General features: G+C 57.6%; 38 protein-coding genes and 1 pseudogene (1 of these 39 running past the window's edge). 21 read left to right on the top strand and 18 right to left on the bottom strand.

Annotated elements, in window-relative coordinates; translation table 11 throughout:
* Together HDF15_RS11725 and HDF15_RS11720 are read left to right on the top strand one after the other, a co-directional pair.
* A protein-coding gene (locus HDF15_RS11725; RefSeq protein ID WP_184255715.1) for a Tex family protein crosses the window boundary here: on the top strand, positions 1-892 show its final stretch. 1367 nt of this gene lie to the left of the window's left edge; 892 of the gene's 2259 nt are visible here — the last part of the coding sequence; the start codon falls outside the window, past its left edge; the stop codon is at positions 890-892.
* Between the two features lie 394 nt (positions 893-1286).
* Positions 1287-2510, top strand: coding sequence for a multidrug effflux MFS transporter (locus HDF15_RS11720; protein ID WP_184255713.1), 1224 nt, complete (start codon positions 1287-1289; stop codon positions 2508-2510).
* A 162-nt stretch (positions 2511-2672) separates the two neighbouring features.
* Here HDF15_RS11720 and HDF15_RS11715 read toward each other — a convergent pair whose 3' ends face one another.
* On the bottom strand, positions 2673-3713 hold the full coding sequence (locus tag HDF15_RS11715) for a LacI family DNA-binding transcriptional regulator (protein ID WP_184255711.1): 1041 nt from the start codon (positions 3711-3713) through the stop codon (positions 2673-2675).
* A gap of 474 nt (positions 3714-4187) precedes the next feature.
* On the opposite strand from HDF15_RS11715, the gene HDF15_RS11710 reads away from it, so the two are divergent.
* Positions 4188-5363 (top strand): glycoside hydrolase family 105 protein, encoded by a 1176-nt coding sequence (locus HDF15_RS11710; protein ID WP_184255709.1) that lies wholly within the window; start codon positions 4188-4190, stop codon positions 5361-5363.
* Positions 5364-5426: 63 nt separating this feature from the next.
* Here the strand turns inward: HDF15_RS11710 and HDF15_RS11705 are convergent, their stop codons facing one another.
* From HDF15_RS11705 to HDF15_RS11675, 7 genes are all read right to left on the bottom strand, one after another.
* Positions 5427-6770, bottom strand: a complete 1344-nt coding sequence (locus HDF15_RS11705) for a sugar porter family MFS transporter (RefSeq protein ID WP_184255707.1) — start codon at positions 6768-6770, stop codon at positions 5427-5429.
* Complete coding sequence (locus HDF15_RS11700) at positions 6757-7770, bottom strand: ROK family protein (protein ID WP_184255705.1); 1014 nt, start codon at positions 7768-7770, stop codon at positions 6757-6759. The genes HDF15_RS11705 and HDF15_RS11700 overlap by 14 nt, the downstream gene beginning before the upstream one ends.
* A 382-nt stretch (positions 7771-8152) precedes the next feature.
* The gene (locus HDF15_RS11695; protein WP_184255703.1) at positions 8153-8824 is read right to left on the bottom strand and encodes a GntR family transcriptional regulator; all 672 of its coding nucleotides are present in this window, start codon (positions 8822-8824) and stop codon (positions 8153-8155) included.
* 419 nt (positions 8825-9243) lie between these two features.
* A complete protein-coding gene (locus HDF15_RS11690) occupies positions 9244-10242 on the bottom strand; it encodes an L-rhamnose/proton symporter RhaT (RefSeq protein ID WP_184255701.1) in 999 nt (332 codons plus the stop codon).
* A complete protein-coding gene (locus tag HDF15_RS11685; RefSeq protein WP_184255699.1) occupies positions 10239-11459 on the bottom strand; it encodes an enolase C-terminal domain-like protein in 1221 nt (406 codons plus the stop codon). Before HDF15_RS11685 ends, HDF15_RS11690 begins: the two co-directional genes overlap by 4 nt.
* The gene (locus HDF15_RS11680; protein WP_184255697.1) at positions 11456-12223 is read right to left on the bottom strand and encodes an SDR family NAD(P)-dependent oxidoreductase; all 768 of its coding nucleotides are present in this window, start codon (positions 12221-12223) and stop codon (positions 11456-11458) included. Before HDF15_RS11680 ends, HDF15_RS11685 begins: the two co-directional genes overlap by 4 nt.
* A 394-nt stretch (positions 12224-12617) precedes the next feature.
* A complete protein-coding gene (locus HDF15_RS11675; RefSeq protein ID WP_184255695.1) occupies positions 12618-13628 on the bottom strand; it encodes a LacI family DNA-binding transcriptional regulator in 1011 nt (336 codons plus the stop codon).
* 389 nt (positions 13629-14017) lie between these two features.
* On the opposite strand from HDF15_RS11675, the gene HDF15_RS11670 reads away from it, so the two are divergent.
* Positions 14018-16558, top strand: a complete 2541-nt coding sequence (locus HDF15_RS11670; protein ID WP_184255693.1) for a CBM35 domain-containing protein — start codon at positions 14018-14020, stop codon at positions 16556-16558.
* Between the two features lie 54 nt (positions 16559-16612).
* On the opposite strand, the gene HDF15_RS11665 is transcribed toward HDF15_RS11670, so the two are convergent.
* Together HDF15_RS11665 and HDF15_RS11660 are read right to left on the bottom strand one after the other, a co-directional pair.
* Entirely contained in the window at positions 16613-18817 is a 2205-nt protein-coding gene (locus HDF15_RS11665; protein ID WP_184255983.1) for an alpha-galactosidase, read from the bottom strand.
* A 165-nt stretch (positions 18818-18982) separates the two neighbouring features.
* On the bottom strand, positions 18983-20581 hold the full coding sequence (locus HDF15_RS11660) for a sodium:solute symporter family protein (protein ID WP_184255691.1): 1599 nt from the start codon (positions 20579-20581) through the stop codon (positions 18983-18985).
* A gap of 279 nt (positions 20582-20860) precedes the next feature.
* Between HDF15_RS11660 and HDF15_RS11655 the strand changes: the two genes are divergently transcribed.
* From HDF15_RS11655 to HDF15_RS11635, 5 genes are all read left to right on the top strand, one after another.
* Complete coding sequence (locus HDF15_RS11655) at positions 20861-24433, top strand: carboxypeptidase-like regulatory domain-containing protein (protein ID WP_184255689.1); 3573 nt, start codon at positions 20861-20863, stop codon at positions 24431-24433.
* 552 nt (positions 24434-24985) lie between these two features.
* Positions 24986-28570, top strand: coding sequence for a carboxypeptidase regulatory-like domain-containing protein (locus tag HDF15_RS11650; protein WP_184255687.1), 3585 nt, complete (start codon positions 24986-24988; stop codon positions 28568-28570).
* Between the two features lie 364 nt (positions 28571-28934).
* Complete coding sequence (locus HDF15_RS11645) at positions 28935-31094, top strand: hypothetical protein (protein ID WP_184255685.1); 2160 nt, start codon at positions 28935-28937, stop codon at positions 31092-31094.
* 28 nt (positions 31095-31122) lie between these two features.
* On the top strand, positions 31123-33519 hold the full coding sequence (locus HDF15_RS11640) for a glycosyl hydrolase family 95 catalytic domain-containing protein (RefSeq protein WP_311733084.1): 2397 nt from the start codon (positions 31123-31125) through the stop codon (positions 33517-33519).
* 20 nt (positions 33520-33539) lie between these two features.
* The gene (locus tag HDF15_RS11635; RefSeq protein ID WP_184255683.1) at positions 33540-34232 is read left to right on the top strand and encodes an SGNH/GDSL hydrolase family protein; all 693 of its coding nucleotides are present in this window, start codon (positions 33540-33542) and stop codon (positions 34230-34232) included.
* A 254-nt stretch (positions 34233-34486) separates the two neighbouring features.
* On the opposite strand, the gene HDF15_RS11630 is transcribed toward HDF15_RS11635, so the two are convergent.
* Together HDF15_RS11630 and HDF15_RS11620 are read right to left on the bottom strand one after the other, a co-directional pair.
* Positions 34487-34900: a fibronectin type III-like domain-contianing protein gene (locus HDF15_RS11630; protein ID WP_184255681.1), complete on the bottom strand. Its 414-nt coding sequence runs from the start codon at positions 34898-34900 to the stop codon at positions 34487-34489.
* A gap of 33 nt (positions 34901-34933) precedes the next feature.
* Positions 34934-36793, bottom strand: a pseudogene (locus tag HDF15_RS11620) (glycoside hydrolase family 3 protein); the annotation flags it as partial.
* Between the two features lie 424 nt (positions 36794-37217).
* On the opposite strand from HDF15_RS11620, the gene HDF15_RS11615 reads away from it, so the two are divergent.
* The 6 genes from HDF15_RS11615 (at position 37218) to HDF15_RS11590 (ending at position 45714) form a co-directional block, all read left to right on the top strand.
* Positions 37218-38456 carry a Zn-dependent hydrolase gene (locus HDF15_RS11615; RefSeq protein ID WP_184255678.1) on the top strand — a complete coding sequence of 413 codons (1239 nt, stop codon included), beginning with the start codon at positions 37218-37220 and terminating at the stop codon, positions 38454-38456.
* A 189-nt stretch (positions 38457-38645) separates the two neighbouring features.
* A complete protein-coding gene (locus HDF15_RS11610) occupies positions 38646-40001 on the top strand; it encodes an NAD(P)-dependent oxidoreductase (RefSeq protein WP_184255676.1) in 1356 nt (451 codons plus the stop codon).
* Positions 39988-41403 carry an NAD-dependent dihydropyrimidine dehydrogenase subunit PreA gene (preA, locus tag HDF15_RS11605; RefSeq protein WP_184255674.1) on the top strand — a complete coding sequence of 472 codons (1416 nt, stop codon included), beginning with the start codon at positions 39988-39990 and terminating at the stop codon, positions 41401-41403. The genes HDF15_RS11610 and preA overlap by 14 nt, the downstream gene beginning before the upstream one ends.
* Before the next feature lie 58 nt (positions 41404-41461).
* Positions 41462-42877 (top strand): dihydropyrimidinase, encoded by a 1416-nt coding sequence (gene hydA, locus HDF15_RS11600; RefSeq protein ID WP_184255672.1) that lies wholly within the window; start codon positions 41462-41464, stop codon positions 42875-42877.
* Positions 42874-44328, top strand: coding sequence for an NCS1 family nucleobase:cation symporter-1 (locus tag HDF15_RS11595; protein WP_260331021.1), 1455 nt, complete (start codon positions 42874-42876; stop codon positions 44326-44328). The genes hydA and HDF15_RS11595 overlap by 4 nt, the downstream gene beginning before the upstream one ends.
* A 15-nt stretch (positions 44329-44343) precedes the next feature.
* On the top strand, positions 44344-45714 hold the full coding sequence (locus HDF15_RS11590) for an aspartate aminotransferase family protein (RefSeq protein WP_184255671.1): 1371 nt from the start codon (positions 44344-44346) through the stop codon (positions 45712-45714).
* Between the two features lie 254 nt (positions 45715-45968).
* Here the strand turns inward: HDF15_RS11590 and HDF15_RS11585 are convergent, their stop codons facing one another.
* The 3 genes from HDF15_RS11585 to HDF15_RS11575 form a co-directional block, all read right to left on the bottom strand.
* Positions 45969-46883 (bottom strand): COX15/CtaA family protein, encoded by a 915-nt coding sequence (locus tag HDF15_RS11585; RefSeq protein WP_184255670.1) that lies wholly within the window; start codon positions 46881-46883, stop codon positions 45969-45971.
* 18 nt (positions 46884-46901) lie between these two features.
* Positions 46902-47726 carry a pyrroline-5-carboxylate reductase gene (gene proC / locus HDF15_RS11580; RefSeq protein WP_184255669.1) on the bottom strand — a complete coding sequence of 275 codons (825 nt, stop codon included), beginning with the start codon at positions 47724-47726 and terminating at the stop codon, positions 46902-46904.
* 290 nt (positions 47727-48016) lie between these two features.
* Positions 48017-48442: a BrxA/BrxB family bacilliredoxin gene (locus HDF15_RS11575; protein ID WP_014265868.1), complete on the bottom strand. Its 426-nt coding sequence runs from the start codon at positions 48440-48442 to the stop codon at positions 48017-48019.
* Between the two features lie 110 nt (positions 48443-48552).
* Here HDF15_RS11575 and HDF15_RS11570 point away from each other — a divergent pair, with 110 nt between their 5' ends.
* Positions 48553-49593: a UDP-N-acetylmuramate dehydrogenase gene (locus tag HDF15_RS11570; RefSeq protein WP_311733083.1), complete on the top strand. Its 1041-nt coding sequence runs from the start codon at positions 48553-48555 to the stop codon at positions 49591-49593.
* A gap of 130 nt (positions 49594-49723) precedes the next feature.
* On the opposite strand, the gene HDF15_RS11565 is transcribed toward HDF15_RS11570, so the two are convergent.
* From HDF15_RS11565 to modA, 3 genes are read right to left on the bottom strand one after another with little or no spacing between them, the layout of a single operon-like run.
* A complete protein-coding gene (locus HDF15_RS11565; protein WP_184255668.1) occupies positions 49724-50458 on the bottom strand; it encodes an ATP-binding cassette domain-containing protein in 735 nt (244 codons plus the stop codon).
* A gap of 1 nt (position 50459) precedes the next feature.
* Positions 50460-51131 (bottom strand): molybdate ABC transporter permease subunit, encoded by a 672-nt coding sequence (modB, locus tag HDF15_RS11560; RefSeq protein WP_184255667.1) that lies wholly within the window; start codon positions 51129-51131, stop codon positions 50460-50462.
* A gap of 12 nt (positions 51132-51143) precedes the next feature.
* Complete coding sequence (modA, locus tag HDF15_RS11555; protein WP_184255666.1) at positions 51144-51917, bottom strand: molybdate ABC transporter substrate-binding protein; 774 nt, start codon at positions 51915-51917, stop codon at positions 51144-51146.
* A 41-nt stretch (positions 51918-51958) separates the two neighbouring features.
* On the opposite strand from modA, the gene thrC reads away from it, so the two are divergent.
* The 5 genes from thrC to HDF15_RS11530 all read left to right on the top strand — a co-directional run bounded on the left by thrC (position 51959) and on the right by HDF15_RS11530 (position 57230).
* Positions 51959-53362 (top strand): threonine synthase, encoded by a 1404-nt coding sequence (thrC, locus tag HDF15_RS11550; RefSeq protein ID WP_184255664.1) that lies wholly within the window; start codon positions 51959-51961, stop codon positions 53360-53362.
* Positions 53359-54282 (top strand): homoserine kinase, encoded by a 924-nt coding sequence (gene thrB / locus HDF15_RS11545; protein ID WP_184255662.1) that lies wholly within the window; start codon positions 53359-53361, stop codon positions 54280-54282. Before thrC ends, thrB begins: the two co-directional genes overlap by 4 nt.
* A 102-nt stretch (positions 54283-54384) precedes the next feature.
* Positions 54385-54741, top strand: a complete 357-nt coding sequence (gene trxA, locus HDF15_RS11540; RefSeq protein ID WP_014265861.1) for a thioredoxin — start codon at positions 54385-54387, stop codon at positions 54739-54741.
* A gap of 117 nt (positions 54742-54858) precedes the next feature.
* Positions 54859-56268 carry a hemolysin family protein gene (locus tag HDF15_RS11535; protein WP_014265859.1) on the top strand — a complete coding sequence of 470 codons (1410 nt, stop codon included), beginning with the start codon at positions 54859-54861 and terminating at the stop codon, positions 56266-56268.
* Positions 56265-57230: an ABC transporter permease gene (locus HDF15_RS11530; protein ID WP_184255660.1), complete on the top strand. Its 966-nt coding sequence runs from the start codon at positions 56265-56267 to the stop codon at positions 57228-57230. Before HDF15_RS11535 ends, HDF15_RS11530 begins: the two co-directional genes overlap by 4 nt.
* The last annotated feature ends 441 nt before the right edge of the window (positions 57231-57671 follow it).

Below are 57671 nucleotides of genomic sequence, written 5' to 3'. Positions count from 1 at the left end.
GGTCGACCCCAAGTCCATTGGCGTGGGGCAGTATCAGCATGACGTGGACCAGCGTCAGTTGCAGCAGTCGCTGGAGACGGTGATCGAGAGCTGCGTGAACCGTGTGGGCGTCGATCTCAATACGGCCTCGTGGACGCTGTTGCGCTATGTCGCAGGTGTCAGCGAACGCATCGCGCTCAATATCGTCAGCTTCCGCGATACGAATGGGCGCTTTCGTTCGCGCACGCAGCTTCATGAGGTGCCGGGTATCGGGCCGAAGACGTTTGAGCAGGCGGCGGGGTTTCTCCGTATTCGCAATGGCGATGAGCCGCTGGATAGCACGGCCGTGCATCCGGAGTCGTATCCCCTGGTTGCGCAGATTGCCAGTTCGCTCGATACGCCTGTCGCCGAACTCATCCGCAGCCCTCAGTTGCTGGCAAAGGTGAAGGCAACGGACTTTTCAGCAGGTACGTTCACTCTTCAGGACATTCTGGAAGAGCTGAAGAAGCCAGGCCGCGATCCGCGCGATCAGTTTGTGGCGGCGTCGTTCAACGAGTCGGTGCGCGAGCTGTCGGATGTTCAGCCGGGCATGGTGTTGGAAGGCGTCGTTACGAATGTGACGAAGTTCGGGGCCTTTATCGATATCGGCGTTCACCAGGATGGTTTGGTGCATATCTCCGAGATCTCGAATCGCTATATCAAGGACCCGTCGGAGGTCTTGAAGGCTGGACAGATCGTCAAGGCGAAGGTGCTGACGGTGGACACGAAGACGAAGCGTATTGCGCTGTCGATCAAGGCGCTTCAAGCACCTTCCTCTCCAAAGCCCAAGGGGCCGGCGTCGCCGAAGCCGGTGGCTTCGATGGACGATAAGCTGGCGGCGCTTTCTACGAAGTGGCGGGTAAGCGCGAACTGAGTTGCCTTTAGGCCGGGCCTTTGTCGACTGCGAACAAGAGGCCCGGGGCTAAAGCCCAATTCTTGCCTGGCCTTATTCCGTAGCCTAAAGGCTACGGCTCCCTCCGTCTCCCTGACGCTGAAGCGTCAGGGAACGCGCTTCGCGCTATTGGATAACATGCCTTAGGTTCTGTTTGCGATTCAGGGGCAATCTATCTCAGAACAACAAGAACGAAAGCATGCGTCTCTACTTGTCAAACTTCGTGTGCGCATATGTGCGATTGCTGCCCCGTTACCGCTAACGATATGATGGAGCTATCCGACTCCTGCTGAGTCCGCGTCTTTCGTTCAATCCCTGAACAACTCAACGCAGGTCCACACGGAACCTCATCGTTCGGATAGAGGAGTACAGTCCCTTGGCGCATCTTCACCGCCAGAGTATCTGGATTATTGTTTTGCTGGGCGCTCTCTGCGTTGTGACCCCTTTTGCGGTCGACATGTATCTTCCTGCGTTTGCGGCGATTGCGCACGAGTACAGGACGACTACTCCCGCGATTTCGCTCACACTTTCCACCTACTTTGTGGGCTTCTCGCTGGGGCAGATGATCTATGGGCCTCTGCTGGATCGCTTTGGAAGAAAGCGGCCGCTTTATGTCGGACTGGCGGTTTACATCCTGTCTTCTATCGGGTGCGCGACGGCCCATAGCCTGAAGATGTTTGTGGCCCTGCGGTTTCTTGAGGCCCTGGGTGGCTGCGTGGCGCAGGTCGGTGCGATTGCCATGGTGCGGGACTTCTTTCCGGTGAAGGAGAGCGCCAAGATCTTCTCGCTGCTGTTCCTGATGATTGGCGTCTCTCCGCTGCTGGCGCCTACGATCGGCAGCCTGCTGCTGGCAGGCATGGGATGGCGATGGATCTTCGTGTTATTGGCGGCGATTGCGTTTGCCATTCTGACCGTTACGTTTCTGCTGCTGCCGGAAGGGCATCAGCCAGACCATTCCGTCTCGCTGCGTCCTGGGCCGATGATCAGCAGCTTCTGGAACATTCTGAAGCAGCCGCAATTTCTGACCTACACGCTGGCCGGAGCCTTCTCCTTTGCCGGACTCTTTGCCTATGTGGCGGGATCGCCCATTATCTTCATGGATGGTTTTCACCTGGGGACGAAGGCCTTCGGGATTGTCTTCGCAGTGCTGGTGATGGGCTTCATCGGTGGCAACCAGTTGAATGTTGTTTTGCTGCGGAAGTTCACCAGCCAGCAGATCTTCTTTATCGCGCTGATCCTGCAGGTTGCTATCGGAGCCATCTTCTTTGCTGGAATGCTCGGACATATGCTGGGGCTGAAGGCGACGCTGGTGCTGTTCTTCGCATTTCTTTCCTGCATCGGTCTGACCTATCCGAACTCGGCTGCGCTGGCGCTGGCTCCCTTTTCAAGCCATGCCGGACGGGCCTCTGCGTTGCTGGGGTGTCTGCAGACGGGGACAGGGGCGTTGATTTCGATGGGCATCGGTATGCTCGGAGCCAGCTCTGTGGTGTCGCTACTCTCTTCGACGGCGCTGGTGGCCCTGGTTGTTCTTCTCGTGGGCCGAATGGGGATTCGCGAGTTGATCGTGAGTGAAGAGTCGGATGCCGTGGTGATTCACTAGAGTGATGAATCATTCGTTCATTGAAGAACGAGGGGTAACCCCCACAGCGCGAAGCACCAACCGTGACGCTAAAGCATCACGGTTGGCGCTTCGCGCTGTGCTGAACAGGTCATCATTCTTCGATGAACGAATGACTCATCACACTAGAGATCGTGCCGAGTTTCAGTCAGGACGCTCTTCGTGCGGGCCACAGGAGGCTCGGACCATCAGCTTGACCGGCAGAAGGATCTTGGCGGGAGAGGATTCGATCCCATCATGGGTCTTCTGGATGCGCTCGAGCAGGAGACCCATGGAGCGGCGCGCCAGTTCGACGGGGGACTGCGCAACGGTGGTGAGCGGCGGCGTGATGATGGATGCAAGATCGAAGTCGTCAAAGCCGACGAGGGCCATGTCCTGGGGGATGCGCAGCTTCTGCTCGGCCAGCGCCTGGAGCAGGTAGATAGAAGTGCGATGGTTCAGGGAGAAGATCGCCGTAGGCTTGTTCTTGCCTGCAAGAGCCTCGGCGAGCCACTCGCGTATGCCATCGAGAGTCAGCAGGCCGAGCGCGATATTCGGCTTCAATCCTGCGGCATTCATGTGATGGGTGTAGCCCAGGACACGCTCGTGGATGGTGTAGGTCTCTTCGTCATAGCCCACGCAGGCGATGCGCTTGTGGCCATGGGAGATGAGGTGCTGCGTTGCCTCTTCGGCTCCAGTACGGTTTTCAACCAGAACGCAGTCGGCGTCGGAGCCAGGGAGCGGCCGGTCGAAGGCTACGATCGCAAGGCCGGTGTTCTGCAGTTCACGCAGACGATCGTCACCGCGGCGGGTGGAGGTGACGATGAGCAGGCCCGAGACCTTTCTGCTGGCCATGAGTTCGGCTTGCTGGAACTCGAGATCGGCATCGCGTTCGGAGGAGACGACGAGCGTCATGTATCCATGGGCGCGTGCGATGTGCTGAACGGTGTGGGCGCAGGAGGCGAAGAAGGCATCGGAGAGGTCCGGAACGATGAGACCGATCATCTTGGCGCGCTGGCCCTTGAGTAGGCGGGCGGCCTCGTTCTGGCGATAACCAAGTTGCACGATGGCTGCTTCCACCTTCTTGCGGGTTGAAGGGCGCACCGAAGGATGATTATTGATGACACGCGAGACTGTCATCAGGCCGACGTGGGCCAGCTTTGCCACTTCGCGAATGGTTGGTATACGGGGTTCCGTCTTGCGCATAGTGCACCAAGCATAAATGACGTTAACGGCAGGGGGATAGGATGACGTTCCTTCCGTCAGGGCAGGAGGTCTCCGTTTGGAGAGGAGAGTTAGCTGACGCATCTCCTGCGAATGACAGGGTTTATTTCTCCTGCCAGATCTCGATGGGGTGCCAGGAACGAGTGGGATGCGAGCTTGATAACGTTAGACGTTGGATAGGTTCGCTCTAGTCGTTAGTGGAAGATGCGGGGATGGCGAAGAGGGCTGGCGCAGGCTGCGCTAGAACTCATCGTATACGTGGTGGTAACCATCCCAAAAATATTGTTTCGCTTCATCCGGCCACTTCTCAGGAAGAAAAGGTGCGCGCTAAGTTTTACTTGCCCAGCCTATGTTTTTGAGTGCATGATGGTTGCCAACAGTTTAAATCAGCAATGATAACGATCCTCGTTAGGGGAATTGTTTCCGGCTGTATTGGGATAGAGGAGAGGGAGACAGATGAAGCGGATTTTAGTTGCGGCACTGGCAGGTTCGAGCCTTTTTATGGCCGGGGGGACTCATCCGGAACAGGCCCAGATGACGGCGAATGAGCGGCAGGCTTCGGTGGGAGACGCCCCTGCTGATCCGGGACCGCTGGCGACGAATCTCTCCAGTGAGATGAAATCTACCGCGATCCTTGCGGCGATGAAGAAGGTCGCGGACTGGCAGACGCCTCGCATTGCGGATTCACCCAGCCAGGACTGGACGTTCGCAACCTTGTATGTGGGGTTGCTCTCCGCCTCCGAGACGCTGCATGATCCGCAGTACAGCGACGCCGTCAAAAAGGTGGCGGAGCATTATCAGTGGACGCTGGGGCCGCGGAAGACACATGCCGACGATCAGGCGATTGGGCAGTCCTATCTGTGGTTGTATCGGGAGAGACCCGATCCACAGCGCATCCAGGCGCTCCACAGCCAGTTCGACGAGATCATGCAGACTCCCGACGATGCGGCCAAGCCGGTCTGGTGGTGGTGCGACGCCCTGTTCATGGCTCCGCCGGTGTGGTCAGGGCTCGCTGCGGCGACACACGATGCGCGCTATCTCGGGTATATGCATCAGGAGTGGCTGGTGACCTCGAATCTGTTGTGGGATCCGCAGGAGCGACTTTTCTTTCGCGATAAGAGTTACTTCGACAAGCATGAGAAGAATGGGAAGAAGGTCTTCTGGTCGCGTGGCAACGGATGGGTGATGGGTGGGCTGGTGCGTGTGCTGGAGAGTCTGCCCGCAAACGATCCGCGCCGCGCGTTCTATGTCGACAAGCTGCAGCAGATGGCAGCTTCCGTGGCTAAGCTGCAGGGAGAGGATGGCTTGTGGCGTCCGGGGTTGCTGGATGCAGCCGATTATCCTTATCCCGAGGTGTCGGGGTCATCCTTCTTTGTTTACTCGATGGCCTGGGGCCTGAATCACCATCTGCTGGATGAGAAGGTGTTTGCGCCTGTTGTGGCTAAAGGCTGGGCAGGATTGGTGGGCCACATCTACGCCGATGGGCGGTTGGGATGCATTCAGCCGGTGGGCGCGGCTCCTGGGGCTTATACGCCGGGTGCGAGTTATGTCTTCGGTACCGGTGCGTTTCTGCTTGCGGGGACAGAGGTGAACCAGTGGGCGCTTCACCATGCGGCGAAGCATAAAAGGTAAAGAAATGAAGGGCTGAAGGCCCGACCTATAGGGTGATACCTGGATAGGTCGGGCCTTTAGCCCTTAGGCGATCTTCAGCTTGCGTTGCAGCTCTTCCAGAGAGACCTGTTTGGTCTCGGGGAAGAACACCAGAACGACGATGAATTGAAGCACCATCATCCCCGCGAAGAAGATAAAGGGATACGCCCCGGAGCGAGCGGCGATCACTGGAAAGATCCACGAGAGAGCCGCATTCAGAACCCAGTGCGTTCCGGAGCCGAGGCTCTGTCCCTTGCCGCGTACGCGCGTCGGAAAGATCTCGCTGATATAGACCCAGACCACCGCTCCCTGCGAGATCGCGAAGAAGGCGATGTAGGCGACGAGAGCCCAGACCAGCAGGACCTTATGCTGGTTCGTGGCAAAGATCACTGCCACGATGGAGAGACAGATCGCTGTGCCAACCGCGCCGATGAGCAGGAGCATCTTGCGGCCCACGCGGTCGATCAAGGTCATGCCGATGAGCGTGGCCACCAGGTTCATCGCACCGATAGCCACCGCCTGCATGTTGCCGGAGACACGGCTGAAGCCTGCCGCGGCAAAGATATCGTTCAGGTAGTAGAGGATCGCGTTGATTCCGCTGAGCTGGTTGAACGCTCCGATGGCGATGGCCAGAAAGATCGGCTTGCCGTAGCGGAGCCTGTTGCCGGTGGACTCAAAGAGCGAGGCCTGTTTCTGGTTGAGCTCCATGTGCAGGGACTCGCGAATATCGGCGAGTTCGGCTTCGGAGTTGGGCGAGCCCATCATCTCGAGGACCTCGCGAGCTTCGTCGAGCCTGTCCTGGGTCGTGAGCCAGCGCGCGCTCCGAGGGATGCCGAAGAGCAGGGCGAAGAAGATTGCGGCAGGGACCGAAGCAATCCCAAGCTGGAAGCGCCACTCGCGTGCACCCAGGTTTAAAAGGCTGATCAGGTAGTTGGAGAGATAGGCGAGCAGAATGCCGACGACGATATTGATCTGGAACGTGCCGACGAGCCGGCCGCGCAGCTTTGGAGGAGCCAGCTCCGCGATATAAACCGGGCCGAGTACGGAGGAGCCGCCGATGCCCAATCCTCCCAGGAAGCGGGCTGCCAGTAAGAAGATCCAGCTCGGGGCGAACGCACATCCAATGGCGGAGAGCACATACAGAATCGCCGTGAGCCGTAGCATCTCGCGCGATCCGTAGCGCTGGCCGAGCGAGCCCGCCGTTGCGGCGCCGATCACTGTGCCGACCAGTGCGATAGCCACGGTGATGCCGAGTTGATTGTGGGAGAGGGAGTAGGCGTGGGTCAGCCCCGCGGTCGTTCCTGAAATCACGGCGGTATCGAACCCGAACAGCAGTCCGCCGAGCGCTCCGACGAAGGTGCTGCGCACGATGTATCTATTGATGGACAAGAGTATCCTCCGCGATCTGAGACGAACCTGATTTTTGATGCAAGGGCAGAAGGCAGGCTCCGAGAAGACCAGCCGAAGGACCGAGCTGCGCGCCCAGAATATAGGTTTTGTGCCGCTCCAGGTGAGCGGGCTGCAAAACCTCAGGTGCGGTAAGCCGGTAGACGTAGCTGCGCACGGGTAGCTCGCGGAACATGACCGGCGCAAAGAGATCCCACGCCTCACACACGCCGCCTCCAATGAGATAGAGCGGCAGGTTGAGGGTGTTGATCAGGCCCGTGAGCGCGATGGCGAGCGCATGGCCCACTCTTTCAAAGACCTGGAGGCACTGTTGATTGCCTGCCATTGCCAGATGTGCGATCTCCTGGGAGGTGGACGGTGCGGCCGGACCCATGAGTTCACCAGCCATGCGTACGATGGCGGGCGCCGAGGCGTATTGTTCGAGGCATCCATAGCCGCCGCAGCCGCACGGCGCGCCGCCCACATCCTGCACGACGATGTGGCCACCCTCGCCGCCCATGCCCGTCGATCCATGCCAGATATGCTTGCTGAGGATGAGGCCATTGCCCACTCCTGTGCCGAGCGTGAGCATGCAGAGGGATTTGACTTTATGGGCGCGGCCTGCCCCGAATTTAAACTCCGCGAGGGCTGCGATGTTGGCGTCGCTCTCGATCTCGACAGAGCGTCCCAGAGTCGACTCGACGGCCTGGCGGAGATCGAATCCATCCCAGCCAGGAAGGTTCGGTGGATTCCGAAGGATGCCTTCCGGCAGCTCGAGTGGGCCCGGCGTGCCTATTCCAATGCCGGCCAGCCGCCGGTTTCCATAGTCTTTGATCGCGAGCGCGTTGATCGCCTCGCACATATCGCGCACGACGCGCTCACGGCCTTCGGCGAGACGTGTAGGGACAAGGATGGTATCGAGAAAATCGGTGCCGTCTGCATAAGAGGCAATTCTCAGATTTGTGCCGCCCAGGTCAACGCCAATCGAAAATAGTTCGTCCATCAGATTCTTTCTGCTTTCCATAACTCCGGTGTGTGGTTGAACAGTCAGGGTGCCGCCGGTCTTATTGTGGCGGTCATGGATTCTTTATCCCAGCCATCCCTGTCCAATGGTTGCGCTCTCGGAGCGTTGTCTTGACCGTGTATTCGGCTGGTTTAATGATAATCGTTCCCATTAAATATTTTTAGCCTGCGTCCGTCATGATGCACTGTCAAACATACAATCTGCAAGCCTCAAATCGCACGCGACGGCATGAAATGCCACGAATCGCTATCGGGATGAATTGACAGTGCATTGATATTGTTATCAAGAAGGTCCTCTGGGTGCCGGCAAGCCGTTACCCGATGAGTTTTTGCATGGCTGGTCTGAGGAGCTAGAGCCGTGGTCACTGCCAGATTTCACTGGCACGCGCGCCGAATCGCTGAATGGCATTGCGGACCGACAGTTCCGCCAGCATGGGTTCTCCGTCTTCGATGGCAAGAACGATTGCCCGATGCCGTTCAACGTCTTCGGTCCAGGATGCCGCAAGGCGGGGATCAGCTCCGGTTCGCATGGAGACGAAGGCGAAGAGCGGTACCAGCAACATGCGGGCCTGCTGTGCCAGAAAGTCGTTGCCTGTGAGTTCACAGAGACGCAGATGAAAGAGTAGATCGGCTTCCAGCAACTCGGTGATGTTCTTTCGCTGGATTGCCCTGGTCATGCCTGCGACAGCCTGATGCAGAGGGCTCAGGTCGGCCTTTGCCTGTGCGAGCAGTCGGGCCGCGAGACCTTCCAGCGCCGCTCTCACCTCGTAAATATGGCCGATATCGCGAACGGAGTAGGAGGTGACCCGAGCGCTTCGGCCGGAGTTTTTGGTGGCAAAACCTTCGTTGATGAGGAGGTTGATCGCCTCACGCACCGAGGTCTGGGCGACCTCAAACTTGCGTGCCCAGAACTTTTCCACGATCCGTTGCCCCTGGGGGAGCGTGCCGCGGATGATCTCTTGTTTCAGTCGTGCTGCCAGGCTCTGTTTTAGTAAAAGAGAAGGCTTCGCCTTCGAATCGGTGGATGCGGGCATTTAATTGATCTCGTATGTACTGTCCACATTCTAGAGCGGTGATTCGTTCGTTGAAGAATGGTGGTCTGTTCAATACAGCGCGAAGCGCGTTTCCTGATGCTTCAGCATCAGGAAGACGGAGGGTAAGGGAGGCAATCGCCTTTAGGCTACGGGATTAGAGCCAGGCAAGGATTGGGCTTCAGCCCTGGGCCTTTTGTTCGTACCCGAAAGAAGGCCCGGGCCTAAAGGCCACATTTTGCCAGCCCCTTATTCCGTAGCCTAAAGGCGATTGCCTCCCTTACCCTCCGTCCCGCGACGCTAAAGCGTCAGGGTTTGCGCTCCGCGTTATGGGTAACACTGGTTCTTCAACGAACGAATGACCCACCACTCTAGAGCGGATTGAAGGGCTGTGAGGCGGATTCACCTTGTGAGGAAGACCTCTATCGTGTCGCACTGGCCGTGATGGTAATCGCCACGGCCAGTGCGGCGATGCCCAGCGAGAAGACCGTGACCGAGCGCCCCGAGGCTTTCTTCCATTCTCCGGAGAGCACGCCGGCGGTGCAGGCGGTCAGTACCATCGTGATCTGGTAGATGGCCCATCCGGCTGAGTCTCCAAGGCGGCCTAACTGGTGCGCCGCCAGGCCGTAGATTGCGACGGCGAAGATCCAGAGCAGCCCCATGAGCAGGCTGAGAAAGAAGTCGGGATAGACGGAGCGCAGCTTGTTCCAGCTACGGTTGCGACCGAGGAGGTAGAGCGTGTATCCCACGTTCGGCAGCAGGCCTCCTGCCAGGGCAATCGGCCACACGGCGAGAACGGCTAGCGCTGGCGGTGCGCCATGCTTCAGCGCGGCCTGAGTAAGAGGCTGTCCGAAGGAGAAGGACAGGTTGAGCATGGAGGACAGTACGCCGGAGATCACGGCGATCAGAAGGCCGGCTCCATAGTTCTTTTCCTTCTGGGATTCTCCGGGGGCCTCGCGCAATCGGCCGGCCCATCCGGATAGGCTGACTCCAAGCATCATCAGGAAGCAGCCGGAAAGAAGCATCAGGCTGTTCCTGCTGACGAGGCTGGCCTCATGCCGGGCGAAGAAGGGAATCAGCGTTCCGAAGACGGTGCCGAGTCCCACGACCAGCGTGAATCCCAAAGCCATGCCAAGGCGAACGACGGCGAGGCCGAAGAGCACCTGCGCGATTCCCCAGCCTATTCCGAAGAGAAAAGGCGGGAGGAGCTCAGAGGCGTTGAGCGAAAGATAGAGCGCAGGCCAGTGAGGCAGCGTCAGCCAGGCCAGCCCGCAAGGCACTATCACCAGCGAGACAATGCTGAAGATAAGCCAGGAGCACTCCCAGGGCCAGGTACGAATACGTTTGAGCGGAAGCATGCAGTTGCCTACGAGCACTCCGCCCAGCAGCGACAGTACGATCCCCAGGGTGTTCGAGCTCATCGTAAGTCCGTGCTGCTTCCGGCTTCCTGCGGTGTCTGGTAGCGTCCATCGCGCAGGTCGACGGGATGAACGAAGTGAGAGCTCAGGTGCGGGATGTACTCCAGGAACTCCTCAGGATGGCCGATGGCGATGCGGTTGAAGAGCACGAGGTGCTGGTGGATCTGGCCCATATCGCCAACGTGGGGAATGACCGGCACGCCGAACTTCTTTGCCAGCAGGCTCACGGTAATGAACTCGCTGATGCCGCCCAGCCGTGTGCAATCAGGCTGCAGAAATCCTACGCAACCGGACTGTAGATAGTTCTTGAAGATCACCCGGTTTGGAACGTGTTCTCCCAAGGCAAGGGCTAGCGGAGCGATGGCCTTTGCGAGGGTCTGGTGTGCGAAGATATCGTCGGGATGCGTGGGTTCTTCGATCCAGAGAGGGCGGAAGGCTCCGAGTTCTTTGCACGCAATGAGTGCCTGGGGAAGATTCCACTGCTGATTGGCGTCGAACATGATGGTGACCTTTTCGCCGGCCACTTTGCGCAATCTCTGTGCACGTGCCAGGTCATGGTCGAGCGGTCCGCCTACCTTCAGCTTGAAGGCTCCGAAGCCTTCGTCGAGGCTGCGCTTTACCTTGTCTTCAATCTGCGCCGCATCGTACTGATACCAGCCGACGCTGGTGTCGTACCCGGGATATCCGGTAGTGAGAACATCTTCTCTGGAGGCTCGTGAGGGCAGTTCGGCCGCCAGCATCTGGAGCGCTTCCGATGGATCGAGTACATCTTCCAGATAACTGAGGTCGAGTAGTTGCACGATCTCGGCGGGGGAGAGGGAAAGAAGAAGCTTCCATAGCGGCACTCCACGCGACTTGGCCCAGAGGTCGAAGCAGGCATTGGTAATGGACGCCAGAGCGAGGTGGACGACACCCTTGTGCGGCCCGAGCCAGCGAAGCTGCACGTCGTCGGCGAGCTTGCGGAAGGTGACTCCGAAGTCGGCCATCAGCTCTTCGATGTCGCGGCCTTTCAGTTGCTGCCCTAGCAGCTCGATCGCTCCACAGACCAGGTCGTTTCCACGGCCCATCGTCAATACCAGGCCGGTGCCTGCCAGTCCCGAGTCGAGCACGATGCGGGTTACCGCGAACGAGTAGACCGGATCGGAGTGCACGGCATCTGATCCTGCGCCTGCTTCAAGTTTGAAGCGGCGATCTTCTGCTGAAATCTTCGTGATGTTCATAGCTTGTATCCAAGTTCAGCGCCGCCGCTCACGGGCAGGATGCAACCGGTGATGAAGCGCGCCGCGGGTGATAGTAAAAAGACGGAGGCGTCGGCGATGACATCGCCTCCAGGGCAATAACCAAGCGGATGGATGCGATCCAGGTAGGACTCGATCTCTGCGGGATTTTCCTGCTCTGTAGCCCACTGCCGCAGCATCGGGGTCCAGACCCCAGCAGGACAGACCGCGTTGACTCTTATGCCGTCGGCGGCATAGTCCAGGGCCATGGCCTTGGTTAGCGAGATCATTCCGCCCTTCGTCGCCACATAGGCTGCATGGTTCGACTGACCTATGACTCCCACCATGCTTGCGGTATTCAGGATCGAGCCGTGTGAGGCTTTTAGATAGGGGTGGCAGAGCTTTGTTGTCCAGAAGACGGACTTCAGGTTCACACGGAGCAGCCGGTCCCACTCGTCTTCCTCTGTCAGGTGGAGAGGCTTTGACGGCATGCTGATACCGGCGTTGTTATGGACGGCATCGATGGCCCCGAAGGCTGCAATGATCTGCGCGACAGCCCTGGTGACAGAGGCTCCGTCTGCTACGTCGCAATCGACTGCGAGGGTGGAGGCCCCGAGTTCCTCGACTGCTTTTTCAGTTTGCTCCCGATCGATGTCGGCGATAGCGACGCGGGCTCCCTCGCGGACATAGGCGCGGGCGCATTCGAGCCCGATCCCTTGTGCTCCGCCGGTGATCAGAATGCATTTTCCTTGTAACTGGCCAGACATAAGGTCACTTTCAAGCTTCTATTCGTTGAATCGCAGTATATGGATGAGCGCTCAAAATTGTCCAGGGATATTTGGTTGCAGGATTTATTGGTTTATTTTCTTTGATTCGGGAGAATGTATTTTTATTTGAGCGCTTAAGCGCTCACTTCGGCTCTTGCCGTTGCTTTTTTGCTTGTCATTCCGAGTGTAGCGAGCGAACCTGTTGTCTCCCGTTCTTGGCTTGTATCGCCTGGAAAGCTACAGGCAGCAACTAGAGAGCATGTTGCGCTGACGCATGATGTTTTGGCAGTGCGAGCAAAAAACGGGAGGAAGCAGGTTCGCTCGCTACGCTCGGAATGACAAACCAGAAAAGCAAAGGCAAGAACAAAGACAAAAGCAAAGAACAGCGGCCTGCTTACACCGAACGTTTCGGCGCAGGCCCTGTGGACTCACGTACTACCAGGCTTGTCTTCACGCTGAGCTGCTCTCCCTGGGCGTGGGGATTGGACTTGAGGTGTTCGAGGGCGTCAAAGAAGACCTTTGCCAGCTCGTGTCTCGAGAGCCGAAGCGTCGTGAGCGGTGGATGCACGATATCACTCATGTCGATATCGTCGAATCCAATGATCGACAGGTCACCCGGGATAGAGAATCCCATCTTCATCGCCGCGCGCATACCACCGATGGCCGTCAGGTCATTCGCAGCCAACACTGCGGTCGGTCGATCTTTGAGTGACAGTAACTCGGTCATGGCCGTCATGCCGCCGGTGATGCGGTAGTTGCCGACCTTGATGAACTCCGGCCGTGGCACGATATCGACCCGCTTCAGCGCGCGCATGAAGGCCTCGACGCGATGATCCGAGATGGTGAGACCGGCAAACCCGCCGATGTAACCGATCTTTTTATGGCGAAGATCTTTCAGGTGGCGCAAGGCCTGATCCATACCGCTTTTGTTGTTGATGGCGACATCGCTTAGCCCATTGCCGATATGTCCTCGGTCCATGGTGACTAAGGGGACGCGATTCTGGATGAGGTCTTCAAAGGGTTCGGTTTCTATCTCCGAGGCCAGCAGGGCCACACCATCCACCTTGCGGATTAGCATGCGTCGAATCGATTGCTGCATGCGGCCGGAGTGAAAGTCGGTGGTTGCCATCAGCATCTCCTGATCGTTTTCAACGACGATTCCTTCGAAGCTCTTGATGAACTCCGGAAAGAACGGATTGGTGATGTCCGGGATGATCAAGCCATACGTGCCGCTTCTGCCGTACTTCAGCGTTGTAGCGCTGTTGTTGGGAAAGAACTTTACCTCGTCGATGACCTTGCGAACGCGCTCGACGGTCTCGGGCCGCACAAGGCTCGACCCGTTAATGACACGCGATACGGTGGCACTCGATACTCCGGCCAATTTGGCAATCTCGCGCATGTCCATCGTGCGGTTCAACTCCTTCGTCGTGATAAGCAGTGTGTGGGGTTAGAGGAAGAACAAGCAAGGGAATAAAAATGTGGGCATCCATTCAATAGACGTCCGGTTAATAAATTTGTTCCAGACTTGCCAAATTTCCTTATGTACACGTATACATAGTACCGCTAGTTCTTGACCTGAAGAGATGGATTCAAACGGGCGTGGGAATGCGCGAGGCTCGGATGAACCGTGACCGCGTTTCAGGTGAGGTGTGCCTTTATGGATGTCCTGCAGCAGGGTGCGCAGCTGCGAGCGGTAACTCGTGTGACTTTCTTCGGTCTGCCCCGCACTGAGTAAGCCAGTGAAATTCAATCGGCTACTTGCTAGCTGGTTCGAATAGCAAGAGAGGAAATACAGTGACTCTGATATTGCCCCAGCCTCGTCCCTTAGTCGGCCCTGACAGGCAGACTGCGCCTCCCGTACGCAACCATCGTCGTCGTCGTACCTTCTATACTGCCGCTCTCGTCGTTACTTCGCTTTTTACCTCTGCTGTATCCGCACTCGCACAGTCAGCCGGTGTTGCGGAAAAACCCTATTTAGGGTGGAGCAGCTTCAGCCAGCAAACGATCACCAGTAACTTTCTTACACAAGCGAGTATTCAAGCCCAGTCGGATGCGTTGCTGGCTTCAGGCCTGCAGGCCCATGGCTATAACTACATCAATATGGACTCCGGATGGATGTCCACCTTCGATGCGAATGGCAGACCTATTCCCGCTGCCCCAAACTTTCCAGACATCACGGCCCTTGTGACGCACATCCATCAGAATGGACAAAAGGCCGGCATCTACTGGATTCCCGGCGTAGAACAGCCTGCGGTACAGGCCAACTACCCTATCCTGGGCACGCCGTATCACATCCAGGATATTCTCACGGTTCCTTATACCGCCGGGAACGCCTTCGGTGGATCGGGTACCTCTCCCTTTCACTACAAGATCGACTTCACCAAGCCCGGTGCACAGGAGTACATTACCTCCGTCGTGAACCTGTTTGCTTCGTGGGGAATCGACTTCATCAAGCTGGATGCAGTCACACCAGGATCCTATAACGACAATACCGCTATCGATAACCGGGACGATGTTGCGGCATGGGCTACGGCGATTAAACAGAACAGCCATCCGATGTGGTTCACCATCTCATGGGCGCTCGATCAGGATTATCTGAGCACCTGGCAGACCTATGCGAATGCTCGCCGCATTGAAGGCGATGTCGAGTGTGAAGGGAACTGCTCTACCCTTACGAACTGGAACATGGTGACGCAGCGCTTTTATGACCTCGTCGGCTGGGAGAAGGCTTCCGGCCCTACTGTTGGCTGGAACGATCTCGACTCTCTTGAGGTGGGTAATTCCAACACGGATGGTTTGAGCTCCACGGAGCAGCAGTCTGCGATCTCTCTCTGGGCTATGGGCAACGCGCCTATGTTTATTGGCGGTGATTTAACTGCCCTGGACAGCACGGGCGTACAGCTTCTGAGTAATGATGAAGTGATTGCTGTCGACCAGTCGGGATATCCTGCGCAGGAGGTTGCGGGTGGCTTCAATCCCATCTGGGCATCGAAGCAGGCCGATGGCAGCTACTATGTTGCTCTCTTCAATCTGAATGCCTTCCCAACTTCCATGACTCTTCCCTGGAGCACGCTGGGCTTTACGGGAGCCTCTGCTGTGCGTGACCTGTGGAGCCACATTGATCTGGGCCCGGTGAATAGCGGCTTCAGTGCCGTTGTGCTTGGGCATGGCGTACGCCTGCTCAAGGTATCCCCAACCGGTCGGGCAACAGTTCCTCACTCTCAGGTGTATGAGGCAGAGGCCGGCGTTGTGAGCGGATCGGCTTCTGTCGCCTCCTGCTCTAATTGCTCCGGTGGTTTGAAGGTCGGCAACTTAGGGATCGGCCCCAATAACACGTTGACGATTAACAACATCAGCGTCGAACGGGCTGGCACCTATGAGATGGAGATCGACTCGATGACGGTCGGTGCGCGAGCACTGATCTATCAGGTCAATGGCGGTCTGCCTGCAACTTTGAATGTAAGTGGCGGAAGCTTCAATATTCCCGCCAGCACCACAGTGCCCGTCCAGCTGAATGCGGGCATGAACAGCATTCAATTTGGCAACCCGACCAGCTACCCTCCTGATCTCGACCGTATCGTGATCAGCGGAGATGGATCGGCTACTGCTCCGAACTGGACTGGATATGAGGCAGAGGTTGCCACGATCGGTGGTGCGGCCAGTGTCTCTTACTGCGGTAACTGCTCCGCTGGTTCGAAGGCCGGGAATCTGGGTGGCGCTGGCGCCAATGTAACGTTCACGAATGTGAGCGTTCCGACGGCTGGGACCTATCAGATGGAGATCGATTACCTGACCAGCGGTCCTCGCTCCTACTTCATCAGTGTCAATGGAGGAACGGGTACGGAGCTTGACCTTGATGGAAGCAGCTTCAGCCTGCCCACCAGCACTGTAGTTCCGATTACTTTGCAGGCGGGTGTCAACACGATCCAGTTTGGTAATCCGACGAACTTTGCGCCGGACCTCGATCGGATCGCTATCTCTCCAACCGTAGGAACAGCGACGCTCTCGGGGGCGGTTACAGCCAAGCTGGGGCTTCCGGTACTTCGCTTCTGGCAGCTCTCGCTTACCAATACGAGCAAGACCAAGGCTGGACAGGCGGAGGTGAACCTTCTCTCACTGACACAATCCAGTGGCAATGGTACCTGCCATCCCAAGGTGCTGGCGCGTCTTCCCCTTGAGGTGGGAGATATCGCTCCGGGTGCTCACAAAGCAGTTGCGGTTCCCATTGACTTTGCGCGCTGCTCTGAGAGTGCTCGCTTCGCCACCAGCCTTGTCTTCTCGTCCAATAACGGAGCCGTTGTAGGCAACGCTACAGACGCTATGACGACACGGTAGTCCTAGGGAGTGTCTGAGCCTCCGCGGTATCTCACGATGCCGCGGAGGCTCAATTTATTGGGAGACGATCTTCAGGGTGAATGCAGCGGCCTGAAAGTCACCCTTCAGGTCTACATCCACTCCCTGCTGCATCCAGAAAGCTCCACTGGCAACCGCCGGTGAATCGCCAGCCAGCTTCCCGTCCAGCGTTTCAATTCGGTAGAGGGCATCGGGCTTTAGGCCACGAAGATAGATTCGCGGAAACGGGTAGAGCATTTCGCTCGAATGCAGGAAGGCGAAGGCTACAGCCTGTGTCTGGTCCTGTGAGACTGTTTCTGTGACCGACTGTTCGCTGCCATCTCCTGGCGAAATCAGGCGATACAGAGAGCCGCGCTGCACGACTTCACGAATCTGTTTGTACCGCGACACCATCTTCTTTGCCGTGGCAAAGTCTTCCGGCTTCCAGTCATTGAGGTTCGCTCCAATGCCCAGCGATCCCTGCATCGAAGAAAGAAAGCGGTAGTCCAGCGAAAGCATCCGATGATTGATCTGAGTCGGCGTATCGGTTACCCAGGACATCATCACGCCGGGCGTGTAGGCATAGGTGAAGCCGTCCTGGATCTTCAGGCGGTCGAAGGCATCCGTATTATCGGAGGGCCATACCTCATCGGTGTAGCGCATGATGCCGAGATCGACACGGCTGCCTCCACCGGAGCAGCTTTCAATCTCTACCTTCGGATGTTTCCTGCGCAGTTCCCCCAGGATGGAATAGAGGTTCTGCGTGTAGGTGACGTACACCTTCTTTTGCTCGTCGGGTGAGACCGCAGGCCAGCCTGGCTCAGACCAGTTGCGGTTGTAATCCCACTTGAGGAAGGCAATGTCATTCTCCTCGAGCAACTTGTCGATGAAGTTGAAGACATACTCGCGCACATCGGGTCTGGCTAGATTCAGTACGAACTGGTGCCGTCCCTGGCTGCGTGGTCTACCAGTGAAATTCAGTATCCAATCGGGATGCTTGCGGTAAAGGTCTGAATCGGGATTTACCATCTCCGGCTCAATCCATAGGCCGAAGTCCATCCCCAGCGAATGCACTTTGTCGATCAGAGGCTTCAGGCCATGCGGAAACTTCACGGGATTCACATACCAGTCGCCCAGTCCTGCGTGATCGCCGGCTCGCTGCCCAAACCAGCCATCGTCTACTACGAAGCGTTCCACCCCGATGCTGGCGGCCTTCTCTGCAAGGGCTTCCTGGCCTGCTTCATCGACATGGAAGCCGGTAGCTTCCCAGGAGTTATAAAGCACAGGTCTCAGCTTGGGGTGAGATGCGCCTGGCAGGATGCTGGCGAGTTCAAACCGGTGCAGCAGACGTGAAGCTCCGCCAATGCCGTCATGTGAGTAGCCTGCATAGAAGTACGGCGATTGCAGGCTTTCGCCCGCGGCCAGGCGATAGCCGAAGTCAAAGCTGTTAGGGCCGCCGGTTACGCGTACCTGCTGAATCTGATCCTGCTCGATGTTGATCTGCCAGGATCCGCTCCAACCGAGAGCCCCGAACCAGACATCGCCCTGATCCTGATCGTTCGAGCTGTTGCGGTCGATTGCGAACCAGGGATTATTCTGAGCCCCGGTTGATCCGCGCCGGCTCTCCAACGTGATTTTGCCCGGTTGGATTGCCTGCTCACGAAGGTTCCACTCTCCGGCCCAACGCCCTGTAAGGTAGCGCAGTCGATAATCCTGAGCGCGAGGCAGTGTCCAGGTGCCGGAGGCTATCTGCTCGATCGTCAACGGCAGGGAGGTCTTATTCTGCACCTCTGCCGAGCGCCGTAGAATACCGGTCTCCGGGTCGATCTCATACTGTAGTTCGACGTAAACCTCGCGCGATATGTCCTTGAGCTGCAGCGTCAAATGGTTGCCGGTGATGGTATGCGAGACGTATTGCAGAACTAGATCGCGGTTCCCATCGGGGAAGGTGACCTTCAAATCCGGCTCGACGTACAGTCCTCCACCCCATGCGACAAACTCTTGCCGGGTTGTGTCTATGGATGGATCGGAGGACGAAGCCCCTGGGGCGGACTTGGCGGCAGCAAAGGTGTCTGCAGCGCTGAGGCGCTTGCCCCAGTACAGCGTTTGAACCTGCTTGTTCTCATTGACGCCGAAGATATAAGACACGTCGGCAGCATCGATGCGGAAGACCTTCGTCTGCTTATCGAAGTGGATAGACGATGTCTGTGCCTGAGCCCGGAGACAAAGGGGAGCGATGAAGATCGCCGTCGCCAGCAACATCCTGTACACAAGATGAAATCCGCTGGCGCTGCTTTTATCGGAGGACAAAAGGGTATTCAAATCATTTTTCCTAGTTCTTCCTGCTCCAGGCATCACTTTGCTCCGCTTACAAATTGGTTATTTCTCTTGCTGCCGCAAACTCAAGCACCGCATTGCGGCTTCACCCTATCGAAAAAGAATGCTCAAAAAGATGCAGATGACGAGTGCAACACCGGCAAGCACTACGGCCGTTCTGGGGATTTGAATGCCATGATGCGTGCCTGTCCAGCAGGTAAGGTCGGCGAGTTGCTTGCGTGATTTTGCCGGAGTAAACGCACTCAGCAAGGCAGTGACGACAAGACAACTGGAGAAGGCAAGAATGGCTCCGTAGAAGTTGGCGCTCATATCGCTTCCATACGTGATCCAGTGCAGTCGGTAGGCGAAATTGTGCACGACCGACGAGAGTGTCCCAATCAAGAGCCCCCAGAAGCCAGCCTTGGGGGTAGCCCACATCGTGAACATGCCCAGCAGAAACGTCGCCAGCAACGGGGCATTGAACAGGGAAAAGAGCAACTGCAGGTAGTCCATGATGTTGTTGAAGGACAAGGCTAGATAGGCCGTCGCGATGCTGAGCAGAATCGCAACCAGAGTGGAGATTCTTCCTACTCGGACGTAATGGCTGTCACTTTTATTCGGCGACAGGGAGGCCCTATAGATATCGTGCGTCCAGATGGTGGTCAGGGCGTTGATGTTTCCTGCCAGTCCCGACATCAGGCTTGCGAGGATGGCGGTAATTCCGAACCCGAGCAGGCCGTGACGGTAGTAACGCATCATCAAAGCCGGCAGCGCCTGGTCGTAGTGGAATCCGGGGACGGAGCGGAAGAGAACCGCCGCCGCCAGGCCGGGAAGGACGACCAGGACAGGGAACAGGAGCTTTACGAAGGCCGCCACGAGGGGAGTGTTGAGTACTCCGGCCGTAGTGCGTGCGGCCAGGGCACGTTGGATCAACACGAAGTCTGTGCACCAGTATCCGAAGCTGAGAACAAACCCCAGTCCCATGGAGACGCCGATGACATCCATCGGGATGGCGTGAGGATTCGCCACGGGTAGTCCGACCCATGTATGGCGCATGGCAGGCTCCAGTTGCGCTGTGAGACCAGCCATGCCGTGGAAATCATGCAGGATGAAGAACACGAGCGGCAGAAGCCCGAGGACGATCAGGACGAACTGGATGACCTCGTTGTACATCGTTGCCGTCAGGCCACCGAGGGACACATACAGGAAGACGATGGCTGCGGCGGATAATGTGGTCTCTGTAAAACTCCATCCAAGAAAGGTGCGTAGGACCTGCGCCAAGGCATACAGGCTGATGCCGGAGACAAGGATCATCATGACGCCGCAGCACACGATATTCAGCGTGCGTGTCGACCCGTTGAAACGCAGCTTCAGGAACTCGGGTACGGTGAGCGCGCGGCTCCGCATATAAATGGGCAACATGCAGAGGGAGAGAAAGAGCATCGCCGGAATGGCGCCGATCCAGTAGAAATGAAGCGTCTTTGCGCCATATTTTGCACTGGCGGAGACAATCCCGACAATCTCAAGCGCTCCACAATTGGCTGCAACGAAGGCGATCGCCGTGACGGCGGTGGGCAAGGTGCGGGCCGCATGAAAGAAGTCGGAAGAGGAATGAGCCTTACGGCGAAAGAGCCACCCGACCAGGATGGTCGCGGCGAAGTAGACCCCGATGACGGTGAGGTCGAGCGGATTGGGAGGGAAAGCTTGCAAGTGTCTAAGTCTTACCTGGTGCTGAAGAGATGGTTAAGGCGTGCCTCTAAGTATGTGCGCAATCATAGGTATCGGCAGAGAGCGAGGCTGCAGTGCAGCAATTGTCACCCCTCTGAAAAATTCAGTTGACAATTCCTTATGCATTCCAATATAGATTCTGACACTCTCCGTGTATACGTATACATCAATCAGCAGGTAAGGCCTCTACGCAAAGTACGTTGCTTATGAGCAGCAGAGCAGGTTGCGATTGCAGATCGAATCAAAAGGAAGGCTAAACATATGTTTAAAGATTTCCTGGATAGAAGCAAGAAGCTCCTCCTTTACAGCGCACTTTCAGCTATTTGTCTGCTCTCGTTCACCATGCCTTCGGCATGGGCCCAGGTCGACCAGGGATCGGTTACTGGCACCGTTACGGATCAACAGGGAGCGGCAATTCCAAATGCCAGTATGACGATCAAAGATCTTGGTACGGCACTTGAGTTGAAGACGACAACCGATCAGCGAGGAGTGTACGTCTTTTCGCCGTTGAAGATCGGTCACTATACGATCACCGCCGCCGCATCCGGATTTCAAACAACATCCATTACTGATTTTGAACTGCAGGTAAGCCAGCGCCTCGGTATGAACGTGACCCTGCGAGTTGGAGCTGCGACACAGACTGTAGATGTTTCGGGTTCAAGCATCCCCTTGATGCAGACGGAAGATGGGTCTTCCGGGCACGTGTTTGACTCGCAAACGATCAACAATACCCCTCTGGCCAGCCGCAACTATGTTTTCCTGGCGCAATTAACCGCCGGCGTCAATCAAGGGCAACAGGGTTCGCGAAATGCGGCAAGTGGAGATTTCTCGGCCAATGGTCAACGAACCGAACAGAACAACTTCATTCTTGACGGTGTGGACAACAACTCGAATCTGACGGACTTCCTCAATGGAGCAAGCTTTATCGTTAACCCTCCTCCCGATGCTCTTCAGGAGTTCAAGATCCAGACGAGCGACTATAGCGCTGAATTAGGGCACTCCGCTGGAGCCGTGATCAATGCCAGCATCAAATCAGGAACAAACTCGTTTCATGGCAGTGCATGGGAGTATTTCCAGAACGATGCGCTAAACACCATTACCGGAAATAACTACTTCAGCCGTGTCTCTCCGGAGTTGCGCTATAACCAGTTTGGAGCTACGTTCGGCGGGCCCATCTGGAAGAACAAGCTCTTCTTCTTCGGTGATTATCAGGGCCTGCGCGAAATCACCACGAGCTCCTCTGGCCAATACACCGTGCCTACCGACCTGATGCGTCAGGGAAACTTTAGCGAGCTACTGCAGGCCTCGCTCACAAATCATAACAATCGGCAGTTGTATAACGCGGGCGGCCCGGCGCCAGGAACGAATGGGACCACCAACTATCTTTCGTGCAATGGGCAGGTCAATGTTATCTGCCCGTCACAAGTCGATGCCGTTGCCCAAAAACTGCTTGCAGCCTTTCCTGAACCGAACTTTGGCATTCAGGGGCAAACGTATAACAATTACATCTTCAATGGGCACCAGGCGATCAATACCAACCAGTTCGATGTAAGAACAGACTGGAATATCTCCAGCCACGACCAGGCATTCGCTCGATACAGCTTTGAGAATCAGCCTAAATTCTCGCCTTCGCCCTTTGGTGTTTTGGATGGGGCCGGTTTTGGCGGTTCGACCGTCATCAACCAAAGCCGCAGCTTCGCTTTCAGCGAAACCCATGAGTTTAGCGAGAAGTTTATCAATGAGCTGCGGTATGGCTACAACTGGAATCACTCGGCCTTTTACCAGGCTGGTTACAACCAGACAGGGCTTGCGGAATCCTTTGGGCTTGGCGGACTGCTTTCAGGACCTAATCTCGGCGGTATACCTGCCTTCAATGTGAACAATAACAATGGCATCAGCAATTTTGGAGCCTCCGGGTATGAGCCTTCCAATGAGCACCAGAACGTTTGGCAGATCAACGACAACGTCACTCGCATCGTTGGCAATCATTCGCTGCACTTTGGTGTAAACATCCAAAGTCTCCGCGTCGCCACTCTTCAGCCGAACAATGGCATTGGCCAAATAAGCTTTAGTGGAAAGTTCACCCAGGACCCCAATAACCAGGGAACAACCGGCTACGGCGCAGCGGACATGCTGCTGAACGAGATGAGCAGTTCAGCTCTTTCAAACATCACCACGACCAACAATATCTATTGGGTGCGTGCAGGCTACTTCCAGGACGATTGGAAGGCCACCTCGCAACTCACCATCAATGCCGGACTGCGCTACGAATACACGACGCCGGCGCGAGAGCGGAACGATCAGATGGGTAATTTCCGTCCGAACGTTCCTGTGCTGAACTACAACCCCGCAGAAAATATCACCGGTGGCGTCTATTTGCTGCCAACCAGCACCCGCAGTAATCCGCTGCCGCCCAACCTGTTGGCAAATTTTGCTAAGGATGGCGTCGTTGTGCAGTACACGGACAACCATTATCTGGTCAAACCCGACTACAAAAACTTTGCTCCTCGCATTGGATTTGCATATTCCATCAACGACAAGACTGTCGTTCGTGGAGCGTACGGCATCTTCTATGGGGCTCTCGAGGGCATCGGTTATTCTCTAAATCTTGGTGTCAACCCGCCGTTTGCGTTCAATAGCAACTTCAATAGCGCGGGCTGCGTTTATGGAAACTGCCCTACAAACGGTCAGACGCTTGAAACGGGATGGTCCAAGGTTCTGGCTACCGGCATCATTCAGGATGCGGCCTCGCCGAACCTGAACGGCTCAGACGATGTAAAGACACCTTATTCTCAGCAATACAATCTAACCGTACAACGTTCCTTCAGTTCTAATCTGACGGCTACCGTTGGTTATGTCGGTTCGACAACGCATCATCTGCAGACACCGGTCGACCCCAATAATCAGCCGCTGCCAGTCGGACCAGGGGATAATTCGCAGGCAGCCCGTCCTTACCCTGATCTCAACTATGGAAGTTATATCGTCTATGGTTCTGATGCGAACTATAACTCGCTGCAGACAAAGCTGGAGCGTAGATTCTCGAAGGGGCTCCAGTTTGCCGCATCGTATACGCTCTCTCATTCCCTCGATGATTCTCGCCAGCCGCTGAGCGATGCCTCCAATGGCATTGATTATCGCAATGCGCGCCAGCTTGGACTTAGCTACGATTATGGCAGTTCTTATCAGGATGTACGCCATCGGGCTACCCTGACAGGCGGGTATGAACTCCCGTTTGGCGCCGGTAAGCAGTGGATGAATCATAAAGGGATTGCCAACACGCTTGTCGGCGGATGGTCTGCAAACATCGCATTCTCCGTTCAATCTGGTAACCCACTCAGCATTCAGTCCAGCAACAACTCAACAGGCGGGGTAGGGCGAGCAAACGCCGTCAGGATCGCTGATCCCTTCAAGCCCGGTGGTGTTTCTGATCCGGTGCTTGGGTTTGGGCTGCCCTGCGCAACGAAGACAAAAACATTGCAGAGCTGGTTTAATCCTTGCGCCTTTATCAATCCTCCTGTCGCAATCGATCCAGGCCAGCCTGTATCAGCCGGGCAGGTAAGTGTCTCGAACAATGGCGGAAAAGCGGCTTATGGGCCGGCAGGACGAACGCTGGTTTATAGCCCGGGCTTCAACAAAACCGACCTCTCCCTGTTCAAGGCATTCAATCTTTATCGTGGGATGGGCTTCAAGATCCGCGGAGATATCTTCAACGTATTCAACGTTCCGGGCTATGGGGAGCCCAATAATTATCCGGGCAGCAGCACCTTTGGCCAAATTACTGGTCTCAACTTTGGCGGCAGAACGGTACAACTCTCGGGAAATTTCTACTTCTAGATTCATCAGCTCTAAGGCTGTTGAATCCTGATGGCCTCTATTGCTGACAACGCGCAGCATGTTCCCCGACGCTTCAACGTCAAGGGACATGCTGCGCGTTCTGTTTGCTGGGCATTTGATTGGTGCCTACTGAAACGAGTTCGGCAATCTCAAGCGCTCGACCCCTGGCGGTGACGAAGGCAATTGTCGTGACTGCGGTGGGAAGGTGCGGGCTGGCATGTCGGTGTGAAAGATCGCAAAAAAGACAAGGCTGTGCCTGCTGCTTGCTGGACTGAATTGCTGGCTGAAATATGAACTTGAGCCCAAGTGCAGTTGCGAGCTTCTTCATGTAAAAATGCCGCCCGTGAAACGATTATCGCATCTGTAAAAAATAAGTTGACAACGCTCTATTCGTTCCACTATAGGTTTTGAGCGGCACATGTATACGTATACAGGATTTCATGTATACGTATACATCGTGGCAAGGGAATGATCAAAGCGGAAATGCACATCGCATCGGAACGGTAGCGAAGATCCCCATTGCGGGGTGTTGAATCAAAAGGAAGGCCTAATATGTTTAGAAATTTAGTTGATAGAAGCAATAAGCTCTTCTACTACAGCACATTGTTCGCTGTTTGCCTGCTCGCGTTCGTCGTGCCCTCGGCATGGGCTCAGACGGATCAGGGCGCGATTACAGGAGTCGTTCAAGACGATCAGGGTGCAATTATTCCGGGGGCAAAGGTCACTCTCACCGCCACGGATACCGCCTTTTCTCTTGAGCGCACGGCCAATAACGATGGCGTCTTCGTGTTTGCGCCTGTGAAGATCGGCAACTACAAGCTGTCAGCGACTGCCCCAAGCTTCCAGACCACTGTGCGTGAGAACCTGCACCTGGACATCCAGCAGCGCCTGAACGTTACGCTCGCCTTGAAGCCGGGTGAGGTGACGCAGCAGGTGACGGTCACGACCGAGTCTCCGTTGCTCGAAACGCAGACCAGCGCCGTTGGACAGGTCATCAGCTCAGAGACCATTAACAACACTCCGTTGAACGGCCGTAACTGGGTTTACATTGCCCAATTGACTGCAGGCGTTGCTCCTCCCTTCGGCAACACGCGCGGCAGTGGCACGGGCGACTTTGTGGCCAATGGCCAGAGTGCCGAGCAGAACGATTTTCTGTTGGATGGTGTCGACAACAACACGAATCTGATCGACTTCCTCAATGGCTCGAGCTACGTGGTGCGACCGCCGCCTGATGCACTGGCTGAGTTCAGTCTGCAGACGAGTAACTTCAGCGCAGAGTTCGGTCACTCGGCTGGTGCGGTGCTGAGTGCCAGCATCAAGTCCGGTACGAACCAGATTCACGGCGATGTGTGGGAGTATGTTCGCAATACCAGTCTCGACGCGCAGCCCTGGAATGCCCAGTCCGTTGCGCCTTACCACGAGAACCAATTTGGAGCGACTCTCGGTCTCCCAATCTGGAAGAACCACTTCTTCTACTTCGGCGACATCGAGGCAAATCGTATTTCGATCGCCAATCCGAATATTCTCACCGTGCCGACAGCCCTGATGCGTCAGGGAAACTTCAGTGAGTTTCTAAATCCTGCTCTCGTAAAGCAGGGCGTAGCGGTTCAGCTCTACCAGCCCAACTCCGGCGGTGCGCAGACGCTATCCTGCAATGGTTTGAACAATGTTTTCTGTCCTACCCAAATCAACTCGGTTGCACAGAACATCCTCAACATGTACCCCAATCCGAATGCTGGTGTTACGGGACAGACCTACAACAATTACAACGTAAATTTGGGCCAGACGGACAATACAATTCAGTGGGACCAGAGACTCGATTGGAACATCAGCCAGAGAGACCAGGCCTACGCGCGCTATAGCTATGCGCACGAAATCAAGACAAACGGGCTTCCGCTCGGGCCAATCCTTGACGGTAGCGGTTTCGGCGGCGAAAACGATACGAATCTGGCTGAGAACTTCATCCTGAGCGAGACCCATGCCTTTGCGCCGACGCTCACCAACGAGTTCCGCTTCGGTTATAACTGGATCCACTCTCAGTACCACCAACCGAACTCGAACAGCAGCACGCTCGCCGCATCGCTGGGCTTGGGGAATGTTCCTTTTCCGGGACCTGGTCTAGGTGGACTGCCGCTGGGTTATTTCAGCAATGGAACCTATGGAGATATCCAGCAGTGGGGCTCCGTAGGTACACAGGATGAAGCCCAGAACGTCTATCAGATTCTGGACAACGTCAACAAAACTATCGGCAACCATTCTCTGAAGGTTGGCGTATCGTTCCAGTCCATACGCGTCTTCGACCGTTATGCGGCAGCTCCAACCGGGCAATACTTCTATACCGGTACCTACACGGCAGCCGTGGGAGTAGGAAATACAGGCGCTTCGTCAGCTGACTTCCTTGTCGACCAGATGAATACTGCCGATATCTCTACGTCCCCGGCGATCAACGATGTGCAGTGGTATGACTCCGCCTATTTCCAGGATGACTGGAAGGTCGCTCATAACTTTACCCTCAATCTTGGTCTCAGGTATGACCACTATCAGCCTTACAAAGAAAATAGCGGAAGCCAGGCAAACTTCATCAATGCCACCAACCTCGGCATCGGCACAGGATCTGCTGTTTATGAACTTCCCAGCCGGTCACGGGGTGTAGATCTCGGTGCACCGTTCCTGGCCTTGTTAGCCCAGGATAATATCGCACTCCAGTACAACGACAATGAGCGTTTGGCGAAAGGACAAGAACTCAACTTTGCGCCTCGTATCGGCTTTGCGTATCAACCGACGGCAAAGACGGTAGTTCGCAGCGGCTTCGGTATTTTCTACGGAGGCCTGCAGAGCGAGGGAAATACAAACCTGGGGACCAATTTCCCCTGGTCGAATTCAGCGAATCTCTTTACCCCTACTTGCTCTGTTGGTAACTGCCCATCCCTTAGCGCCCAAGGCGTCACCCTGGAGACGGGACTGGTTGCCAAGACAGGTAATGGGCTGCAGAACTTCGTGTCGACCCCAGGCTTTCATGCCATCGATCCCTTCATCAAAACGCCTTACACCATGAATTACAACCTGTCGGTCGAGCGGTCGATCACCACCAATATGGTTGCGACGGTGAGTTACGTCGGCAATGTTTCGCGTCATCTTCCGCTCTATTTCGACCCCAATACGATACGAGGCCTCTTTGCCTCGGGCGTCAGCACGCAACAGTATCAGCCGTTTCCCGATTTCGGAGGTGCAGGTACCATTCACTATGGCGGTATCAGCAACTACAACTCAATGCAGGCCAAACTGGAAAAGCGTGCGTCTCATGGGCTCAGCTTCCTGGCAACCTATACCTTGTCGCATAGCTTGACTGACGACAGCGACGCGGGTGGTCTTGAATCTGCTGTCGGCGATCGCAATATGGCACTCATCCCCTACACCGAGGAATATGCCAACTCGCCCTATGACGTTCGTCACCGGTTTACATTGAACGGTAACTATCAACTGCCCTTTGGAAGAGGCAAAGCGTTCCTGAATAAATCGCGCTGGGAAGATGAGATCGTTGGGGGATGGTCCTCGAGCCTCACTTTCGCGGCTCAGACCGGTACGCCGTTTACGGTAGGCACTTCTAACATCAGTACCGCGAACGGTGGTAGCGCAAGAGCTATAGAGATTCGTGACCCATTTGCTCCTGGCGGATCTCCGAATAGTTCCAATCCGAATATCACTTGCCCCACCCAGACCAGGAACAAAGCGAATTGGTATAACCCTTGCGCATTTGCCAACCCGCTACCGGGTAATTTGATCTGCCCGCTCAACACGGCGCCAGGCACAGTGGTCAACGGCGTTCCCTGCACGATTGCCTCACCCGTCACGAGCGAAGGGGCAGCACTGTCGTTCCTCGGTGGCAGATCGAACACCGTTTACGGCCCCGGCTACTATGGTGTCAATATGTCACTTTTCAAGGACTTTGCCACGTTCCGAAAACAATACCTTTCGTTCCGTGTGGATGCTTTCAATCTCTTGAATCATCCGACGCTTGGAAATCCCTCTACCTCGGACAACAGTTCGAATGGTGGTCAGATCACCGGGCCTAAGTCATTCCAAGCCAACACGCCGGATGCTCGATTCCTGCAGCTTTCTGCGAAGTATGTCTTCTAACCCCATGACTTGACGAGGAAGGTCATAGCAACCTCAGCAAGTCATGGAGATCACTAAGCTGGGCAACCGCACCATCGTTTTATGATGGTGCGGTTGTCGCACTCAGAGCCCTGCCTGAGCTTTCTATTCCCTGTGTCCCGACAGTGGCCGGGACTTATTCCATAAGCGTGCATACCGTGAGCCATGTCCCTTATGATGATTCTCTAAGTTCAACCCCGGAAGCTATAACGCTGGTAGTTACAACGTAAAAGGTGTACATCTCTACCATCCGGTCGCGGTAGTAATAGCACTGCCTCCAGGGGAGAGAACGGACGTCCAGTCCGTTCTCTCCTCAATTTTTCTTATACAAACTATTGGGGATCTCATGAAACGCGATGCAAGTTTGCGGCGAGTGTTGGCTGTAGCTGGAATGACGGCCATTACGGTACTTGTAAGCTCCACAACCTCGCAGGCGGCTGCACAAGCAAACCCTGCTATCTCTCAGCAGGAGATAAAGCTCCAAAATCAGTTACTCACCATCCACTATCACCGCCAGACGGGCACGATGGATATCGAGTGGCGTGACGGGCACAAGCTTCTTGGCATAACGAGCGGTGCGCGTCTCGAAGATGGCCGTCAGCTTTCGACTGCCACCTATACGGAACATGAGTTGGACAGGACTCCGCATGCTGCGAGCGCTACAGCGGGGCATGAGTACACCATTCGCAGTACGGCTGCCGGTCAGCCGGGGCTTCTGCAGCATATCTGGATCTACGACGGCAAGCCCTGGATTGCTATCGAGGCAGAACTCGATCCGAAGGATGGGGCTGTCGGCACACGGCATTTCGATGCCGTCATGCTCAAAGGATCGGACACGGTGCAGATCGGCGAAAGCAAGTCACTGCGTGTGCTGCACGTTCCCTTCGATAACGACATGTGGTTCCGTTACGACAGCGTCTCTGCCGCAGACCTGAAGCCCAGCCAACTGGTTACCAGCGACGAAGTGACAGCGCTCTACGATAATACGAGCCGCCAGGCCTTGATCCTCGGGTCGATTACTCATGACACCTGGAAGACAGCCATTGAAGCTCACGCCGCGGACGGCCAACTGACGGACCTCGATATCTATGGTGGTATCTCGTCTCCTACTGGCGTCCGGACAGATACACATGACACTGTTCCGCATGGCATCGTGCATGGCACACATGTGGTTTCACCGCGCATCTTTATCGGATCGTTCTCCGACTGGCGCGATGGGCTGGAAGCTTACGGTGCTGCTAATGCCGCTATCCATGCTCCTCTCAAGTGGGCTGAGGGCGCCCCGATGGGATGGAATAGCTGGGCCTCGTATGCCGACAAGATCGACGATCGCCGTTACCTTGGTTCCGCTGCGTTTGTCCGTGACACCCTGGTGCCGCTGGGGTTCGGCAATCACAAAGTGGTTTACATCAACTTCGATGCCTTCTGGTCGAAGCTTGATGCAGTACAGCTGACGGATGCCGTCGCTACGATCAAGGCGATGCACGGCGCGGATGGCACTCGCTTCGAACCGGGTATCTACTGGACTCCGTTTGCTTATTGGTCTGACGATCTCGATGCCTATGTCGAAGGCACGAACATGAAGTATCGCTACCGCGACATTCTGTTGAAGGCGCCCGATGGCTCTTTGCTTCCGAAGGTAGATGGAGGCCTGGCGATCGACCCATCGCATCCTGGTTCGAAAGCTCGGGCAGCTTACTATCTGCAACAGTTCCAGAAGCTCGGCTTTCAATATCTCAAGATCGATTTTCTCTCTCACGGTGCGCTCGAAGGTGTTCACTTCGATCCTGCGATCCAGACAGGCATTCAGGCTTATAACCTCGGCATGAAGCAGATCGTCGATGTGACAGGGAATCACATGTTCCTTAGCCTCTCCATTGCTCCGCTCTTTCCTTCGGGCTATGGACACGCCCGACGGCTCTCCTGTGACACCAAGGGGCATATCAGCGGCGGCGATCAATCGACGGAGTACATGCTCAACTCGCTTACCTATGGCTGGTGGACGAGCAAGAATCTTTACATTACCGATCCTGATCACGTAGTTCTCGGCGAGAAGGCTGACCAGGGTGCGCGCAATGTGGACGAAGGCAAGAGCCGTCTGCTTTCGGCCATCATCAGCGGCGGCATGGTGCTCGATAGCAGCCGTCTGGCGGATGATCCTCAGGGGCGCGAACTGGCGCAGGCTGTCTATAACAATCGCCCGTGGTTAGCCGTTGGTGCCGAGGAGAAGACGTTTCGTCCCATTGAAGGCAATACGGGCGACAAAGCTACGGATGCCTTCGTTCGCGCCTCTGCTCATGGTGTGTACGTTGCGTTCTTCAACTACGACGAGAAGCATGCTCAGACCATCACGATCCCCTTGGACCGCATCGATAAGTCGCTTGCGACAGCGACTGTTACTGTGATCGATGTCGCTTCAGGAACAAAACGGGATTCCGCTCATGCGGATCTCAGTGTGAAGTTATCGCCTTCGGCCTCGACGCTGGTTGAACTGCGTTGGAAGTAATTTGTTCGTTAGCAAAAGGGAATTCTCAGTGACGACAACAAGACGAGATTTTGTGATCGGCTCCGCCGCTCTCGCACTCTATCCTCCACGGCTCATGCACGCGGCGGGTCAATCCTCCCCCTCTCACAAAACAGAACTCTGGTACTCCCGCCCTGCTACTCGATGGATGGAAGCTGTACCCATAGGCAATGGCCGTATCGGTGGGATGATCTATGGCGGGACTTCTGTCGAGAGCTTTGCTCTCACGGAATCGACAACCTGGTCAGGTGCGCCGAGCGACAGGAATGTCAATCCAACAGCGCTTGAGAATCTGGAAAAGATCCGCGAAGTCATGTTCGCAGGAAAGTATGCCGAGGGTGGGGAGCTCTGCAAGGAGCATCTGCTGGGGCATTCTGACTCCTTTGGTACCCACCTGCCAATGGCCACCCTGGAGTTGGCTTTTCCTGGAGACGGCCCCACACAAAACTATCGGCGGTCTCTCAATCTCGATGAAGCGATCGCCTATGTCGGCTACACGCGCGACGGTCTAGCGTTTCACCGTGAGGTCTTCGCCTCCAACCCTGACAATGCCTTGATTGCTCATCTCACCTGCAATCAGCCAAAGTCAATTAGCTGCTCTATCTCATTCCCTAAATTGACACTTCCCGGCGAGGTCACTACGGAAGGGAATGACACCCTTGTTCTCAAGGGGAATGCTTTTGAACATCAGCATAGTAACGGGAAGCAGGGAGTAGCTTTCGAAACGCGAGTTTGCCTGTCTGCCAAGGGGGGCGAGGTTACTGCTCATGACGGGGCTTTGCAGGTAAAGGGAGCCGATGCCGTTACTCTGCACGTCGTCATCGCTACAAACTTTCGTGGAGCCGATGCCTCGGCGCGGAATGTGCAGACGTTGCAGGTGCTCCGTCCCAAAACTTTTGCGCAGCTTCGCGCCGCTCATGTTGCGGATCACCAGTCGCTCTATCGTCGTGTAGCGATCGATCTGGGTACCAATCCATCGGCGGAGTTGAAACCTACCGATGAGAGACGCAAGGCTGTAGAAGCTGGTGGAGACGACCCGGGGCTTGCGTCGCTCTTTTTTCAATATGGCCGATATCTTACGATTGCGGGCTCGCGTGCTAATTCTCCTTTGCCGTTAGCTTTGCAGGGGATCTGGAACGATGGACTGGCTTCCAGCATGGGTTGGACGGATGACTTTCATCTCGACATCAACACAGAGCAGAATTACTGGGCGGCTGAGGTCTGCAATCTTTCGGAGTGTCAGTCTCCTCTGTTCGATTTCATCGATGGCATGCGTGTGGCCGGCCGATCTACCGCACGCAACATGTACGGTGCGCCTGGTTGGGTAGCGCACGTCATTACGAACCCCTGGGGCTATACTGCGCCCGGTGGGGGGCTGGGCTGGGGATTGTTCCCCACCGGAGGCGTCTGGCTTGCTCTTCAAATGTGGGAGCACTATCGCTTTACCGGGGATAAGCAATTTCTTCAGCAGCGCCTCTATCCGGTGTACAAAGAGGCTGCTGAATTCTTTCTGGCTTATCTGGTCAAGCATCCTCAGAAGGAGTGGCTCGTCACCGGGCCCTCGGTCTCTCCCGAAAACTGGTTTCTCTCTCCCGATGGAAAGCACTGCGCTGAGTCGATGGGGCCAACCGTCGACCGTGTGCTTGTGTACTCTCTGCTGAGCGGATGCATCGAAGCCTGCACCGTGCTCGGCATCGATGAGGAGTTTCGTGCCAGTGCGAAGGCCGCGCTGGATCGTTTACCTCCGTTCCAGATTGGGAAGCATGGCCAGCTGCAGGAGTGGCTCGAAGACTTTGACGAAGCTATCCCGGAGCATCGCCACACCTCTCATCTCATCTCGCTTTATCCCGAGCATCAGATCTCTCCCGTAACGACACCCGAACTCGCCAAGGCGGCGCGCATTACCCTTGAGCGCCGCGTCAGCCAGCCTAACTGGGAAGACTCGGAGTGGGCCCGCGCCAATCTGGTCAACTATTATGCTCGCCTTCTCGACGGAGAATCGGCGCACAAGCACTATGTTGGTCTTCTCTCGAAGGCTACGGAAGACTCGCTGCTGACTTATTCGCGTGGCGGCGTTGCCGGGGCAGAGAGCAATATCTTCTCGCTCGATGGGAATACCGCGGGTGCTGCCGGGGTGGCGGAGATGCTACTCCAGTCGCAGGCGGACGAGATCCATCTTCTGCCTGCGCTTCCCTCGGCATGGCCGCAGGGAAGTATCAAGGGCTTATGTGCCCGAGGTGGAATTGAAGTTTCGGTGGCCTGGACGGAGGGGAAGCTGGTCTCTGCTTCCCTTAAGAGCAGACATGGGGGAACCCATTCGGTGCGATATGGGACAGGCGTTGTGAAGGTGACGCTGCCAATTGGTCGCGAGGTTAAAATTAGCCCCTCGCAGTTTCATAGTGCGTAGGCCCTGAAAGGAAGAGTTTTATGAGGTTGAATCTGTACAAGCTGTCGATCTTCGCCTTGTTTGTCTGTGGAGTGGCGATGATAGGGCCAGCCTGGGCGCACGCACAGGATCGCGCGTCCAGGCCGGAAGAGACGGAGTGGACCTGGGAGGTCCGTCCGGTGCATGTCGATCCCAAGCTCCCCAATGTTCTGTTGGTCGGCGACTCCATCACGAGAAACTACTATCCAGAGGTCAAGAAGCAGTTAGCCGATGTCGCGAATGTCTATTTGTTTGCCGCGTCGACCAGCCTCGGAGATCCTCGTCTTCCTCGTGAGCTTGTCGAGTTCTCCGCGATGGAAGGGGTTCCCTTCAAGGTGGTGCACTTCAATAACGGCATGCATGGTTGGACATATTCAGAGGAAGAGTTCAAGGCGGCCTTTCCCGCTTACCTTCGTACTCTGCATAAGATTGCGCCCAAGGCTTCGTTTATCTGGGCAAATATCACGCCGGTAAAAGCGGAAGATACTCCGGGGCCTACCAACGCTCGCATTGAAGCTAGAAATCATATCGCTCAAGCGGTTATGGTTAAGTCTGGTATCCCCGTGGATGACCAGCATGAACTGATGACGCATCACACGGATCAGTATGAAGACCATGTGCATTTCAATCCCACGGGAGCTGCTATTCAGGGCCAGCAGGTGGCACAATTCATTCGGTCAGCGCTGAAGAAATAAGGTAGCGATAGATCAGGGAGTCTGCACAGGGCTGAGTCCTAAAGGGGCGATAGATCCCAAATTGTAGTGGGCTGAAGGCCCGACCTATTCCTGGCATCATGGATAGGTCGGGCTTTTAGTGGCTGCTAAAAGGTTGTAGCGCGCTGAAGCGCGTTACAACAGCGGCTAAAGCCGCATTGCAACATTGGCATTTTCGGCACGGCTGAAGCCGTGCCCTTAACGAAGCGTGACTAATCAAAAGTAGCTATCGTCGCCTAGTGAATATTTACTTCCTGTTTCAGTGGGAGATGTTCCGAGGAGTCGCCCGCGAAGATCGTGAAGCGGCCTGAATCTACTTGCCAGTTCTTTTTCTCGTTAGACCAGTAGGCGAAGGAACGGCTGTCCAGTGTGAGTGAGACGGTTTTGCTTTCGCCGGGCTTCAGGGTTACTTTCTGGAAGGCCTTGAGTTCATAGGCGGGTCTGGCTACCTTGGGTGACTGTTCTCCTACGTAGAGTTGGGCCACCGTCGCGCCTTCTACCGATCCGGTATTTTGAACGGTCAGCGTCACGGTCAGGGGATCGCCGGCTTTAAGAGAGGGCTGGCTTAGGGCAAGGTTGCTGAAGTTGAAGGTCGTGTAGGAAAGCCCGAAGCCAAAGGGGAAACGTGGCGTTGTGTGCTGGGTGTTCACAGCCGGGGATTCATAGTATCTGTAACCCAGGAAGATGCCCTCGGTGTAGCGAATGTGTGGCGTATCCGTGTTGGAGGTGTCCTGCGGGTAGTAGCTGTGCAGCGTTGGATTATCTTCCCACTTATATTCGAAGCTGACGGGAAGATGTCCCTCGGGATTTTGTTCTCCAAAGAGAACATCCGCAAGAGCCGTGCCGCCTTCTTCCCCTGGATATTAGAGGTGCAGCAGGGCCGGCACGTGATCGAGCCATGAGCGCATATCGACGTTGCCACCTGCATTGAGCGTGACGATTGTCCTGGGGTTGAGGGCTGCAAGGTTGCGGATGAAGATGTCCTGCAGCAGCGGCAGTTCGAAGGTGCGGTCCGCTCCTTCGTGTTCGGTACTCTTATCGAAGCCGGCGGTAAAGAGAACCGCATCGGCGTGCTTCGCGATTGAGCGAGCCCGTGCCGAAAGAATGTCGTCTTCCTGCAAGATCCCAAATCCCGGAGACACCTCGGTGTTGCCTGGGAGGTAGTCCATACGCAGGTCGATGCTTTGTCCCTGCTTCAGGGGATGGGGCAGAGGCTGATAGTAAAGCTCTCCGTGCAGGTCGGTGCTTTTTGTTGGAAGCGGCTCGCCATCGACAAAGACTGTGTGATGGTCCGGGGCGCGGCCCTCATGCACGATGACGAAGTAATTGCCCGCCTTCGGCGCCGTAAACCGGCCCGACCAGCGGATCGATCCGTTCTTCGGCGCAACGATGCGATCTTCGGAGAGGTGATCGCGAACCGACTCCGTAGCAGCTCCGGTCCAGTTGTTTGTGGAGAAGACCTGCTGCTTCAGCCCACCCTCAAAGGGGTTCTGAGACAAGACGTCGTAGCCGGCAGGGAAGCCGTCATCGTAAAGAACCCGATGCGTGCAGCCAGGAGTCGCGGCAGCATGGGCAGAGACGTAATCGGCGACGCCTTCGAGAATGCTGACAGACTTATGTGTTGCGACGATGGCGCTTCCGCCCCCGCCCATGACGGCAGGAGAGGCGTTGGGGCCGATGATCGCGAGAGTGCAGGTCTTCTCGACATTCAGCGGGAGAACCGCGCCGTCGTTCTTGAGCAGAACGATGCTCTCTTTGGCAATATCGAGTGCCGTCTTGTCGCTGTCTTCCGAGAAGAGTGAGGTCGAATCGTCCTCCTGTCTGCCGGATGTTCCGAAGCGCAGAGAGAGGCGAAGAATGCGGCGAACCTTGTCGTCGATGAGCTTTTCCGAGAGCGAGCCGTTATGGACGGCGGGTAGCAACGTGTCTCGCGTCATGAAATGCGCAAACGGCATCTCCAGGTCGAGGCCATTCTTTGCCGCCTCGACACCGTCATAGACAGAGACCCAGTCGGACATGATGATTCCATCGAAGCCCCACTCTTTCTTGGCGAGTTCGACGTTCATCCACCCGTTTTGCGTTGAGTGCACCCCGTCGACGAGGTTGTAAGAGTCCATGATGGTGGCGACGTGTGCTTCTTTTACGGCGGCTTCAAAGGCGGGCAGATAGATCTCGCGCTTGGTCCGCTCATCTGCGTCGGAGCTTGCGTTGTGCCGGTTGAACTCCTGGTTGTTGAGCATGAAATGCTTTACCGTCGCGCCGACGCCCTGCGACTGCACGCCACGGATGTAGCCCACGGCCGTCCGCGAGGCCAGCCAGGGGTCTTCGCCCATGTACTCGAAGTTTCGGCCGCCCATGGGCGCGCGGGCGATGTTGACTCCTGGTCCCAGGAGGATATCCACGCCGCGTGCGCGGGCATCGCGGCCGAGTGAAGCTCCCATGCGTTCCGCAAGGGACGGGTCCCAGGAAGCTGCAAGGGCGATGGGAGCGGGGTAGGCGATGGCCGGAATGCCGGAACGCAGGCCTGCGGGACCGTCGGACATGCGGATGGGGGCCAGACCGATGGAAGGCTCCGCGTGGGTATACCAACTGCTGACGCCGCCGATGAGGTCGATCTTTTCTTCTAGGGTAAGCTTCGCCAGCATCTGATCGATCTGCTGTTCCTGGGCCGCCGTAGATGTCTGCTGCGCAGAGGCCAGAGGCCCGTTCATGCAGGTTGCCGCAACGAAGAGGCTGCCGAGCAACAATTGTGGGGTATGGCGTGCGGCAGACCGGAGTATGGCGAGGGGAAGCAGGAATCTCATTCGGGAACGTTCTCCTTGGCAGCAGTAAGTCTATCGATTGTTGCCATGATTGCAACAGTCCGCTCTCTTCGGCTCGGTAACCTGAACGGATGAGCGCTTCAGCTCCTCTCTACCGAGCATTAAAACAAGCCCAGGTGCTAACGTTTCATCTTGAGGTGTTGGCATGATCGATCCCAAGGCAGTGCTGGCTCATCTGGACGAGCTTCGTGCTCTGACCGCCGACGAGAACGGAGCCCAGCGCGTGGCGTGGTCGCCGGTATGGCTAAAAGCCCGCGAGTGGTTTGAACAGAAGCTCGCTGCTTTGCCGGTAGAGCATCACTACGATGCTGCGGGGAGCCACTGGGTCACCTTGAAGGGCGAATCCGAGAAGGCGCTGGTTCTTGGCAGCCATCTGGATTCTGTGCCGAATGGCGGCTGGCTCGATGGCTGTCTCGGTGTCCTCGCTGGTCTCGAAGTCCTAACGAGCTTTTCTAAGCAGTACAACGGCAAGCCGCCCTGCACGATCAAGCTGGTCGACTGGGCCGATGAAGAAGGCGCACGCTTTGGGCGCAGCCTGTTTGGCTCCTCTGCCTTTGCAGGGACGCACAGTATCGAAGCCGATCGGGTACGCACAGATCGTGAGGGCCTGACGCTGGAGGCCGCGCTCCAGCAGTGTGGCGTTGCCGTCGAGAAGATTGGGGATGCGAGTGTCGAGCAAAAGGACCTCGCGGCGTATCTCGAACTGCATATCGAGCAGGGGCCGATTCTGGAGAGGCTCGGCAAATCGCTGGGTGTAGTACAGGGAACGAAAGGCGTGGAGCGGTGGGCGATTACATTTCGCGGCCAGGAGGCGCACTCCGGCTCGACGCCCATGGAGGTCCGTCGCGACGCGCTGGCAGCCGCGGCCAAGCTTGCCCTTGAAATTCGACCTATCGCGCGCAAGCATCCTCAGGCCGTTGCGACGATGGGTAGTGTGAAGACCTTCCCAGGCATCGTGACGGCAGTTGTGGGACGCTGCGAGACGACGCTCGATATGCGCGATCTTGATGCCGGGGTACTGGCTGGAATGCTGCGCGAGGCGAGAGACGCCAGCGAGCGTTTTGCGAAGGAAGAAGGCTGCACGGTGGAGTGGGCGAAGATCTGGTCGATCGAGCCGATTCCATTTCATCCGGAGTTGATCGCTTTCTGCGATCAGGCGATCGTCGAGACTGTCGGCGTTTCAAAGCGGCTCCCATCGGGTCCGCTGCACGACGCGGCTGAGGTGGCGCGCGTTGGCATTCCTACGGTGATGATGTTCGTGCAGTCGCTGAATGGGCTTAGCCATAACCGGGCTGAGGATACGAAGCGTGAGCATATTGAACAGGCTGTGACGGCGTTTCACTCGCTTGCCGAAAAGACCTGTGGATGGATCTTAGGGCGATAGCGTATGGCAAGGGAGAAGGGTATTCCCGCCGATACCCTGGATTCACGCTTTCGCGTCAGAATGATGCATAATCGTGACTTCTGAAAAGGTTTGTATCTGTCCGGCACGCGACGCCAGAAGAAGGCTGCGGTGGCGTAGCATTTTATTTTGGCGAGTCACACCGCGGAGATAGGAGAGGCAATCGACACGATGAGCGAGCAGACCAACTTCTATTCGCAGTCACCCGGCTCGGCGGAGATCGCGTCGCGGTTTCCGGACCTGCATCCGGCCTTCGACAAGACGGCTGCGGTGACGGAAGCCCACCGATGTCTCTATTGCTTCGACGCGCCCTGTACGGCGGCCTGTCCTACGCATATCGATGTGCCACGGTTTATCAAGAAGATTGCCAGTGACAATCTTGAAGGTTCCGCAAAGACCATCCTCGATGCGAATATCCTTGGCGCGAGCTGCTCGCGAGCCTGTCCGGTAGAGGTGCTCTGCGAAGGCGCTTGTGTGATGCACCGCTACAACAAGCAGCCAATCGAAATCGGCAGATTGCAGCGCTTCGCGATGGACGTTCTGCACGAGAGCGGGGCTCCGCTGCCGTTTTCTCCCGGAAAAGACACCGGCAAGTCGGTTGCGCTGATTGGTGGGGGCCCGGCTTCGCTGGCTTGTGCTGCCGAGCTACGTCGCCGGGGGATTCGCGCAGAGATCTTCGACGCTCGGCCTCTGCCGGGTGGCCTGAACACCTATGGCATTGCCGAGTACAAGCTGCCGCTTGCCGAGAGTCTGCGTGAGATCGATCTGCTCTCGCAGCTTGGTGTTGAGTTCCGCTTCAATACGACCGTCGATGCTGCGCAGCTTGCAGCGCTTGAGGCATCGCACAACGCCGTGTTCCTGGGGCTGGGCCTGGGTGCGATCCACAGACTCGGTATAGCTGGAGAAGAGACTGCGGGCGTGACCAACGCGCTCGACTATATCGCCGGATATAAGAGCGGAGAGATTACGTCCGCGCCGCAGCGGGTTGCGGTCATTGGCGCGGGCAACACGGCCATCGATGCTGCCAATGCCGCCGTGCGGCTTGGAGCTCGCGAGGTCCACATGGTCTATCGCCGTGGGCCGGAACAGATGTCGGCCTTTGCGTTTGAGTATGAGCACGCAAAGCAGGAGGGCGTGAAGTTCCTGTGGCATGTGATGCCCATTGGTCTGAAAGGCACGGACAAGGTAGAGGCGCTGGAACTGGTGAAGCTGGAAACGACTTCAGATGGATCGCTGGTTCCAAAGGCTGGTGAAGAGTTCTCGCTGCCGGTTGACCTGATCGTGCTGGCCATTGGGCAGGCGACTCACACGGAATTTCTGGTTGCGGAGGGGAAGGCATCGACGGTAAAGCTCGAGCGTGGCCGCATCCTGATCGATCGCGCTACCGGGCAGACATCGAGCCCGAAGTACTTCGCAGGGGGCGACTGCACGAACGGCGGTCGCGAGGTGGTGGACGCCGTCGCTGACGGCAAGCGCGCAGGCATTGGAATCGCTGCGTGGTTAGAGGGCCAAGATGCCAACGCTTGAGACGACATTCGCAGGAATTAAGTGCCTCAATCCCTTCTGGCTGGCGTCTGCGCCGCCGACCAACTGCGGCGAGCAGATCATGCGCGCCTTCGATGCAGGCTGGGGAGGAGCGGTGTGGAAGACCATCGGCGAGCCGATCACGAATGTGAGCTCGCGCTACTCGTCGATCGACTGGAACGGCCAGAAGATGATGGGCTTCAATAACATTGAGCTCATCTCAGACCGGCCCATCGAGGTGAACCTGCGTGAGATCGCCGAGGTAAAGCGTCGCTATCCGAAGCACGTAGTAATTGCGTCGTTGATGGTCGAGAGCAAACGCGAGACGTGGCATGACATCGTGCAGCGCGCTGAAGATGCCGGTGCCGATGGGCTGGAGTTGAACTTCGGCTGCCCCCACGGCATGAGTGAGCGCGGCATGGGCTCGGCTGTCGGGCAGGTACCGGAGTACTGCGAGCAGATCACCGGCTGGGTGAAGGAGAAGGCTCGTACGCCGGTTATCGTCAAGCTGACGCCGAACATTAGCGACATCCGCATTCCGGCGCGAGCGGCTAAGCGCGGCGGCGCGGACGCACTTTCGGCGATCAACACCATTAATTCGATTACAAGCATCGATCTGGATACGCTGGAGCCACGGCCGATGGTCGACGGCAAGAGCTCGCATGGCGGCTACTGCGGTCCCGCCGTGAAGCCCATCGCGCTGAATATGGTGCAGCAGGTGATGTCGGACCCTGATGCCGCACTGCCGATGTCGGGCATCGGGGGCATCGGCACCTGGCAGGATGCAGCGGAGTTCATTCTGCTGGGTTCGGGCACGGTACAGGTCTGTACGGCTGCGATGCACTATGGCTATCGCATCGTCGAAGACATGGCTGATGGCCTGCAGGCATGGATGCGCCGCAAAGGCTATGAGACGCTTGATGACTTCCGTGGGCTCTCACTGCCCAAGGTTCGCGAGTGGAAGCACCTCAACCTGAATTACAAGGTTGTAGCGCACATTCATGAGTCCAAATGCATTGGCTGCGACCTCTGCTATACGGCCTGCTGGGATGGCGCGCATCAGTGCATCCATCTCGACCGCACGCTGCCTGCGCCGGATCATACCCGCACGCCGGATATGGTCGCTGCCGAGAGTCGTGGACGTATCAGCACGACGCCGATTCCGAAACTCGATATCGATGGGGCGGGAGTAGATGGGCCGTATCGTACGCCGCTCTCGCGCATTCCACGTGTCGACGAAGTGGAGTGCGTGGGCTGTAATCTATGCTCATTGGTCTGTCCGGTACCGGAGTGCATCACGATGGAGCGGATCGATACCGGTCTGCCACCGCAGACCTGGGAAGAGCGTGTGGCTGCGGGAATTGTGCCGCAGAACGCAGGGGATGCGGGGAATCCGAATCTGTAGAAAGCGGCTTTCAGGCTCGAGATACGAGTTTCGAGTTGCGAGTTGGAGGATGAGGGACATGGGAACGCTGATTCAGAACGGAACAGTTGTAGGTTCGGATCGTTCGCAGTTGCTCGATGTGTTGATTGAAGGCGAGAAGATCGCGAAGGTGGGGCCGGGACTGGATACGGCAGGCCATACTGTCGTCGATGCGACGGGCCTCCTGGTGATGCCGGGCGGTATTGACGTACATACTCATCTTGATATGCCGTTTGGCGGAACGACCTCGGCCGATGATTACACCACGGGAACGCAGGCTGCCGCAGTCGGGGGCACGACGACGGTGATCGACTTCGCTCTGCAGTCGCAGGGCCACACCATGAAGGAGGCGCTGGCCACCTGGCTTAAGAAGTCCGACAACAAGGCGTGTGTCGACTTCTCGCTGCATATGGCTGTGACCGACCTGGGGCCTGGGGATGGTTCGCAAGGCCTGCGCGAGATGGAGGAGATGCTGGCTGCCGGTATCTCGAGCTTCAAGCTGTTCATGGCCTATCCCGGTGTGTTGATGATCGACGACGGCCTGATGTTCAAGGTCATGCAGAAGGCCGCCGCTTTGAACGCTCTATGCTGCATCCACGCGGAGAACGGCAGCGCGATCGATATTGTTGTGGCTCAGATGATTGCGGAAGGGAAGACGGCTCCGCACTATCACGCGCTCTCGCGTTCGCCTAAAGCGGAGGCAGAAGCAACGCATCGGGCTATCGCTCTTGCCGATATGGCCGGAGCGGCGGTCTACATCGTGCATCTGTCGAACGAGTATGCGCTGGACGAGTTGAAGTTCATGCAGGCACGCGGCGCGAAGGCGCTGGCCGAGACCTGCACGCAGTATCTGGTGCTCTCCCTTGAAGACCAGATGCCCGGCAAGAGTTGGGAAGAGGCGAAGTTCGTTTTTACACCGCCGCTTCGTGAAAAACGGCATCAGGCTCCGCTGTGGAAGGCGCTTGTGGAGGGATCGCTCTCGGTCGTTTCAACGGACCACTGTCCCTTCCGATTTGCCGATCAGAAGGAACTCGGCCGCGGTAATTTCACGAAGATTCCAAACGGCGGTCCGGGTATCGAGAACCGTCTGCAGATCTTATGGCACTTCGGCGTGAATGCCGGACGCATCACGCAGGAGAAGTTCGTCGAGCTCTGCTGCACGGCACCGGCTCGTATCTTTGGCATGGGCAAGCAGAAGGGCACCATCGCGCCGGGGCTGGACGCTGACATCCTGCTCTGGGACCCGAAGGCGGAGTACACCATCTCAGCGGCGACACAGTGTATGGCGACCGACTACTCCATGTTTGAAGGCTGGAAGGTGCAGGGCAACGCCGCAAAGGTATTCTCCCGTGGAGAACTGGTGGTCGACAATACCGCACAGCCAGGGAAGTTTCTGGGCGCGACCGGACGGGGACGATTTGTGCGGCGCGAGGCGAATGCCGGAGGGTTTGCTTGATTCCAACCGTTACGAGGGCCGTATTGGACAGCGATCAGATGGGGGCGGAGTTCGCTCCTGACCCACGCCTGTACAACGCAGACCTTGCGCCCACCGAGCCCTCGCAGCGTACCTGGAGCACCTACAACTACATCGCCCTGTGGTTCTCGATGTCGATGGAGGTGACCACCTACATGCTGGCGGCGTCATTGATCGCCGGGGGGATGAACTGGAAGCAGGCGGTGGGTACGATCCTGCTGGGCAACCTGATTGTCCTCATCCCCATGCTGCTGAATGCCCATGCGGGAGCGAAGTACGGCATTCCGTTCCCAGTCTTTGTGCGAGCCTCGTTCGGGCCGGTAGGGGCGAATATTCCGGCGATGCTGCGGGCGATCGTCGCGTGTGGCTGGTTTGGAATTCAATCGTGGATCGGCGGGCAGGCGATTGCGGCGATGGTTGTCGTGCTATGGCCGCGAGCCGAGCACATGCCGAGCGTGACGTGGGTGTGTTTTCTAGGGTTCTGGGCGCTCAACATGCTGGTGGTATGGAGGGGGGTAGAGTCGATCCGGTTCCTGCAGAGTTTCTCCGCACCCTTGATGCTGATCTTGTCATTGGCGCTGCTGGGATACATGCTGCATCGCGCGGGCGGCTTTGGGCCGATGCTGGCGGCTCCCAGTAAGTTTGCGACACATGCGGGATTCTGGCACTTCTTCTTTCCCTCGCTTACGGCGATGGTCGGGTACTGGGCCACGGTGTCGCTGAATATCCCGGACTTTACACGGTATGCGAAGAGCCAGGACTCACAGATTGCAGGGCAAGCCTTCGGGCTGCCGGTGGCGATGACCCTGTACTCGTTTGTAGGGATCGCTGTGACCTCAGCCTCGACGGTCGTGTTTGGCGAGCCGATATGGAATCCGGTGACGCTCCTGGGCAAGTTCCACCAACCGTGGATCGCGCTGCTCGGCCTGGTTGGGCTGTTGATTGCAACGATGAATGTGAACATTGGGGCAAACGTGGTTGGACCGTCGAATGACTTCTCGAACCTCGCTCCCCGGCTGATCAGCTTTCGGACCGGCGGACTGATTACAGGATTTCTTGGGCTCGCGATGATGCCCTGGAAGCTGATGGCGACGTTCGGCAGCTATGTGTTCGGCTGGCTAGTGGGTTATTCGGGATTGCTTGGCCCGGTTGCAGGCATCATGGTCGTCGATTACTTTCTTGTGCGCCACAAGCAGCTTGATACGTACTCGCTCTATCGTCGCGGGGGAATCTACGAGTACAAGAATGGTTTCAATCCTGTCGCCCTGATTGCGCTTATCTTAGGGGTAACGGTGGCGCTGATCGGGCGGTTCGTTCCTCAGATCGCGTTTCTCTACGACTACGCCTGGTTCGTCGGGTTTTTCCTGTCCGGCGCGCTTTATTATCTGCTGATGCTGGGACATGCCCGGCGTCTGTCGCTCGCTACTCACTGACACGAAAGGCAATGTATGAGCCCTACCGATACGCTTCCGCAAAACATGCACGGCATGACCTCTGAAGAGATCGTCGATCTTACCCGCCGCCTGAACTATGGCACCTGGCGCTTCCAGAAGAGCTGGAACCCCGTGCACATCGCCGACGCCGAGGACTGCTACATCATCGACGGCGCAGGCAAGCGCTACCTCGACTTCTCATCGCAGTTGATGTGCGTCAATCTCGGCCACAAAAATCCGGTTGTGGTGGAGTCCATTGCGCAGCAGGCGCGTGAACTGCCCTACGCCATGCCGGGTTATGCGACCGCAACGCGCGCCGAGCTTTCAAAGCTGTTGCTCGAGGTCTTGCCCGAGGGGATCAATAAGTTCTTCTTCACGACCTCGGGCACGGAAGCCAATGAGGCCGCGTTCAAGATTGCACGCATGTATACGGGCAAGTCGAAGATCATTGCGCGCTACCGCTCCTATCATGGCTCGACGTCAGGCAGCATCGCAGCGACCGGCGATCCACGCCGCTGGGCGATGGAGCCGGGCGGCAAGGGGCCGGGCGTCGTCTTTGGCCCTGAGGTCAACTGCTATCGTTGCCCGATGAAGCATACGTATCCGCAGTGCGGTGTCGCGTGCGCCGATTACATCGAGCACATGATTCGCAATGAGTCGGATGTGGCCGCGGTGTTGCTGGAGCCTATCGTCGGAACGAACGGCGTCCTCGTTCCACCGGACGAATACTTCCCGAAGCTGCGGAAGATCTGCGATGAGAACGGCGTGCTGATGATCGCCGACGAAGTAATGACGGGCTGGGGCCGCACAGGCAAGTGGTTTGCCGTCGAGCACTGGGGAGTGACGCCGGACATTCTGGTCACGGCGAAGGGCATTACCTCTGCCTATGTGCCGTTGGGATTGTGTGCGACCTCGGAGAAGATCGGCGACTTTTTCCTCGACCACTACTTTGCGCATGGGCATACTTACGAGGCTCATCCGATGACGCTTGCTCCCGCGGTCGCCACGATCCACGAGATGCAGCGGTTGAACCTCGTCGACCGTGCTGCGGAGTTGGCGCCCTATGTTGAATCGAAGTTGCGCGCTTTGAAGGAGAAGCATCGCAGCGTTGGTGAGGTGCGGGGCAAGGGATTGTTCTGGGCGGTGGATCTTGTTAAGAACCGTGAGACGAAGGAGCCGTTCAATACCTATACCGATAAGGTCTCGGGTGTGCCGCTACTCGTCGATCAGATTGCGGGCAAGATGTTTGCCGACGGCGTTGCGATCCAGGCGTGGGTGAGCCACTTTGTGATTGCGCCGCCGCTGATTGTTACCAAAGAGGAGCTTGATCGGGGTATCGATACGTTGGACAAGCATCTTTCGCTGGCCGATGAGAAGTGTGTTTGAGCGGGTTTGAGTAGAACTGTGGCAGTATCTTTGCTCTTGCCTTTGCTTTTCTTGTTTGTCATTCCGAGCGCAGCGAGCGAATCTGCTTCCTCCCGTTTTTCGCCTGCGCCACCACAGTGGCTAGCCCTATCAAGCGACGTCGGTCCTGGCCACCGGCTTTTGGGTGATACGACCAAAGAACGGGAGGAAGCAGATTCGCTCGCTGCGCTCGGAATGACAAACAAGAAAGGCAAAAGCTAAGCGTCGCAGCCGCTTTAACTTCGTTGTGGTGCGATGACATCCGCACCCAACGCGATCAACGCGATCCAATAAAGATCCGCGCCAAGCAGGTGCAATACCTGCATCCATGTCGGCGCGAGAAGCAGTACATCCCCCAGGCCAAGCACGAGTTGCAGTACAAGCAATGCCATCACCCAGCGTGCGGCCTTCGAGCGAACCCGCAGGTAGAGCCAAGTAACGCAGACAACGCCGATCAAGGCAGCCGCAGGATGCAGCCAGCGCATGCGTACCATCAGCGGCGCGGCTGCGGCAAAGTCGTCTGCCAGACCCGCGAGGAAGGAGGGAGAAGGAAAGAGCGTGTCGGCAAGTGCGGCCACTGAGCCCGTTGCGCCTACCACCAGAGTAGCCACGATAGAGAGCCACGCCAGGCTTCCGGCCTCCGGTGCGAGTCTGGATTCGAAGCCAGACCGTGGACGCAGCCACCAGACCGTGAGGGTCAGCGCGGCGATCAGTAGCATCGTATTGGTGAAGTGGATGCACTGCATGAAGACGCGGGCATTCGAGGCGTTGGTCTCGACATAGCCGCCTTTCACCAGCACCGCGCCCAGCAGGGCTTCGGTCAACAGCAAAACTCCAACCCAGACCGCTGCCCTGCGCGCACGATCGCCCTTGAGGCGAGCGAAGAAGACCCAGGCGATCAAGATCGCAACCATCGTAGAGCAGAAGCCGGTCATCGACCGATGTGTGTACTCGATGACGGTTGCCAGGCGTGGATGGTGAGGAAAGAAGTCACCGTTGCACAGCGGCCAGTGATTGCCACAGCCAGCGCCGGAGCCTGTGGCACGCACGATGGCGCCCTCCAGGACGACGAGGACCATGAAGGCCAGCACACACCACGCATAGGCTGTGAGGCCGCGCCCGTTGCGCAACGCACGTACGATTCCGCTCATGCTTTGATGATAGTGCGCTTAGCTGTTCGCGAGCTCACGAGCTCGTTGCGTTGCGCGTTTAACGGCCTTGATAAGTGTTACGCGCAGGCCACCCTCTTCCAGTTCGAGGATGCCGTCGACGGTGCAACCGGCAGGGGTGGTGACCTCATCTTTGAGCAGCGCGGGATGGGAGCCGGTCTCGAGCACCATCTTGGCTGCGCCGTAGGTGGTCTGTGCGGCCAACTGGGTTGCGATGTCGCGGGGCAGGCCGACGTTGACGCCCGCTTCGGCGAGGGCCTCGATGATGATGTACAGGAAGGCCGGGCCGGAGCCGGAGAGTCCGGTTACGGCGTCCATGTGTTTTTCATCGACGACGACGGTGCGCCCGACGGTCGCGAAGATCTGCTCGGCGATGTGCAGTTGTTCGTCCCTCACGAACCTGCCCCGGCAGAGAGCGGCAATGCCCGCGCCAACCATCGACGGTGTATTGGGCATGGCGCGCACTACTGCGATCTCTGCACCTGCAGCGTCTTCAATGGCGCGGGTCTTGACCGAAGCTGCGAAAGACACGAGTAATTTACCGGAGGTGAGCGCGGGCTTGATCTGGTGGACTACGTCTGCGATCTGAAAGGGCTTTACGCCGAGCAGGATGACGTCGGCCTTTTGCGCGGCCTCAAGATTGTCGGTTGTGACGGTGATGCCAAGCTGGCTGGAAAGAGCTTGTGCCCGCGCTTCGTGCGCAACGGTCGCGAAGATCTGCTCGGGTTTGAGAAACCCGGCCTTCAGAAAGCCTTGCAGCAGAATGCCGCCCATCTTGCCGGTGCCGAGAACGGCGACGCGAAGCTCTGCGTTCGTAGAAGTCATGCTTGCAAGGCTATCAAATGCAGGAAGCAGGACATAGCTAGCAATTTGTAGCTGAGTCCCAAAACGAACCAAGTGACAATTTCAGGGCCAACGGCCCGTCTCATACCAGCCTGGGGTGAAGCCCCAGGTACATAGGCCTCATGACATTCGAGGGCTGAAAGCCCGATTCATCCGTGGCGACACCGATGAATCGGGCTTTCAGCCCTCGACCTTGCAACTATGTTCTGACCTGGGGCTTCACCCCAGGCTGGTATGAGGCGGGCCGTTGGCCCTGAATGTGCTTCCTGCTTTTAAGCCGTTGCTTTCGAGCAGTAGGTCTCGAAGGCGCGGGTCAGTTCCTGGGCGATCGCCGGAGCGGTCGAGCTTTCGATCGCGGAGCGCTGCATCAGGTAGACGAGCTGCCCGTCGCGCAGGATGGCGATGGCGGGCGATGTCGGCGGATGTCCCTGGAAGTAGCTGCGGGCGCGATCGGTGGCTTCGCGGTCCTGGCCGGCGAAGACTGTGACGGCATGGTCGGGCTTGGTGGTGTGCTGCAGCGCGAGACGTACGCCTGGGCGCATCTTGCCCGCGGCGCAGCCGCAGATGGAATTGACGACGAGCATCGTGGTTCCGGGCTGTGCAACAGCGGCATCGACGTCCGCGCTGGAGCGTGCTTCCTGCACACCGGCCTTCGTCAACTCTTCGCGCATCGGAATTACCATCAACTCTGGATACATTTACTTCCTCCTGGGACCTTACGTTCCATATTTGATTGTACGGCTCCGGCGTTGGTCGCATCAAAAAAGGCACCTGCGGTTTGAGGTTTTAAGGGGGTATTCTCGAAACCGTGACCTCTGCAAGCCTGCACCTCCGTGAAGACGTTCCTCTAGCCCCGTTTACCACGTTTCGAATTGGTGGCCCCGCACGATATTTCGCCGAAGCTACGACGGAGCAGGAGGTTGCGGCTGCCGTTGCCTGGGCTGAAGCGCAAGGGGTAGAACTCTTTCTGCTCGGAGGCGGAAGCAACCTGCTGGTTCGGGATGAAGGCTTTGCCGGTCTCGTGCTCCAGATGAAGATCATAGGCATTGAAGCTCTGGCCGATGGAGGATTTGAGGTCGGCGCGGGCGAGCCCTGGGACGGATTTGTTGCTCAGGCCGTCGCCGCGGGATGTGCCGGTATCGAGTGCCTTGCCGGGATTCCGGGCAGCGTTGGGGGGACTCCGGTGCAGAACGTCGGGGCCTACGGGCAGGAGGTCTCGGAGACGATTGTGTCGGTGCGGGCCTTCGACCGGCAGGCGCAGGCCTTCGTCGATCTTTCGAAGCAGGAGTGCCGGTTCCGCTATCGCGCGAGCCTGTTCAATACGGACGCTCGCAAGCGGTATATCGTTACGCGCGTGCAGTTTCAGCTTCGGCCGGGGGGCGCGCCGACGCTGCGTTATGCCGATCTCCAGAAGTATTTCGCCGATGCACATCCCGCACCGTCGTTGGTAGAGGTCGCTGCCGCTGTGCGTAAGATTCGCCGGGCAAAGGGCATGCTGATCGTCGAAGGAGACCCGGACTGCCGCAGTGCGGGGTCGTTCTTCAAGAACCCGGTGGTCGCTGCGTCTTTGCTTCCGGAGGTCGCCAAAGCTGTAGAGGGCGACGTGCCGCACTGGCCTGCGGGAGAGGGCTGCGTGAAGCTGCCTGCAGCCTGGTTGCTGGAGCGTGCGGGATTCGTCAAGGGATATGGCGCAGGCCCGGCAGGAATCTCTACGCGCCACACGCTGGCGCTGACCAATCGTGGAGGCGCGACGTTTGCGGATGTCGAGCATTTGGAAGAAGAGATTGTGGCGGGGGTAGAGGCCCGGTTCGGGATTCGGTTGGAGCGGGAGCCGGTGGTGTTGGGGTAGTGGTTTGTTTTTCGTCGTCATCCTGAGCCGTAGGCGAAGGACCCCCGAATTGGTGGCGGCAAGAATGCGGGGTTCCTTCAGCTACGCTTCAGGATGACGACGAAAAACACGTAGCAGCAAGGGTAATTCGTTATACCGAGCCAAGAATCTTCAACATGCGTGCCCACTCCTCGTTCAAAACCTCAGAGGCTGGTCCTTGGTTCACGACCGATCCCTGGGCGAGCACAACAACCTCCGCCCGGAGGAGCAGAGCCTCATCCACGTCATGGCTTACTGAAATCACAGGAATCTGATGCTGTTGCAGCCAGGCCTGCATGCGCGGAAGTAAGGCATCGCGCATGGCTCGATCGACACCGGAGAAGGGCTCGTCGAGAAGCATCAGTTTCGCTTCCGGAACAGCAAAGGCACGCGCCAGATTGACGCGCTGGCGTTCTCCCCCGGACAGCTTGCTCGGCAGCCGATCGGCATGGCCGGTTACTTCGAAGAGCTCCAGGGCCTGTTCCACCAGCAGCGTATGGTTTGGAGCTTTTGCATGGGATTGGGAGGGGAAGGCCACGTTCTCGCGTACGGTGAGATGCGGGAAGAGCGTCGGGCTTTGCGGGGCGTAGCTTAGCGAGCGAAGGTGCGTCGCCACGCTGGACGAAAGCACGCTCCATTGGCCTTCCGCATTAGATCTCGCAAACTCTGTTCCGGCGTGTCCTGACAGCCCGCAGATTGCACGCAGCAGGGAGCTTTTACCGCTGCCGGAGGGCCCGAAGATGAGCGTCCAGGGCGCTGAGAACTCAAGGTTTACGTCGAAGCGCAGAGGCCCGAGTTGCCGGTGTACGGCAAGCCGATGGTGCGGGGCTCTCTGCAGGGTGGCCATCTCAGCCCAGCTCCGCGCCCTGGCTGCGGTGGCCGCGCGTATAGACGATCAGGAGCGCGGCGAACGAAAGGACCACCAGCCAGAGTGCCGTCCGGTTGGCGGCGGCGTAGTTGAGTTCCTGTACCTGGTCGAAGATCGAGATGGAAAGCGTGCGCGTAACGCCGGGGATGTCGCCGCCGATCATGAGGACCACCCCAAACTCGCCCACGGTATGGGCAAAGGTAAGGACCGCCGCCGTCAGGAAAGAGGTGCGCGATAGCGGCAGAACGATCCGTCGAAAGATCGTCCACGGACCAGCCCCGAGCACGCTGGCTGTCTCCAGTAGCGAGCGATCGACGCTGGCAAAGCCTGTCACCAATGGCTGCACCGCAAAGGGCAGGCTGTACACCATGGAGCCAAGGACGATTCCGGGGAAGGTAAAGGCGAGGGGGTGTCCAAAGCAGCGAATGATCGTGCGTCCCAACGCAGTTGCTGGCCCCAGGCCCATCAGCATGTAAAAGCCGAGCACGGTGGGGGGCAGAATCAGCGGCAGAGCTACTGCGGCTTGCGCCACACGGCGGCCTGCACTCTGGCCACTGGCGATCCACGCAGCCAGCGGCATGGCGAGCAACAGGAGCAGCAACGTCGTGAGGCAGGCCAAACGTAGCGTGAGGCCAAGCGCGGGGAAGTCCATGGTGAGTTCAGTCTAGCTTGCGGGATCGAGCCCCATCGTCTGCAGCTTCGCCTGGACGTCGTTGCTCGTCAGCCAGCGCAGAAAATCCTGCGCCTCGCTCTGGTTCTTTGAGGACTTCAACGTTACGCCGCATTGCCGGATGGCGGGGTAGACGCGCGGGAAACGGATATAGCTGCCAATCTCGCGAAAGTGCGGCGAACTGGCGATGGTCAGTGAGATCAGCCCCACCTGTGCGTTGCCGGACTCGGCGAACTGCGCCGTCTGCGCGATGTTCTCTGCGACTACGAGCTTGCCGGCGACCTTGTCGGTGAGATGCAGGGCTGCTAGCGCCTTGGTTGCGGCAACGCCATAGGGAGCATGTTGATCGTTAGCGACGGCAATCTTCTGCACGCGAGGCTCGGCCAGAACGTCGAGGGTAAGCGGCTGGGCCGGAGAGTCTTTGCGTGCCCACAGCACGAGGACTCCGCTGGCATACGGGACCGGGCTGTGTTCCACCGTGAGGTTTGCGGCGACCAGTTGTTCCGGGTGGGTGAAGTCCGCCGCGAGAAAGACGTCCTGGGGATCGCCGTTCATCAACTGCTGGGTCAGCGTCGCTGTCGAACCGAAGGACGCGACGATCTTGATCCCGGTGGCGTGTTCATAGGCCTGAGCGAGGGTTGGCATGACCGGTTGCAGGTCGGCTGCGGCGGCGATATGGAGTTCTTTGGTCTGCCCCTGGGCAATCGCGCTCAAGACGACAAGCAACGCAAGGGTGAGGAGTGCACGGAGGGGAACAGAACGTCTCATGAGTCTCAAATTCATACCTCTGCGATAATCTATGGAAACACATGAGTATGCAATCACACATGCTTCGATGCACGGGCTGCGCCCAGAGAATAGCTGGTGAAGCGGCTCGTAGCGACTTCCGTTGCCCGGACTGCGGCGATCTGTATGAAGTTGAGTATCCCTGGAGTGAAAGTGCTTCGGGCACTACGGCTAAGGATGTACCGGTTAATCGCCCTAACCCTTTTGCTTTGAGACATCTGTGGCAGGAGCGTAGAACCTCGACTTTAGCTGTGGACCAGAGCGGTGTCTGGCGTTTTCGTGACCTGCTGCCGATTGTTGCCGACGATCAGGCCATCACGCTTCGCGAGGGCAATACGCCGCTCTACGAGCTGCCGAAGTCTGCTGCCGCGTTGGGGATGAATTGGCTGCTGGCCAAGCACCAGGGCATGAACCCTACAGGGTCGTTCAAGGACACTGGGATGACCGCGGCGCTGTCGGTAGCGGTCTCGCGTGGCTTCGAGTGGGTGGCCTGCGCCTCGACCGGCAATACCTCGGCGGCGATGGCCGCCTATGCTGCCCGTGCCGGTCTGCGCAGCATGGTGCTGATTCCCGAAGGCAAGATCGCCTGGGGCAAGCTCTCGCAGTCGATGGACTACGGCTCGATGACCGTCCAGTTGCGCACGGACTTTGATGGCTGCGTGCGCGTGCTGACGGAGCTCGTGCGGCGTGCTCCTATTTATTTGTTGAACTCGGTGAATCCTTACAGGCTCGAAGGCCAGAAGACGCCCGCGTTCGAGATGCTGGAGCAGACCGATTGGCAGGTGCCGCATCATGTCATCGTTCCCGGAGGCAATCTGGCGAACTGTGCCGCGCTGGGCAAGGGCTTCGCGGAGATGAAGCATCTTGGGTTCATCTCGCGTGTGCCGAAGATCAGTGTCATCCAGGCCGAGGGCGCGAATCCGCTCTATCGTGCGATGCAGGCGAACGGTGGCGAGAGTCTGGAACCCGTAGTCGCGGAAACGCGGGCCTCGGCGATTCAAATTGGTAATCCGGCTTCCTGGCGGAAGACAGTGCGTATCCTCAAAGCCAACGGCGGATGGTGCGAACAGGTCAATGAGCGTGAGATTGCGCTGGCCAAAGCCGAGATTGGCGCCGAGGGCATTGGCTGTGAGCCGGCGTCGGCGGTAACGCTGGCGGGCTTGAAGAAGCTGGTGGCGGCAGGCCATGTCGGCAGGGAAGAGACGGCGGTGTTGCTGCTGACCGGCCATACCCTGAAGGATCCTGAGTACACCATCCAGTACCATCGCGGCCAGTTGTTCAACGAGGCGGAGCTTGCGGCGGCGACTCCCGGCGAGCTCAATCAGCACAAAGCCTTTCAAAAGGCTCCGCTGGTGCTGGACGCGAATGTGGATGACGTTCTGCGGGCGTTGGATGCGATTGCTGCTACGGCGGGCCAGACCGCATGAGTGCTGCGACAACCGTAGGTGGCGTGCGCCTGGTACTGCCAGCGACCTCAGCAAATCTGGGCCCGGGTTTCGATGCCGCGGGGCTGGCGATGTCGATGCATCTCTCCGTGGAAGCGCATGCCGCATCCAGTTTTGAGATTCATGCCACGGGCCGCGATGCCGAGCTTTGCGGGACGTTGGATCGCAATCTCATTCTCGATACCTATCGCAGTGTCTTGAGTGATGCCGGACGGCGAATCGTTCCGTTGCGGCTTACGCTGCACAACGAAATTCCGTTGGGGATGGGCTGTGGTTCGAGTGCTGCCGCGCTGCTGGCTGGGGTTGCACTGGCTGACCACTTCGGCGGCCTTGAGCTTGGCGATGCGGGGATTGTCTCTGAGGCAAGCCGCCTGGAAGGCCACCCGGACAACGTCGCAGCCTGTTGGTACGGCGGCTTTACGGTTTCGACGCAGCAGGGCAATACCGTAGAGGTAGCCACGTTTGCCGGAGATCCTGGCTGGGAGCTGGTCCTGGCGGTTCAGGCCACTAGCCTGGCAACGAAGCAGGCCCGTGCGCTGTTGCCGGAAAGCTATGCAAAGGCTGACACGATCTTCAACGTGCAGCGCGCTTCCTTATTAGTTGCAGCATTTGCCCAGGGCCGGTTAGGTCTGCTCCGTACTGCCATGCAGGACCGGATGCACCAGCCGTACCGGATGGAAGCCTGTCCGCTGCTCAAGCAGTTGCTTCCGCTGGCCGAAGAGCCGGAGATCGCAGGGGTAGCGTTGAGTGGAGCCGGGCCCTCGGTGTTGCTGTTTCTGGCGGAAGGGACGACCTTTCTCGAGGCTGAGACGCGGTTGCGTCAGCTGCTTGCGCCTGAAGTTGAGCTGCTTTCGCTCCGAATCGCCGGGGGCGTCAAAAAAACATTGCTGGACACTCTTTAGAGTCCCCATTCCGGGGTCGATTGCATCGTTTTCCACCGCTGCGCATCTATGATGGGTGTGCATGTAAAGCCACCGAATTAAGGGGGCGAAGGAGAGAGTCATATGGCAGGTCAGTTTGTTACAGAAGTAAACGACGCCGACTTTGAGAAGGTGGTGTTGCAATCCGAGACCCCGGTCCTGGTGGACTTCTGGGCCGCGTGGTGTGGTCCCTGTCGCGCTTTGGCTCCCGTAGTCGACGCCGTTGCCGAAGAGTACAAAGGCCAGCTCAAGGTCATGAAGATGGACGTTGACCGTAACAACATGACGCCCGGCCGCTACGGCATCCGCGGCATCCCGGCGCTCCTGATCTTCAAGGGCGGCAAGGTCGCTGAGCAGATCGTGGGCTTTGTTCCCAAGGACACCATCGACCAGTCGTTGAAGCGTGTGCTCGTCCAGGAGACAGCACAGGTTCGCGCGTAAGTTGTAAGCGACAGTTTTGAATGATGAAGGCCTGCGGATACCCGCAGGCCTTCTCTGTGCTGTTGCTTTCGTTCTCTTTGCGGCAAAGCCATCCCTCCAGTGCTAAACTCAGGCGAAATGCTGGAGTGGATGCTTGTACACGGAAGTTTGATCGCCTTCTTCATTTTGGCGAATAGCTTCTTCGTGGCCGCAGAGTTTGCGCTGGTCAGCGTTCGCGAGACCCGTATCGAGCAGCTCATCGCGCTCAACCGGCCTGGCGCACGCACCGCGCTCCAACTCAAGAACAATATCGACGACTTCCTGCCTGCCGTTCAGTTTGGAGTCACGCTGGCCAGCCTGGCTCTAGGCGGTATCGGTGAGCCTGCGATCGCCGAGGCTCTGATGCACGGCCTGGCGCACCTTACGTGGCTGCCCGGAGGGCATACCCACCTGGTGCTCTACGCGCACACGATTGCGGTCGTGGTGGCCTTTGCGATCATCACCTACTTCGAGGTACTGCTCGGGGAGCTGGTGCCGAAGTCGCTCGCCCTGCAGCGTGCGGAGCGCATCGCCTTGGCGGTGGCCGGGCCGGTCGATGTCTTTATCCGCATGACGCGCCCAGCGATCCAGGTGATGAATATCTCTGCCGCCTTGGTGCTGCGGGTCTTTCGTGCGCCCCTGCGCGGAGAGTCGGCAGCGCACTCCCCGGAGGAGCTGAAGCTCATGGCCACGGCAACACGCCGCATGGGCCTTTTGCCGGCCTTCCAGGAGGAGATCATCCATCGCGCGATTGAGCTCAACCATGTTGTGACCAGCGAGATCATGACGCCGCGTGGCAAGATCTTTTCGTTGCCCGCCAATATGCCTCTGGAGCAGGCCAGCGCCCATATCGTCGAGGAGCAGCACTCGCGCGTTCCGGTCTACGATCCTGAGCGCGGACGCGAGCACATCATCGGGGTCGTCTTCTCGAAAGACATCTCGCGCCTGATGCACTTTCGCAGCGTCGCGCAGGGGCTGGGCAGTCATGGTTCCTCGAACATTACGCTACGCCAAGTCATGCGCGATGTGCTGGTCGTGCCGGAGACGAAGCTGGCAGTGGAGCTGCTGCAGGAGTTCCAGGAGCGTCGCCGCCAGATTGCGATCGTGGTCGACGAGTTTGGCAGCACGCTTGGCCTGGTAACGGCGGAGGATGCGCTGGAGCAGATCGTCGGTGAGGTGCATGACGAGTTCGATATCGGCAAGAACCTCCCCCTGCCCACAGCCGATGGCGGCCTGATGATCGATGGCAGCGCATCCCTGCGCGATCTGGTGACACAGCTCCGCTGGAAGTTCCCACGAGAGTCCGGCGTGGAGACCCTTGCAGGTTTCCTGCTGGCACAACTTGGGCATATTCCCGAGGTGGGAGAGTTCGTGGACTATGAGTGCCGGCGCTTTTTCATCGCGGAGATGAAGGGCCAGCGCATTGCGCGCGTTCGCATTGAAGAGCGCGTAGACGATTCGAAGACAGACAAGCTGCCTCGCGGCGTTGCAGCCGGAGACGCCCGTTGAGCGCACCCCAAAGATCACAACTTCACCAGACGGCGCGGGATATTGTCCGGCGTTTTCTTCTGACCATCCCTGTGCTCTGGCTGGTCGTCACCGTGGTCTTCCTGCTGATCCACATCGTTCCGGGCGATCCTATCGTGCAGATGCTTGGGGAAGGAGCGACGGCGACGGATATCGCGGGCCTGCGCCATGCCTACGGCCTCGACGCTCCCCTGGGCGTGCAGTATGCGCATTACTGGAGAGGAATCGTGCATGCCGACCTCGGGCAGTCGCTGCGCCTGCACGATTCGGTCTTGCATCTGGTGTTGCAGCGCTATCCGTATACGCTCGCTCTTACTTTAGCGGCGATGCTGATTGGGATCGGCCTGGCCATTCCTGCAGGGGTGATCTCGGCCAGACGCCGCGATCGTTGGCCCGACCGCTCTCTGGGCCTTCTTAGCCTTGTCGGTCTGTCGTTCCCCAACTTTGCGCTGGGTCCGATTCTCATCATCGTCTTCTCCATCGGATTGGGATGGCTGCCGGTCTCCGGCGCCGGGAACGGCACGAGCGACTTTCTGCGGCACCTGATCCTGCCGGCCATCACCTTGGGACTGGGCATGGCTGCGATTCTGACCCGTATGGTGCGGACATCGATGCTCGAAGAGCTTGGCCAGGACTACATCCGCACGGCGCGGGCCAAGGGGCTTTCGGAGCGGACAGTGGTCTATCGGCATGCTCTGCGCAATGCGCTAAACCCTGTGCTGACGGTGGTTGGACTGCAGTTCGGCTCGCTGCTGGCAGGGGCCATCGTCACAGAGACGATCTTCGGCTGGCCCGGCCTGGGTCGCCTGACGCTCTCGGCGATCTCCAATCGCGATTACGCGCTGGTGCAAGGATGCATTCTTGCCGTCGGCTTGACCTATGTCCTGGTCAACCTGCTCACCGATGCGGCTTATGCTGTCGCGGACCCGAGGATGCGGAGATAGTCTTGGGCGCGTCATCAAACGGTTGTCGGTGTGAAGTGAGTTATGCAAGCAGTTTGATGACCCACGAATCGGAAGGGCACGGCTTCAGCCGTGCCGGAAAAGGCGCGTCAAAGCCTCTTTCCACTCTGCCGAAGGCAGGAGTGAAGGCGCAGCCGCAACGACTGAATTGCTTTCTTTGGTCGTGGCGAAACAAGCTGGTTCAGCCCCGGGGTACAACCGTGGTGCTTCCTATACAGCTTTGCTGGCATAGAAGAAAGCAATTCAGTCGCTACGGCTGCGCCTGCGCTCCAGCCTTCGGCAGAGCGGAAAGAACCCTGCGGAGCACCCTTTAGTGGCAGGGTTGAAACTGTACGGACTCATGACATCCTTTACACATTGTCTCCAGACATCCTTTACAGATTTGTGGGGGGTGTCTGGATGTCGTGGAGGCATGTGGAAGTC

This window comes from Granulicella mallensis (assembly GCF_014203225.1).
Lineage (GTDB): Bacteria > Acidobacteriota > Terriglobia > Terriglobales > Acidobacteriaceae > Granulicella > Granulicella mallensis_A.
The sequence above is the reverse complement of the archived record's forward strand: the minus strand, read 5'-3'. Positions and strand labels throughout refer to the sequence as shown.

Coding starts and splice junctions, on each gene's coding strand:
- HDF15_RS11635 (WP_184255683.1), top strand. CDS start 33,540: ATGAGGTTGAATCTGTACAAGCTGTCGATCTTCGCCTTGTTTGTCTGT.
- HDF15_RS11695 (WP_184255703.1), bottom strand. CDS start 8,824: ATGCCCGCATCCACCGATTCGAAGGCGAAGCCTTCTCTTTTACTAAAA.
- HDF15_RS11590 (WP_184255671.1), top strand. CDS start 44,344: ATGAGCCCTACCGATACGCTTCCGCAAAACATGCACGGCATGACCTCT.
- HDF15_RS11650 (WP_184255687.1), top strand. CDS start 24,986: ATGTTTAGAAATTTAGTTGATAGAAGCAATAAGCTCTTCTACTACAGC.
- HDF15_RS11700 (WP_184255705.1), bottom strand. CDS start 7,770: ATGGACGAACTATTTTCGATTGGCGTTGACCTGGGCGGCACAAATCTG.
- HDF15_RS11685 (WP_184255699.1), bottom strand. CDS start 11,459: ATGAACATCACGAAGATTTCAGCAGAAGATCGCCGCTTCAAACTTGAA.
- HDF15_RS11645 (WP_184255685.1), top strand. CDS start 28,935: ATGAAACGCGATGCAAGTTTGCGGCGAGTGTTGGCTGTAGCTGGAATG.
- modA (WP_184255666.1), bottom strand. CDS start 51,917: ATGAGACGTTCTGTTCCCCTCCGTGCACTCCTCACCCTTGCGTTGCTT.
- modB (WP_184255667.1), bottom strand. CDS start 51,131: ATGGACTTCCCCGCGCTTGGCCTCACGCTACGTTTGGCCTGCCTCACG.
- thrC (WP_184255664.1), top strand. CDS start 51,959: ATGAGTATGCAATCACACATGCTTCGATGCACGGGCTGCGCCCAGAGA.
- hydA (WP_184255672.1), top strand. CDS start 41,462: ATGGGAACGCTGATTCAGAACGGAACAGTTGTAGGTTCGGATCGTTCG.
- preA (WP_184255674.1), top strand. CDS start 39,988: ATGCCAACGCTTGAGACGACATTCGCAGGAATTAAGTGCCTCAATCCC.
- HDF15_RS11610 (WP_184255676.1), top strand. CDS start 38,646: ATGAGCGAGCAGACCAACTTCTATTCGCAGTCACCCGGCTCGGCGGAG.
- HDF15_RS11535 (WP_014265859.1), top strand. CDS start 54,859: ATGCTGGAGTGGATGCTTGTACACGGAAGTTTGATCGCCTTCTTCATT.
- HDF15_RS11565 (WP_184255668.1), bottom strand. CDS start 50,458: ATGGCCACCCTGCAGAGAGCCCCGCACCATCGGCTTGCCGTACACCGG.
- HDF15_RS11715 (WP_184255711.1), bottom strand. CDS start 3,713: ATGCGCAAGACGGAACCCCGTATACCAACCATTCGCGAAGTGGCAAAG.
- HDF15_RS11710 (WP_184255709.1), top strand. CDS start 4,188: ATGAAGCGGATTTTAGTTGCGGCACTGGCAGGTTCGAGCCTTTTTATG.
- HDF15_RS11680 (WP_184255697.1), bottom strand. CDS start 12,223: ATGTCTGGCCAGTTACAAGGAAAATGCATTCTGATCACCGGCGGAGCA.
- HDF15_RS11585 (WP_184255670.1), bottom strand. CDS start 46,883: ATGAGCGGAATCGTACGTGCGTTGCGCAACGGGCGCGGCCTCACAGCC.
- proC (WP_184255669.1), bottom strand. CDS start 47,726: ATGACTTCTACGAACGCAGAGCTTCGCGTCGCCGTTCTCGGCACCGGC.
- HDF15_RS11675 (WP_184255695.1), bottom strand. CDS start 13,628: ATGGACATGCGCGAGATTGCCAAATTGGCCGGAGTATCGAGTGCCACC.
- trxA (WP_014265861.1), top strand. CDS start 54,385: ATGGCAGGTCAGTTTGTTACAGAAGTAAACGACGCCGACTTTGAGAAG.
- HDF15_RS11690 (WP_184255701.1), bottom strand. CDS start 10,242: ATGAGCTCGAACACCCTGGGGATCGTACTGTCGCTGCTGGGCGGAGTG.
- HDF15_RS11655 (WP_184255689.1), top strand. CDS start 20,861: ATGTTTAAAGATTTCCTGGATAGAAGCAAGAAGCTCCTCCTTTACAGC.
- HDF15_RS11615 (WP_184255678.1), top strand. CDS start 37,218: ATGATCGATCCCAAGGCAGTGCTGGCTCATCTGGACGAGCTTCGTGCT.
- HDF15_RS11575 (WP_014265868.1), bottom strand. CDS start 48,442: ATGTATCCAGAGTTGATGGTAATTCCGATGCGCGAAGAGTTGACGAAG.
- HDF15_RS11665 (WP_184255983.1), bottom strand. CDS start 18,817: ATGTTGCTGGCGACGGCGATCTTCATCGCTCCCCTTTGTCTCCGGGCT.
- thrB (WP_184255662.1), top strand. CDS start 53,359: ATGAGTGCTGCGACAACCGTAGGTGGCGTGCGCCTGGTACTGCCAGCG.